Origin of the sequence: Halobacillus sp. H74 (assembly GCF_052246715.1) — a bacterium.
Taxonomy (GTDB): domain Bacteria; phylum Bacillota; class Bacilli; order Bacillales; family Halobacillaceae; genus Halobacillus; species Halobacillus litoralis_A.
Map to the genome: position 1 here is coordinate 1 of NZ_JBQQCI010000014.1, position 54,923 is coordinate 54,923.

The 54,923-nt window shown below is 37.1% G+C and carries 76 protein-coding genes and 1 tRNA gene (1 of these 77 running past the window's edge); 65 read left to right on the forward strand and 12 right to left on the reverse strand.

The window, feature by feature from the left end; genetic code table 11:
* From ACTWPX_RS20370 to ACTWPX_RS20460, 19 genes are all read left to right on the forward strand, one after another.
* Positions 1 to 393, forward strand: a 393-nt coding sequence (locus ACTWPX_RS20370; RefSeq protein ID WP_443121274.1) for a hypothetical protein, incomplete at its 5' end; no start/stop codon positions are given.
* 63 nt (positions 394 to 456) lie between these two features.
* The gene (locus ACTWPX_RS20375; protein WP_443121275.1) at positions 457 to 822 is read left to right on the forward strand and encodes a hypothetical protein; all 366 of its coding nucleotides are present in this window, start codon (positions 457 to 459) and stop codon (positions 820 to 822) included.
* Between the two features lie 229 nt (positions 823 to 1,051).
* Positions 1,052 to 1,651: a recombinase family protein gene (locus ACTWPX_RS20380; RefSeq protein ID WP_443121276.1), complete on the forward strand. Its 600-nt coding sequence runs from the start codon at positions 1,052 to 1,054 to the stop codon at positions 1,649 to 1,651.
* Between the two features lie 157 nt (positions 1,652 to 1,808).
* A complete protein-coding gene (locus ACTWPX_RS20385) occupies positions 1,809 to 2,357 on the forward strand; it encodes a DUF4352 domain-containing protein (protein WP_443121277.1) in 549 nt (182 codons plus the stop codon).
* 163 nt (positions 2,358 to 2,520) lie between these two features.
* Complete coding sequence (locus tag ACTWPX_RS20390) at positions 2,521 to 2,874, forward strand: hypothetical protein (protein ID WP_443121278.1); 354 nt, start codon at positions 2,521 to 2,523, stop codon at positions 2,872 to 2,874.
* A gap of 15 nt (positions 2,875 to 2,889) precedes the next feature.
* Positions 2,890 to 3,075 carry a hypothetical protein gene (locus ACTWPX_RS20395; protein WP_443121279.1) on the forward strand — a complete coding sequence of 62 codons (186 nt, stop codon included), beginning with the start codon at positions 2,890 to 2,892 and terminating at the stop codon, positions 3,073 to 3,075.
* Between the two features lie 135 nt (positions 3,076 to 3,210).
* Positions 3,211 to 3,510, forward strand: coding sequence for a hypothetical protein (locus ACTWPX_RS20400; RefSeq protein WP_443121280.1), 300 nt, complete (start codon positions 3,211 to 3,213; stop codon positions 3,508 to 3,510).
* Between the two features lie 185 nt (positions 3,511 to 3,695).
* The gene (locus ACTWPX_RS20405; protein WP_443121281.1) at positions 3,696 to 3,899 is read left to right on the forward strand and encodes a hypothetical protein; all 204 of its coding nucleotides are present in this window, start codon (positions 3,696 to 3,698) and stop codon (positions 3,897 to 3,899) included.
* Between the two features lie 31 nt (positions 3,900 to 3,930).
* A complete protein-coding gene (locus tag ACTWPX_RS20410; protein ID WP_443121282.1) occupies positions 3,931 to 4,200 on the forward strand; it encodes a hypothetical protein in 270 nt (89 codons plus the stop codon).
* Between the two features lies 1 nt (position 4,201).
* The gene (locus ACTWPX_RS20415) at positions 4,202 to 4,591 is read left to right on the forward strand and encodes an anti-repressor SinI family protein (protein ID WP_443121283.1); all 390 of its coding nucleotides are present in this window, start codon (positions 4,202 to 4,204) and stop codon (positions 4,589 to 4,591) included.
* Positions 4,592 to 4,790: 199 nt separating this feature from the next.
* Complete coding sequence (locus tag ACTWPX_RS20420) at positions 4,791 to 5,003, forward strand: hypothetical protein (protein WP_443121284.1); 213 nt, start codon at positions 4,791 to 4,793, stop codon at positions 5,001 to 5,003.
* Between the two features lie 43 nt (positions 5,004 to 5,046).
* The gene (locus tag ACTWPX_RS20425) at positions 5,047 to 6,303 is read left to right on the forward strand and encodes a DNA cytosine methyltransferase (protein WP_443121285.1); all 1,257 of its coding nucleotides are present in this window, start codon (positions 5,047 to 5,049) and stop codon (positions 6,301 to 6,303) included.
* A 137-nt stretch (positions 6,304 to 6,440) separates the two neighbouring features.
* On the forward strand, positions 6,441 to 6,626 hold the full coding sequence (locus ACTWPX_RS20430) for a hypothetical protein (protein WP_443121286.1): 186 nt from the start codon (positions 6,441 to 6,443) through the stop codon (positions 6,624 to 6,626).
* A gap of 25 nt (positions 6,627 to 6,651) precedes the next feature.
* Positions 6,652 to 6,834: a hypothetical protein gene (locus ACTWPX_RS20435; protein WP_443121287.1), complete on the forward strand. Its 183-nt coding sequence runs from the start codon at positions 6,652 to 6,654 to the stop codon at positions 6,832 to 6,834.
* Positions 6,835 to 7,052: 218 nt separating this feature from the next.
* Positions 7,053 to 7,298 (forward strand): hypothetical protein, encoded by a 246-nt coding sequence (locus ACTWPX_RS20440; RefSeq protein ID WP_443121288.1) that lies wholly within the window; start codon positions 7,053 to 7,055, stop codon positions 7,296 to 7,298.
* Between the two features lie 185 nt (positions 7,299 to 7,483).
* Positions 7,484 to 7,684, forward strand: a complete 201-nt coding sequence (locus ACTWPX_RS20445) for a hypothetical protein (RefSeq protein ID WP_443121289.1) — start codon at positions 7,484 to 7,486, stop codon at positions 7,682 to 7,684.
* Between the two features lie 382 nt (positions 7,685 to 8,066).
* Positions 8,067 to 8,261: a hypothetical protein gene (locus tag ACTWPX_RS20450; RefSeq protein WP_443121290.1), complete on the forward strand. Its 195-nt coding sequence runs from the start codon at positions 8,067 to 8,069 to the stop codon at positions 8,259 to 8,261.
* Positions 8,262 to 8,273: 12 nt separating this feature from the next.
* Positions 8,274 to 8,747: a metal-dependent hydrolase gene (locus tag ACTWPX_RS20455; RefSeq protein ID WP_443121291.1), complete on the forward strand. Its 474-nt coding sequence runs from the start codon at positions 8,274 to 8,276 to the stop codon at positions 8,745 to 8,747.
* A 14-nt stretch (positions 8,748 to 8,761) separates the two neighbouring features.
* On the forward strand, positions 8,762 to 8,896 hold the full coding sequence (locus ACTWPX_RS20460) for a hypothetical protein (RefSeq protein ID WP_443121292.1): 135 nt from the start codon (positions 8,762 to 8,764) through the stop codon (positions 8,894 to 8,896).
* A gap of 34 nt (positions 8,897 to 8,930) precedes the next feature.
* Here ACTWPX_RS20460 and ACTWPX_RS20465 read toward each other — a convergent pair whose 3' ends face one another.
* From ACTWPX_RS20465 to ACTWPX_RS20515, 11 genes are all read right to left on the reverse strand, one after another.
* Complete coding sequence (locus ACTWPX_RS20465; protein ID WP_443121293.1) at positions 8,931 to 10,091, reverse strand: peptidoglycan DD-metalloendopeptidase family protein; 1,161 nt, start codon at positions 10,089 to 10,091, stop codon at positions 8,931 to 8,933.
* Positions 10,081 to 10,701 (reverse strand): hypothetical protein, encoded by a 621-nt coding sequence (locus tag ACTWPX_RS20470; RefSeq protein ID WP_443121294.1) that lies wholly within the window; start codon positions 10,699 to 10,701, stop codon positions 10,081 to 10,083. The genes ACTWPX_RS20465 and ACTWPX_RS20470 overlap by 11 nt, the downstream gene beginning before the upstream one ends.
* On the reverse strand, positions 10,685 to 12,580 hold the full coding sequence (locus ACTWPX_RS20475) for a CD3337/EF1877 family mobilome membrane protein (RefSeq protein WP_443121295.1): 1,896 nt from the start codon (positions 12,578 to 12,580) through the stop codon (positions 10,685 to 10,687). Before ACTWPX_RS20475 ends, ACTWPX_RS20470 begins: the two co-directional genes overlap by 17 nt.
* On the reverse strand, positions 12,577 to 13,023 hold the full coding sequence (locus ACTWPX_RS20480; protein WP_443121296.1) for a hypothetical protein: 447 nt from the start codon (positions 13,021 to 13,023) through the stop codon (positions 12,577 to 12,579). The genes ACTWPX_RS20475 and ACTWPX_RS20480 overlap by 4 nt, the downstream gene beginning before the upstream one ends.
* Positions 13,020 to 15,569: an ATP-binding protein gene (locus ACTWPX_RS20485; protein WP_443121297.1), complete on the reverse strand. Its 2,550-nt coding sequence runs from the start codon at positions 15,567 to 15,569 to the stop codon at positions 13,020 to 13,022. Before ACTWPX_RS20485 ends, ACTWPX_RS20480 begins: the two co-directional genes overlap by 4 nt.
* On the reverse strand, positions 15,570 to 15,959 hold the full coding sequence (locus ACTWPX_RS20490; protein ID WP_443121298.1) for a TcpE family conjugal transfer membrane protein: 390 nt from the start codon (positions 15,957 to 15,959) through the stop codon (positions 15,570 to 15,572).
* A gap of 6 nt (positions 15,960 to 15,965) precedes the next feature.
* Complete coding sequence (locus ACTWPX_RS20495) at positions 15,966 to 16,184, reverse strand: hypothetical protein (RefSeq protein ID WP_443121299.1); 219 nt, start codon at positions 16,182 to 16,184, stop codon at positions 15,966 to 15,968.
* A 17-nt stretch (positions 16,185 to 16,201) separates the two neighbouring features.
* A complete protein-coding gene (locus ACTWPX_RS20500) occupies positions 16,202 to 17,116 on the reverse strand; it encodes a conjugal transfer protein (RefSeq protein WP_443121300.1) in 915 nt (304 codons plus the stop codon).
* Between the two features lie 30 nt (positions 17,117 to 17,146).
* Positions 17,147 to 17,998, reverse strand: coding sequence for a replication-relaxation family protein (locus ACTWPX_RS20505; protein WP_443121301.1), 852 nt, complete (start codon positions 17,996 to 17,998; stop codon positions 17,147 to 17,149).
* Between the two features lie 14 nt (positions 17,999 to 18,012).
* Positions 18,013 to 20,757 (reverse strand): hypothetical protein, encoded by a 2,745-nt coding sequence (locus ACTWPX_RS20510; protein ID WP_443121302.1) that lies wholly within the window; start codon positions 20,755 to 20,757, stop codon positions 18,013 to 18,015.
* 929 nt (positions 20,758 to 21,686) lie between these two features.
* A complete protein-coding gene (locus ACTWPX_RS20515) occupies positions 21,687 to 21,899 on the reverse strand; it encodes a hypothetical protein (RefSeq protein WP_443121303.1) in 213 nt (70 codons plus the stop codon).
* 450 nt (positions 21,900 to 22,349) lie between these two features.
* Here ACTWPX_RS20515 and ACTWPX_RS20520 point away from each other — a divergent pair, with 450 nt between their 5' ends.
* The 11 genes from ACTWPX_RS20520 to ACTWPX_RS20570 all read left to right on the forward strand — a co-directional run bounded on the left by ACTWPX_RS20520 (position 22,350) and on the right by ACTWPX_RS20570 (position 27,555).
* Positions 22,350 to 23,348 (forward strand): hypothetical protein, encoded by a 999-nt coding sequence (locus ACTWPX_RS20520; RefSeq protein WP_443121304.1) that lies wholly within the window; start codon positions 22,350 to 22,352, stop codon positions 23,346 to 23,348.
* Positions 23,349 to 23,481: 133 nt separating this feature from the next.
* A complete protein-coding gene (locus tag ACTWPX_RS20525; protein WP_443121305.1) occupies positions 23,482 to 23,892 on the forward strand; it encodes a hypothetical protein in 411 nt (136 codons plus the stop codon).
* Positions 23,893 to 23,953: 61 nt separating this feature from the next.
* The gene (locus ACTWPX_RS20530) at positions 23,954 to 24,160 is read left to right on the forward strand and encodes a hypothetical protein (RefSeq protein WP_443121306.1); all 207 of its coding nucleotides are present in this window, start codon (positions 23,954 to 23,956) and stop codon (positions 24,158 to 24,160) included.
* A gap of 89 nt (positions 24,161 to 24,249) precedes the next feature.
* Positions 24,250 to 25,020 (forward strand): ParA family protein, encoded by a 771-nt coding sequence (locus tag ACTWPX_RS20535; RefSeq protein ID WP_443121307.1) that lies wholly within the window; start codon positions 24,250 to 24,252, stop codon positions 25,018 to 25,020.
* A gap of 3 nt (positions 25,021 to 25,023) precedes the next feature.
* The gene (locus tag ACTWPX_RS20540) at positions 25,024 to 25,365 is read left to right on the forward strand and encodes a hypothetical protein (RefSeq protein ID WP_443121308.1); all 342 of its coding nucleotides are present in this window, start codon (positions 25,024 to 25,026) and stop codon (positions 25,363 to 25,365) included.
* A 453-nt stretch (positions 25,366 to 25,818) separates the two neighbouring features.
* Positions 25,819 to 25,968 carry a Spo0E family sporulation regulatory protein-aspartic acid phosphatase gene (locus ACTWPX_RS20545; protein WP_443121309.1) on the forward strand — a complete coding sequence of 50 codons (150 nt, stop codon included), beginning with the start codon at positions 25,819 to 25,821 and terminating at the stop codon, positions 25,966 to 25,968.
* A gap of 2 nt (positions 25,969 to 25,970) precedes the next feature.
* A complete protein-coding gene (locus ACTWPX_RS20550) occupies positions 25,971 to 26,204 on the forward strand; it encodes a hypothetical protein (protein ID WP_443121310.1) in 234 nt (77 codons plus the stop codon).
* 37 nt (positions 26,205 to 26,241) lie between these two features.
* Entirely contained in the window at positions 26,242 to 26,568 is a 327-nt protein-coding gene (locus tag ACTWPX_RS20555; protein ID WP_443121311.1) for a hypothetical protein, read from the forward strand.
* Between the two features lie 20 nt (positions 26,569 to 26,588).
* A complete protein-coding gene (locus tag ACTWPX_RS20560; RefSeq protein ID WP_443121312.1) occupies positions 26,589 to 26,909 on the forward strand; it encodes a hypothetical protein in 321 nt (106 codons plus the stop codon).
* Positions 26,910 to 26,955: 46 nt separating this feature from the next.
* Entirely contained in the window at positions 26,956 to 27,243 is a 288-nt protein-coding gene (locus ACTWPX_RS20565; RefSeq protein ID WP_443121313.1) for a hypothetical protein, read from the forward strand.
* 42 nt (positions 27,244 to 27,285) lie between these two features.
* Positions 27,286 to 27,555 carry a hypothetical protein gene (locus ACTWPX_RS20570; protein WP_443121314.1) on the forward strand — a complete coding sequence of 90 codons (270 nt, stop codon included), beginning with the start codon at positions 27,286 to 27,288 and terminating at the stop codon, positions 27,553 to 27,555.
* A 40-nt stretch (positions 27,556 to 27,595) separates the two neighbouring features.
* Here ACTWPX_RS20570 and ACTWPX_RS20575 read toward each other — a convergent pair whose 3' ends face one another.
* Positions 27,596 to 27,970, reverse strand: coding sequence for a helix-turn-helix domain-containing protein (locus ACTWPX_RS20575; RefSeq protein WP_443121315.1), 375 nt, complete (start codon positions 27,968 to 27,970; stop codon positions 27,596 to 27,598).
* A 372-nt stretch (positions 27,971 to 28,342) separates the two neighbouring features.
* On the opposite strand from ACTWPX_RS20575, the gene ACTWPX_RS20580 reads away from it, so the two are divergent.
* The 35 genes from ACTWPX_RS20580 to ACTWPX_RS20750 all read left to right on the forward strand — a co-directional run.
* Entirely contained in the window at positions 28,343 to 28,558 is a 216-nt protein-coding gene (locus ACTWPX_RS20580; RefSeq protein WP_443121316.1) for a helix-turn-helix transcriptional regulator, read from the forward strand.
* Positions 28,559 to 28,592: 34 nt separating this feature from the next.
* A complete protein-coding gene (locus tag ACTWPX_RS20585) occupies positions 28,593 to 28,853 on the forward strand; it encodes a hypothetical protein (RefSeq protein WP_443121317.1) in 261 nt (86 codons plus the stop codon).
* A gap of 104 nt (positions 28,854 to 28,957) precedes the next feature.
* Entirely contained in the window at positions 28,958 to 29,977 is a 1,020-nt protein-coding gene (locus tag ACTWPX_RS20590; protein ID WP_443121318.1) for a YqaJ viral recombinase family nuclease, read from the forward strand.
* 18 nt (positions 29,978 to 29,995) lie between these two features.
* The gene (locus tag ACTWPX_RS20595) at positions 29,996 to 30,862 is read left to right on the forward strand and encodes a recombinase RecT (protein ID WP_443121319.1); all 867 of its coding nucleotides are present in this window, start codon (positions 29,996 to 29,998) and stop codon (positions 30,860 to 30,862) included.
* Between the two features lie 57 nt (positions 30,863 to 30,919).
* Complete coding sequence (locus ACTWPX_RS20600) at positions 30,920 to 31,147, forward strand: helix-turn-helix domain containing protein (protein ID WP_443121320.1); 228 nt, start codon at positions 30,920 to 30,922, stop codon at positions 31,145 to 31,147.
* A gap of 2 nt (positions 31,148 to 31,149) precedes the next feature.
* Positions 31,150 to 31,653 carry a Holliday junction resolvase RecU gene (locus tag ACTWPX_RS20605; protein ID WP_443121355.1) on the forward strand — a complete coding sequence of 168 codons (504 nt, stop codon included), beginning with the start codon at positions 31,150 to 31,152 and terminating at the stop codon, positions 31,651 to 31,653.
* A gap of 29 nt (positions 31,654 to 31,682) precedes the next feature.
* Positions 31,683 to 32,132 carry a hypothetical protein gene (locus tag ACTWPX_RS20610; RefSeq protein WP_443121321.1) on the forward strand — a complete coding sequence of 150 codons (450 nt, stop codon included), beginning with the start codon at positions 31,683 to 31,685 and terminating at the stop codon, positions 32,130 to 32,132.
* Positions 32,133 to 32,288: 156 nt separating this feature from the next.
* Positions 32,289 to 32,363 (forward strand) — tRNA-Arg (locus tag ACTWPX_RS20615).
* Positions 32,364 to 32,496: 133 nt separating this feature from the next.
* Positions 32,497 to 32,997 (forward strand): ParB N-terminal domain-containing protein, encoded by a 501-nt coding sequence (locus ACTWPX_RS20620; protein ID WP_443121322.1) that lies wholly within the window; start codon positions 32,497 to 32,499, stop codon positions 32,995 to 32,997.
* Between the two features lie 3 nt (positions 32,998 to 33,000).
* The gene (locus tag ACTWPX_RS20625) at positions 33,001 to 34,068 is read left to right on the forward strand and encodes a DNA cytosine methyltransferase (RefSeq protein WP_443121323.1); all 1,068 of its coding nucleotides are present in this window, start codon (positions 33,001 to 33,003) and stop codon (positions 34,066 to 34,068) included.
* Positions 34,040 to 34,552, forward strand: a complete 513-nt coding sequence (locus ACTWPX_RS20630) for a ParB N-terminal domain-containing protein (RefSeq protein ID WP_443121324.1) — start codon at positions 34,040 to 34,042, stop codon at positions 34,550 to 34,552. Before ACTWPX_RS20625 ends, ACTWPX_RS20630 begins: the two co-directional genes overlap by 29 nt.
* A 13-nt stretch (positions 34,553 to 34,565) precedes the next feature.
* Positions 34,566 to 35,024, forward strand: a complete 459-nt coding sequence (locus tag ACTWPX_RS20635; RefSeq protein ID WP_443121325.1) for a hypothetical protein — start codon at positions 34,566 to 34,568, stop codon at positions 35,022 to 35,024.
* Between the two features lie 2 nt (positions 35,025 to 35,026).
* A complete protein-coding gene (gene terL, locus ACTWPX_RS20640; RefSeq protein ID WP_443121326.1) occupies positions 35,027 to 36,343 on the forward strand; it encodes a phage terminase large subunit in 1,317 nt (438 codons plus the stop codon).
* Positions 36,340 to 38,586 (forward strand): phage minor head protein, encoded by a 2,247-nt coding sequence (locus ACTWPX_RS20645; RefSeq protein ID WP_443121327.1) that lies wholly within the window; start codon positions 36,340 to 36,342, stop codon positions 38,584 to 38,586. The genes terL and ACTWPX_RS20645 overlap by 4 nt, the downstream gene beginning before the upstream one ends.
* Positions 38,587 to 38,600: 14 nt before the next feature.
* Entirely contained in the window at positions 38,601 to 38,837 is a 237-nt protein-coding gene (locus tag ACTWPX_RS20650) for a hypothetical protein (protein ID WP_443121328.1), read from the forward strand.
* Positions 38,838 to 38,857: 20 nt separating this feature from the next.
* A complete protein-coding gene (locus tag ACTWPX_RS20655) occupies positions 38,858 to 40,093 on the forward strand; it encodes a hypothetical protein (RefSeq protein WP_443121329.1) in 1,236 nt (411 codons plus the stop codon).
* Positions 40,093 to 40,491, forward strand: coding sequence for a hypothetical protein (locus ACTWPX_RS20660; protein WP_443121330.1), 399 nt, complete (start codon positions 40,093 to 40,095; stop codon positions 40,489 to 40,491). Before ACTWPX_RS20655 ends, ACTWPX_RS20660 begins: the two co-directional genes overlap by 1 nt.
* Positions 40,492 to 40,506: 15 nt before the next feature.
* The gene (locus ACTWPX_RS20665) at positions 40,507 to 41,559 is read left to right on the forward strand and encodes a phage major capsid protein (RefSeq protein ID WP_443121331.1); all 1,053 of its coding nucleotides are present in this window, start codon (positions 40,507 to 40,509) and stop codon (positions 41,557 to 41,559) included.
* A gap of 83 nt (positions 41,560 to 41,642) precedes the next feature.
* On the forward strand, positions 41,643 to 41,918 hold the full coding sequence (locus ACTWPX_RS20670) for a hypothetical protein (RefSeq protein WP_443121332.1): 276 nt from the start codon (positions 41,643 to 41,645) through the stop codon (positions 41,916 to 41,918).
* Positions 41,915 to 42,328 (forward strand): hypothetical protein, encoded by a 414-nt coding sequence (locus tag ACTWPX_RS20675; RefSeq protein WP_443121333.1) that lies wholly within the window; start codon positions 41,915 to 41,917, stop codon positions 42,326 to 42,328. Before ACTWPX_RS20670 ends, ACTWPX_RS20675 begins: the two co-directional genes overlap by 4 nt.
* A 2-nt stretch (positions 42,329 to 42,330) precedes the next feature.
* On the forward strand, positions 42,331 to 42,699 hold the full coding sequence (locus ACTWPX_RS20680; RefSeq protein WP_443121334.1) for a hypothetical protein: 369 nt from the start codon (positions 42,331 to 42,333) through the stop codon (positions 42,697 to 42,699).
* Positions 42,692 to 43,099, forward strand: a complete 408-nt coding sequence (locus ACTWPX_RS20685; protein ID WP_443121335.1) for a hypothetical protein — start codon at positions 42,692 to 42,694, stop codon at positions 43,097 to 43,099. The genes ACTWPX_RS20680 and ACTWPX_RS20685 overlap by 8 nt, the downstream gene beginning before the upstream one ends.
* Positions 43,100 to 43,109: 10 nt before the next feature.
* Positions 43,110 to 43,469, forward strand: coding sequence for a hypothetical protein (locus tag ACTWPX_RS20690; protein WP_443121336.1), 360 nt, complete (start codon positions 43,110 to 43,112; stop codon positions 43,467 to 43,469).
* 12 nt (positions 43,470 to 43,481) lie between these two features.
* A complete protein-coding gene (locus ACTWPX_RS20695) occupies positions 43,482 to 43,727 on the forward strand; it encodes a hypothetical protein (protein WP_443121337.1) in 246 nt (81 codons plus the stop codon).
* Complete coding sequence (locus ACTWPX_RS20700; RefSeq protein WP_443121338.1) at positions 43,727 to 44,551, forward strand: hypothetical protein; 825 nt, start codon at positions 43,727 to 43,729, stop codon at positions 44,549 to 44,551. The genes ACTWPX_RS20695 and ACTWPX_RS20700 overlap by 1 nt, the downstream gene beginning before the upstream one ends.
* Positions 44,552 to 44,660: 109 nt before the next feature.
* The gene (locus ACTWPX_RS20705) at positions 44,661 to 45,122 is read left to right on the forward strand and encodes a hypothetical protein (RefSeq protein WP_443121339.1); all 462 of its coding nucleotides are present in this window, start codon (positions 44,661 to 44,663) and stop codon (positions 45,120 to 45,122) included.
* Between the two features lie 65 nt (positions 45,123 to 45,187).
* Positions 45,188 to 45,442 carry a hypothetical protein gene (locus tag ACTWPX_RS20710; protein WP_443121340.1) on the forward strand — a complete coding sequence of 85 codons (255 nt, stop codon included), beginning with the start codon at positions 45,188 to 45,190 and terminating at the stop codon, positions 45,440 to 45,442.
* A gap of 42 nt (positions 45,443 to 45,484) precedes the next feature.
* A complete protein-coding gene (locus ACTWPX_RS20715) occupies positions 45,485 to 48,289 on the forward strand; it encodes a phage tail tape measure protein (protein WP_443121341.1) in 2,805 nt (934 codons plus the stop codon).
* 4 nt (positions 48,290 to 48,293) lie between these two features.
* A complete protein-coding gene (locus ACTWPX_RS20720) occupies positions 48,294 to 50,351 on the forward strand; it encodes a hypothetical protein (RefSeq protein WP_443121342.1) in 2,058 nt (685 codons plus the stop codon).
* Entirely contained in the window at positions 50,351 to 50,626 is a 276-nt protein-coding gene (locus ACTWPX_RS20725) for a hypothetical protein (RefSeq protein WP_443121343.1), read from the forward strand. The genes ACTWPX_RS20720 and ACTWPX_RS20725 overlap by 1 nt, the downstream gene beginning before the upstream one ends.
* Entirely contained in the window at positions 50,626 to 52,164 is a 1,539-nt protein-coding gene (locus tag ACTWPX_RS20730; RefSeq protein WP_443121344.1) for an exo-alpha-sialidase, read from the forward strand. Before ACTWPX_RS20725 ends, ACTWPX_RS20730 begins: the two co-directional genes overlap by 1 nt.
* Before the next feature lie 12 nt (positions 52,165 to 52,176).
* Positions 52,177 to 53,127: a hypothetical protein gene (locus ACTWPX_RS20735; protein WP_443121345.1), complete on the forward strand. Its 951-nt coding sequence runs from the start codon at positions 52,177 to 52,179 to the stop codon at positions 53,125 to 53,127.
* Between the two features lie 380 nt (positions 53,128 to 53,507).
* Positions 53,508 to 54,152 (forward strand): hypothetical protein, encoded by a 645-nt coding sequence (locus tag ACTWPX_RS20740; RefSeq protein WP_443121346.1) that lies wholly within the window; start codon positions 53,508 to 53,510, stop codon positions 54,150 to 54,152.
* 3 nt (positions 54,153 to 54,155) lie between these two features.
* On the forward strand, positions 54,156 to 54,557 hold the full coding sequence (locus tag ACTWPX_RS20745) for a hypothetical protein (RefSeq protein ID WP_443121347.1): 402 nt from the start codon (positions 54,156 to 54,158) through the stop codon (positions 54,555 to 54,557).
* Positions 54,547 to 54,923 carry the 5' portion of a hypothetical protein gene (locus ACTWPX_RS20750; protein WP_443121348.1) on the forward strand. Its footprint extends 64 nt past the window's final position, so only the first 377 of its 441 coding nucleotides appear in the window; it begins with the start codon at positions 54,547 to 54,549; its stop codon lies off the right edge, out of view. The genes ACTWPX_RS20745 and ACTWPX_RS20750 overlap by 11 nt, the downstream gene beginning before the upstream one ends.

Below are 54,923 nucleotides of genomic sequence, written 5' to 3' on the forward strand. Positions count from 1 at the left end.
AAAGAAAAAGAGTATCAAGCAGGCTATCAAGCATTGGCAACCACGAAAAGTGGACTTCACCACCCTACATCCGAATTTGAAAAGATAAAGAATTTGAAAAAAACCACTAAACCACCAAAAGAATATGGTGTGAAGAAAACGGATGATGGTGAAAAGCGTTATCAGCTATTCTACATTTGTGAAGAAAGTGATTGCGGACATAAAGGGAAGCGCTATGTTCCGAAAGGATCCGTTTATACTAACTGTCATGAATGTGGTAGTCGAATGAATGTAAGATTTGCAACTGAACACGGATTCGGGTATCAAGATGAATATAACAACTATTACATCGCAGGTTCTTTTCAAAGGAACTTCAATGCAACAAAAACCCTGGCGGGGACGAACTGGAACTAATATAGAGACGTAAGAGACGATTGAGTACATATATAGAGACTAAAAAGAGAGGGAGTTGTCCAAATGGGCAGCTCCTTAAAAATAGGTTTGGAGGAACCGATTATGGAAATTGATTTGAATGAATTAGAGCAGGAAGAAAAAAAGTTTGTTGAAACACTTCAAGATATACGGAAGCGTTTGATGAAACTATCCTTATGGCTGGTTATCTTATACGCTTGTGTGTTCATCATGTTGGCCATGAGTGTCATAGATGGAATTAACGGTTCGTATGTATGGATGGTTGTCTATGCTTTGCTTGGTATATTGAACCTGCATAATACATCCAATTTCCATAAGATGAAAAGAGAAATGAGTGAATTGGAATATCAGACGTTGATCGTACTGTTTATTATAAATAAGAAGAAAGAAAGTATGAAAGAGAGCTGCTGATTGAAGCGGCTCTTTTTTTTATGGAAAAATAAGCGAGTATCGTCAATGCAACCAAATTACAAAAAAGGAGTGTTTTTTGCAACCAGACCAATGTTTAAAAGTGTTAAGTATTAGACGAATGATTTGTGTGGCTAAATTTTCTTCTTTTTTATATTGTAATCTATTTAAAAGTACGTCTATAATTATATGTGTGAAAGTTAAATATCTTTTAGACATGGGGGTCTGAAAAATGAAGATTGGTTATGCAAGAGTTTCTACTGTTGTTCAAGATTTGGAAACACAGAGGGAAATTTTACACCATGAAGGTTGCGAAAGGATATTCGTTGAAAAAGTAACCGGAACAAGTACAGCACAAAGAAAAGCATTAAAAGAAGCGATTGAGTTTTTGCGTGAAGGTGATACTTTGATTGTCACTAAGATCGATCGGTTAGCACGATCTATTATTGATTTGAACAAAATAATTCAAGATCTAAGATCGGATGGAATTAATGTTCGATTCGTTAAGGATAATTTAGATTTCATGGCTGATGAATCATCAAGTAGTATGCAGACTCTAATGTTTAATGTCCTTGGATCATTTGCTCAATTTGAAAGGGATCTTATTGTTGAACGAACCACCGAAGGACGGGAACGAGCAAAGAAACAAGGAAAACATATGGGAAGACCTGGCCAGGATGAAAAGAATATAAAGAGGGCTTTGAATTATTATCAAGATAGAAAAACTAATGGAATGAGTGTGAATGATATTGTAGGAGCAACAGGCGTTCCAAGATCCACTATTTATCATCGAGCCAAGCAAATGAAAGCAGAAAAGGAAACGACTATATAATAGAAGAAACTCGGAAAAGGAGGGGTGATTCCCCTTCTTTTTTATTTGTAATGATTCTGCAATAAAAAAGGAAATATCTGTTGTGTTTATAAGTGAAACATTGTATAGTGAGAATGTTCTCGATTAGTAATACATTTTAGAGAGGGGTAGTCAGAGAATGAAGAAGTTATTTAAGTGGGGTCTTATAGTTATTGTAGGATTGGTTGTATTGTCCTTTATATTTGGTGATGAAGATGATTCGGCCACAAAAGTTGATAATAACGAGTCAACGGAAGCAAGTGCAGAAGGTGAAAAAGAAGAAGCACCTGCTGAAGATAAAGTATTCAGTGTAGGTGATGAGGTTCAGTTAGGTGATATCTTGGTAACCATTGATTCTGCTAAATATACGGAAGCGGCTGAATATACAGAGTCGAAAAACGGAAAGATTATTACATTAGATGCAACGATTAAGAATAATGGTTCTGAAGAAATATATGCGGATGCAACTGAATTCACTATGGCAACTCCTGATGGTAATATGGCTGAAGGATACTTTGGATATAACGAACTGGAATTAAGCGGTGAGATCAGAGACGGTAAGCAGCTAAAAGGGAAACTGTACTTTGATGTTCCAGAAGCTGAGTATTACGAACTGTACTATGAACCTACATTCTCTTGGAGCGGTGATGAGATCGAATGGAAAATTGAAAAGTCAGAATTACAGTAAGAAGAAGGGTCTTTGACCCTTCTTTTTTTATGCTTCAAGTTCTCCATTAGAAAAATATTTTTTAAATAGTTCTCGAAAAGAGGACAACAAGGGATATACATGATATTATTATGGTGGAAATAGTTAATGTTAATGTTAACAAGAATGTTAAAGGAGGTTTTACATGTCAGTTGTAATGTTGGAAACGCATGGAGGTAAGTTTGAGGTTACTCGTGATTGGCTGGAAGAAAAGGTGAATGAACGTGATATGAAACTATCAGAATTTATGGATGGATACACCTGGGACGATTCGGAAGCATTATATGAAGAAGCAAAAATGACTGATGGAATTGTTTTGAACCGGATTCCGAGAATTACGGCTGAATGTTTTGATACTTATGTGACAGCTGAAGACTTATTGACGGAAGCTATTAGACGGTGGGATGATACGTTGGATCAGAACCAGTTGAGACAGATTAGGAACCGACTAGCTTATGAAATAGGGGAAATGATTGGGATCGTGAAAGATGAGAATTAAGAAGGGGATGAAATTATGACTTGTGTAGATGTTTTAGTGAGGTTTAATACGGAAGAGGAAATTAGTGTGACTGTTTATTTTAGGGAAGTTCCTGAAGAAGTGGGAGAGGAAGATTTGAGAGAAATTGCTTTGAATAAATTGGCAAGTCAAGGGTATCCGAAGAACTTAGAAAATGCTCCTTATGATATTGAACCATATTAAATTGGAAAGGGAAGGGCTTTGCCCTTTCTTTTTTTATGTCGAAAACTTTTAAAAGAAAAAGTTCTCAAATAGCGGACAGGATGAAAAATGCGCGATATAATTAATTTAGAAAGTTAAGAGAGGGGAAAACAAAAAATGATTAAAGTAAATGGTAAAGTGATTGTTAATGGAGAAGAAAAGGTGTTCAAAAATAAGGATCTTAAAAAATTGGTTTATGGTGAATGGGATGTAATTAAAATTATTGATGGTAATGATCCGATTACAGTAGAAAAGGTATCAGGTGGAAGAACATTGATTTCACAAGAGTATAATGAAAATTCTTTTAATACTTATACAGAACGCCCTGCTTATATTTTGCAAGGAATTAAAAGTGCTTTGGTAGTTTCAGGAGTTGTTGAATCAGAATTTAAAAATGTAGAGATAAAATATCTATAATAATACTTACATTAATATTAACGAAAATATTAATGAAGGGGTGAATCATGGTTGATTTAAAGGAGTGGCACTTTAGCCACTCTTTTTTTATTTGCGGGTAAATAGCATTAAATGTTCGCAAATAGCGGACAATGTTCTCGATGCGCGATATAATGAATTTAGAAAGTTAAGAGAGGGGAAAAACAATGAGATACTTATTAACTGATTTAGAACAAGAAAATGCAATGATCGAAGCGGAAGAGGAAGAATTGAGAGAGTTTTATTATGATCTATATGTTCAAGAATTTGGTTCCTCCATTATTGATGAAAGTCAGGCGGATGAGCTTCCATTAGAAACTGTTATTGAATGGTTAAAAGGTGAAAATTTTGAGATCCAACTAATAGGATAACGTTAATATTAATATTAAAGGAGAGATAATGATGAAGAAAAATACTTGGAGTAAATGGAAGAAAAGTACTTGGTTAGGTAGAAAGGGAAAAATACGTGCTTTTCATTTAGATAGTAAACTTACTGGATTGCGTGTATCTGTTCTTCATTGGTATGAAGATGATCAGACAGAAATAAAACTTATTGAAGGTGATGGATGTACTTCAGAATTTCGTGAGTATTCTAAAGTGATATTGGAAGCAGCTACTGAAGAACAAGTAAATAAAGAAGTCAAAGCTTTAATTGAATTAAGGAGAGGTTAAGATGAATGATATGTTAAAGAATCAATTGAAAAGAGTGTATGAGGAAACGGATGATTTGATTATGATTCTCCAAGTTAGTGGGATTTGTGCGGATGAATTTTCATTTGGTAAGAATTTTGAAGATATGACTGAAGCAGAAAAAATTGAAAATGATTTTGAAGCTTCTGATGTAGCGGTGGATGGTATTATTAATACAGATTATGAAGAGATCGTGATTAGTACAAATGTAAATGAGAGAAGATTTATATTGGAAGTAGTAACGGATATTTTTGAAGGTAACAAAACGATAGAAGATTTGTTTGAAACAGATAAAGAATGGAAAGATTTAATAACAGAAGCTAAAGAAGCTGGACTTAGTATTGATGAAGTAAGGGAATTTATAAAGGGTTAACAATAATATTTACATTAACATTAAGAAGGGGGAACCCTTCTTTTTTTATGACTAAATGCATAACTTTAATAAAAATGTTCTCGTTATGTGGACTTTTTCGAGGAACACGGTATAATGAATGTAAATAAATACATTAATATTGATGTGAACATTATTGTTGATGTTGATATTACACACATAATAATATGGGGGTCTTGAAATGTCAGTGATTGATTTGAATGTTCGTTTGGCAACTAAAAGAAAGCAGGAGCAACATAAGGAAATGTTAGAAGTTGTGAAGGGATTAATGAAAGATATGTCTCAATATGAAAAGGAAAAGTTATTTGAAGCTATTGATAACAGAGATATGGATATGTGGAAGCGGATCACGGAACCAGTTATCAGAAGACAGGTTATAAAAGCATGGAATTAATAAAACAGGAGGGGCTTTCCCTCCTTTCTTTGGGGGTATATAAATGAAGCAAATTAACTTATTCAGAGAAATAATAGTTGATAATTTTGCAGGTGGGGGTGGAGCTTCAACAGGAATTGAATTAGCGACAGGATTATCGGTTGATGTTGCTATTAATCATGATCCTTCGGCTATTGCAATGCATAAAGCTAATCATCCAGATACAGAGCATTTTTGTGAATCGATTTGGGATGTGGATCCAGAAGACGTTGCACAAGGTCGGAAGGTTGGCTTGTGTTGGCTTTCTCCAGATTGTAAGCATTTTAGTAAAGCTAAAGGTGGAAAACCGGTAGATAAAACAGTGAGAGGATTAGCATGGATTGCGGTTAATTGGGCTATTAAGGTTCGTCCGAGAGTGATTATATTGGAAAATGTAGAAGAGTTTAGAACCTGGGGGCCATTGAAAGGGGATCGTCCTGATCCAGATAAAAGAGGATTAACATTCAAATCATTTGTGAAGTCTTTGGAAGCTCTAGGATATGAAGTGGATACAAAAGAATTAAGGGCATGTGATTATGGAGCTCCAACAACAAGGAAGCGTTTGTTTTTAATTGCTCGATGTGATGGGAAGTTGATTGAATGGCCAGAGCCTACACATGGACCATCAGAAGAATTAAATGTTCAGATGGGACTTAAAAAGCCGTATAAAGCAGCGAGTGAAGTTATTGATTGGTCTTTACCTCCAAAGAGTATTTATGGAAGGAAAAAGCCATTAAGTAAAAATACGATGTTAAGGATTAAAAGAGGAATAAAAAAGTTTATTGTGGAAGCGGATAATCCTTATGTGGTAAATAATAAAGCGTATTTTCTTCAGCATTATTATACTCATCAAGGTAAAGAAACAAGAGGAAGTTCATTAGATGAACCTTTACCAACGATACCTACAGCAAACAGATTCGGTTTAGTTTCTGCATTTTTAACTAAATATTATGGTTCAGACATAGGGCAAAGCTTAAATGATCCATTGCATACTATAACAACAAAAGATCGTTTTGGCTTAGTTACGGTTCATGGTAAGGATTATGAAATTACTGATATAGGAATGAGGATGCTTCAACCATATGAGTTATTTAAAGCTCAGGGATTTCCTGAGAGGTATATTATAAATCGTGATTATACTGGAAAGAAATATCCGAAGAGTGAGCAAGTAGCGAGGGTAGGGAATTCTGTTCCACCTCCATTTGCTGAAGCCCTGGTTCGAGCTAATCTTCCTGAAATGTGTGTGAAGCCTTATGTTTATAAAGAAGCTATTTCTGTATGATGGAATTCCCCTAAAATGATTAGGGGAATTTTTTATTCGTAAGGAGAATTTTTTAAATTAAAAGTTCTCGAAGTGTGGACTTTTGGATAAAATCAGATTATAATTAAGTTACAAGATAAGGAAAGGGGAAATGTGAAATGACTTATAATTTTCAAGTAGATCGAGTAACTGTAGAACATATAAACCGTGTAGCTGATGTTATGGCAAGTGATATTAATTATGGAAGTAAGGAAACAAAGAAAGTCCTTGATCAGATTAAAGAGGATTTTTCGCCTGAATTTGCAATGTGGGTTATGGATAAAGCGAAGGCTTTAGTTTTTTGAAATATTAAATAAAGGGGAAATTAACATGAAGAAAAAAGATCTTGTTCAAAAATTAGTTCCTGCGGTAATCAAGAGCTGGAAAGATAATTCACCAGAATATAATCATGATGGAAAAGAAAAAATGCTTACTAAACAGTTTATGGGTTGGAATAAGAAAGACATTCAAAATTATTTAGGTCAGCTTGAAACTAAAGGGTATGTAAGTTAATAAACACATTAACATTAATGTTTATATACATAGGGAAGTTAATAGCTTCCCTTTTAATAACATTAATATTAGGGGGTATATTAGTGTTAACCATGATATTAGAAACGGCTAAATGGAAGTGGCGGCGCCTGGATCTTTTAGATAAGACATATCTTCTGTTATTTATCTGTACTTACATCATCTTATATAAATCATTCTGTGGTTAAGGAGTGAAAGTTATGAACAATAAAGACCAAATAAACATTTATAATTATTTTGGATCTGGTGATGATCCGATTTATCAGAAAGTAGCAAACCTAGAGAAAGAGGATAGCGTAAATTTAGGGAAATATAAGGTTTTTCTCAATCATTTAGGTATTTATGAAGTTTCCAATGAAGAGGAACATGTAGGTTTTGATTCTGCGGAAAGATGCTACAAATTCATTCAGAGGAAGGACAGCCAAGAGGTTTTCATAAATATTTGAAGGGAGCGGTGATGATGGATCTGAAAAAGGTTCGTTGTCCTTCTTGTAAACGTAAAGGTAAATTGATGAAAGTCGGTCCCGATTTTATCTGTGTGGCATGTTGTTATAAGCAAGATCATAAATCTACACGGCAATTAATGTTAAGTAAATAATGATATTAATATTATTGTTTTGGGGGAGAGGAAATGAAGGCTAAATGTATTAACGCATCAGGTTCTATGGTTTTAGAAGAAGGCCGGGAATATTTTGTTTTCCCGGCTGGAGCTTCTTATTATGTATCAAGATTTGATAATGAGAGCTCACATATGGGATGTTTTCAATCGAAAAGATTTCAGGTATTAGAAGAAGTTGACTCATCCCACACGGAGCAATTGAGCTTGTTTTAACATTAATATATTCATTAATATTAAGGAGGTAAATAATATGAGTGATCAAAAAAACAAGTCTTCCCGATGCCCTTATTGTAACCACGGTAAGTTTAATCTTGCTATTAAGTCCAGACGATTGCTAAGGTATTGCGGGAAATGTGAGAGGGTTAGTGATCCAGAACATCCACAAGCTAAGTACAATGAATTGTGGAAAATTTGGCAGGATAGTTGGATTTCTGAGTATTGATATTAACGAAAATATTAATGTAAATGTTAAGTTAATATTCTTGTTATGGTTAATGTACACTTAATGTGTACATTAATGTTTACAAATTGTGTACATTAATATTCATATTAGTGATAATATGGATATATACACTAATATTAAGGGGGGTTATGAGTGAAATGGAGAGGGATTTTTTTAACGGTGTTACTTGTTTTCGTTGTTGTTTTAAGTGTTAATTTTTTCGTTCAATTTATTGGGTTTGACCTTAGTTTTACTTCAGAAGAATGGTTAAGATTTGCAATATTGGTGGGGGTCTTTTGTTTAGGGTTATTTATTTTTCTTGTATTCTTAAAAATATGGATTGATTAAGGTGGTTAATAAATGGAAGGTAAAACACATATTGTTGGTGGATTAGCAGCTGGTGTAGGTTATTCTGTGCTTGTTGGAACAGGGGATACAACCCCTTTTCTGGTAGGTTGTATGGTGGGGTCGTTGATACCAGATATAGATCACCCACAAGGGAAGTTAGGAAGGGTGTTACCGTTCCTTTCAAAGCCAATATCCTCTATATTCGGTCATAGGACGGTCACACACAGTCTTTTGTTCTTGGTTATAGTAGGAGTGGCGTTTCAGTTTTTGAACCTGTCACAAGCATTAGAGATTGGTATAATGATTGGATTAGTAAGTCATATTGTTTTAGATTCAGTTACTAAAGATGGAGTTAAGTTGTTTTATCCGTTTGATTTTAATTTTAGGATCCCACCAGGAATTAGTACTGGAGGATTTATTGAAAAAGGGGTATTGATCGGGTTGTGTTTTTTGGTAGCTTATTATGGCTATGGGATGTTTTTATAGAAGGAGGATGAATGATGAAATTAAGTTATTTTGAACTAATGACAATGATTTATAATTTAGCTGAAGAGGAAGGATTACATACAGTTGATGAACTGTGTGAGCATCTTCAGGAGAATGGAGATAAATATATAGAGATAATAAAGGAATAAGAAAAAGAGCAGCTTATAAATGGCTGCTCTTTTTTTATAGAAAATGTTTAAGGTATTGAATGGGATTTACAGGTTCACCATTGATCTTTATTACGAAATGCAAATGTGGTCCTGTGGATCTTCCTGTTGTTCCTAAGTCTCCAATTCTTTGACCTGGTTCTACTTTTGTTCCTACGCTTGTTTTAATCTTGTTTAAGTGGGCGTATAGGCTAGTCATTCCATCTCCATGATCAATGATCACACAGTTCCCATAGGTTCCGTTAAACCCTGCATAGATTACAGTTCCTTCTCTGAAAGCTGCAATTGGATTTCCAAGATCAGCTGAGCCTGGAAGGTTAAAGTCTACACCATTATGAAAGGAAACAATTCCTGTTACTGGATGAGTCCTCATGCCATAATCTGAAGAAATTCCTTTGATTCCAGGAGCCGGCCATGCGATACCGTCTTTTATTTCTCCGGGAGTTTGTGTGTCTATGGCTTTATATCCTGATACATATGCATCTGCAAATCCTAAGACTTCTTCTACATACCAATCAGCGTGATTGTAAGCAAAGACGGCTTTTCTTATGTTCCCTTCATTGATGCCATTTTCATAAAGATAATGAGCGGCTGTATAAATCGCATCTTCGATATCATAGGGATCTGCTTTCCCATCTCCATTCGCATCTTGACCATATCCACCGTACTGTTCAATTTTTGCTGGGCTAGTGATGATGGATTCTGGAATGTTTGCATTGCCTAATCTATCCCCACCATATCCCCATCCAATCCATGTGAGGGGCATAAATTGCATATGTCCTATTGCTCCGACAGGGGAGGTCATATTTTCGATCGTACTAAATACTGTTTCAACTCTATGATGAGCGGCTAAGAGGTTCCAAGGTACATTGTATTTTTCTCCTGCAGCTTTATAAATGGGAATGTATTCAGCAGGTATTTCATTCTTTCCGAATTCGGTTATTCCCCCAACTTCCCATTCTCCAAATTTAGATTCTTCAGGTTGAGAGTTAAGAAAGAAAAGACCGGCGAAAAATAACGTTAGTATTAAGATTATTATTAATATTATATACCCTACAGGAAGAAGGGAGAGGAGGATCTTTTTAAATACTAGGGATGTGGCTTTCTTAATGATTATTTTTTTCTTTGATGGAAGTTCCTGTTCTTCCTCATATTGTCTTAATGGTTCACCAGCCATCGAATTTAGCTCCTTTCACCTTCCATTCTGAATCTACTTTTGTAAAGACAATCCATAAAGAGCTTTCTACTAAGGTTTCAACGCTATCGACTGAGGTAGCTTTTCCAGTTATGAGAGCATTCCAAGCAATTTCATCATTTGAGTCACGGCCTTCGACAGGGTAGATTTCAATATCCTGAGCCCGTGTAATGGTTTTGGAAAGAGTGTTGCGTCGGGGGTTTTCTTTTTCAAATTCATAAAATTCTTCTGTCATATATTTCTTTGATGCTTCTAAGTAAGAGCGGATATCATTAGCGTTATAGTTGTAAAAACTTTTGGAAAATCCTTTTGCAAGTTCTTTTGTTTGTTCTTTATCTTCTTCTGTAATGCCAATAGGCTCTCCTTCTGACTCATTAAGGGAAGCAGAGGGGGAATCATCCCCCTGAGTAGTATCTTCCTCTTGTGGAGCTTCTGTGTGAATTTCTTGTTCGTTAGTTTCAGCTTCTGTTTCTTTTGGTTCATCAGCTCTCAAATATCCAGTCAGAAAATATACACCAGTAATTAAAATCATAGTAGGGATTAAAAGAAAGAAGAAAAGTAAGATGTTCTTCTTTTTATTGTTTGTTGTCATTGGTCATTCCTCCTGTTCGATCAACTACGTTATTCTGATTTGCTTTTTCATCCTGCGATTTAACCATTCTGAAATCTCCTGCACTTTTCTTTCTGGTTGTCGAAGCTTCTTTTTGTTCAGTAGATCGATATCCCCATCCACCTTTATTCGTAGTTCTGTCTAAGCTGTTGAGATCTTCTTTTGAAATTTCAGGCGGTTGATGTTTATTGCTATAAGAAGTGTTATCAATTCTAGCTGTTTGATTATTAGTTGTTTTGTTTTGTTTTTTAGTTTTTGAAGCGGTTGATTGATCAGAAGAAGTCCGATCAGTTGTTTTATTGCTTTCAACCGGATTCGGTGCGCTTTTCACACCTTTAGAGCCTTGATATTTAGAATTGCTCATGGTGTAAGCTCTCCAATTTCTTTCGGAAGCTCCAACGCCAGGGTTATATTTGATTTTGTGTGATGCTCTTTGATGTTGTGGTGTAGCTGGCTTAGAAAGTGGTTTTGTGAATCGGTTGATATAACCTTTTCCTTTTTGGTATGTGTTCTTATAATCTGCGGTTCTTGTATAGGAGCCAGTGGAAAGTCCTGATCTTTTTGTTGGTTTAACAATCAGGGATAAGAATTGATCACGATATACCCAAAGGCCGATAGTTAAACAAAGATATACGAGCATCATTGTAAAGAAGCCATGGTCAGGATCTATGGAACTATTAATCATTGTTTGAATTGCGAAAAGAACAGATATCAGGAAGCAAAAGGCAATTTTCATTAAGAAAGGATGGAGCAGTTTTGAAAGCCAAGTGATCGCATTTCCTGAATAAGTAGGAAGCAATGAAATTAACAAAGCTATTGGTCCGAGTAAAGCAAAGATAATCGCCATGAAGGAGAAGAAGATAATGGATCCACTTATGAGTATGAGGATTAAAGCCATCATCAAAATTCCTATTGATGTAAAGCCCAAAAGAACGAATCGATCGGTGAGCGCTTGTGGTTCCATGTTTGAATTTCCTTGCTCTTCTACTTCATAATCGATTTGTTTTAATCGTTCTTTGGAGTAATCTTCTGTTTTTAATAAGTCATTGATTCGAGATCCAGATCGTTTATATTCGCTTTCAATTTTATCTTCATCTGTTGTACCGAATTCAGCAATAAGCCAAGGTTGATAAATCATGGTGTTAAAGATTGAATTTCTCATATTTGCATAGCCTTCTTCTTTTGAATAAGTTCCGTCAGAATCAGTGATTGAAGAAGTCCATGCAAGCATGCTTTGAGAAACATCAGTTGTAGAATCGTTAATGTATTTTAAGAAAGGCCCTGCATTTATGACATAAGCAAAGCAGAGAGTGAGTAATACGATGGTTTGAATCATTACACCGATAGCTTGAGAATGGGCTTTCTTTATAAGACCGATCCATACCATATACACTCCTAAAATAACGAAGAAGGTGAGGGCAAACATCGGGAATAATCCATCTGAAGTGAAACCCCCGGCTCCAACCCCGGCAATGTTTGAAATGGCTCTGTCGATCTCATTTATCATGCTATCTATAAAATCTAATGTGAAGGCATATTCAACAAGTTTTCCGGTCCATGATCCAATTAGCGTTATGAATTGCCAAATGATTGAGTTTACTGTGGCCATCATTTGCCATAGAGATTTAGAAGCTGCATTATCCCATCCAGTGGGGAGGATATCTCCCCATTCGTTTTCTGGAATCTTCGTATCCATGGAGTAGTGGCTAACAGGGTATTTTGCGTATTGAAGCTCTACGGATCCTATTTTTTTATCATCTTCTTCTGGAACCAAGCTATCTCTAATTTCAGCAGCTTGAACAGGAGAAGAAAGGAAAGTAAATGAAAGAAGTAATATTAGCAGGATCATTATTTTTTTCATCTTTCCATCTCCTTAATAGTAGTAGGTTTAATATTTTTAATGAGCGGTTTGGCTTCATAGTAGTAATAAGCTATATCTGAAACCCTCCAACCTTCATCGGTTTTCAGGATTTTTGTCCAAGTTGTATCAATCTCTTTTTGATCAGGATAGCGGATTTTGTAAATATAGGTGGAGTCATTGATTTTCCATTCAGTCATTTCATAATTCTCAATAGTGAGATCAGGGTTTAATGCTTCCCCTTTTACATGTGTGGAATCTCGATATTTTTCTTTTGCTTCACTGGTTAAAAGTTTCATTCGTTGTTCTCCGTCCCATTGCAATTCGGCTTCTGCCCACTCCAAAGCGATATGTCTTGAATCTAAAGGAGAAGCTTTCCCACCATTACAAGCAGCAATGGTGAGGGAGAAGCTAAGGATTATAAAGGCTTTTAATAAGTTTTTCATACATGTACCAACTCCTGTTTTTCTTCATCTTGTGTTTCTTCGGTTAAGTCTTGAGAAGGGGGTCTAGTGTCGAAAGCTTTCTCTAAGTCTTTGAAAAGATGCTGGATTTGAATTTGGGCGGTTCGTCCTCGGATATCTTGGAATAAACATTGCCCTAAATCTAAGTCTTGAATGGTTTTAATATTGTGTTCATCAGATTGATCTAATCCTAAAAACTTGAGAGCATTTTGGCATTCTTCAACGTTGTTATTTTGAAAGACGAATTTCATTCCAATCATGGCTTTTCGTTCATCATCAACATCTTTAACAGCTTGAGTAGCGCGATAAACACCTGCGTTATGGTAACGTCCTTCTCGGTGCAAGCGGTCAATGATATCTGTTCCAATGTCTGTTTTCTCCATGAACCAAGATTCATCAAAGAATACAATTTTGAAAATCTTATTGGATATTTTCATAAAGTTATAAGCGAATTCACCGATAGGAAACATCATGGCCATGGAGAGTCTTTCTTGAAAGTCATAGTTTTTGATGCTCTTTGATTTTGGTGGCATTTTCATGTTCTGGATCTGCAAGATGTTGATGGCGTATTTAGTGTTAATGGATTGGTGTGTTTTTCCGTTACCGAAAAGCAATTTAGCAAAGGATAGTTTTGTGAAGGCTTTGAGTTGCTTTCCTACTTTTTGTCCTTCTTCTTCTTCATGATTTAAAAGCTCTTCTACAACGTTCATCATGCAAGGAGTTGAGGACTTTGCCACACGTTCTACACCTTCATTAATGATCGTGAATTCGTAATCTTCAAATGATCTTTGTGTAAGGAAGGATAGGATGCCAACAGCCAATGCTTGAGCTTCATCGATATCTTCACAGATTTCAAAAGGATCCAATCTTCCTCGATTCTCTTCATTAGCAGTTAAGGTTAAAACGTTAACGTGGTCTTTCATGTAAACTAAGTCTTCAGGCCAATTGGAGCGTTCACCTTTTGGATCAATGATTAATGCTTTCCCACCAGATAAAACAGCTAGATAGATCATTAAGTTAGCAGCGAATGATTTTCCTCCTCCTGGAGGTCCTATGAAGGAAGCGTTGAGAGTTCTTGTTTTAGATCCGGACACTACGTTTTTGGCTGCTAATGATGGGTCAATGAAGACTGGATTTTTTTGAGTGAGCTCCATTCCATAATAGAATCCTTCTCCATCTCCAATGTTTTTTGTAGCTCCGAACATTCCTGCAGCTAATTGTGCAGGTTCAACGATTTGCAAGTAATCATCGATATATTGATCTGAGCCAGGAAGAAATTCATTGAATAAGATCCATTGATCTGAGCCTGGTTGTTCAACCTCAAAGTTAAGGTCGGCATATTCATCTTTGATAGATTTTACTCGGTTTTGTAATTCTTCAGGTGATTCAGCAGATACACATAATACAACGGTCATTTCAAGGGTAGGCATTCTGGTTGTTTTTGTTCTTTGTTCAAGATCTCTTACTAATTCATCGTTTTCTTGGATATCAACTGGAGCTTCACTTCCTGCACCTTCAGCATGTTCTCTTTCTGAATCGAGAGCTTTCTTTTTATTTAAGATTTTCCCTTTCATACTTTCATGGTTAATGGTGCGAGTACGTATGGAAGTTTCTACTGGGAAATCAAATATTTGATTGATATAAATCCATTCATCACCGATCACTCCTATTTCTTCAGGTATATAAGAAACAGTAAGGAAGGTGGTGTATCCTGTTTTCGGTTCACCATCAACCATTTGAGTAATGCCTAAGTGACCAATTTGTTGATTATCAATGGTTCCTTCTGAGAGTCTCAATAGTTCAGGAGCAAATACACGTTTTCCTTTTTCAGTTGTTTGAGAAGTTGGTCTAAAATCGTCAATGATAGGGGTTTTTGCAATGGATCTGAAGAAGTTTCTTTTAATTAGCCATTGGCAATCCCTTTCATTGATGGGGCGGATACCTGAATATGATTTCAAGTTTTGTCTAAGGGAAGATTCAACAGAGCGTGATTTTCGATAAGCTCTTTCGTATTCTTCTTTTGTGATATCAGGATTTTCTAAATTCATGAGGGTAAAAAGCTTATTTTTCATTTCTTTAAATTGTTCAATTAATCCTTTGATATCGGACCCATCGTAATCTGAAGCAGGTAATTTCACACCAACATAATAATGGTCATCGGTGGCTTCAGCGCCGATATTACTTTCTATAACGGGTACGGCTTCATCTAGATGATTGTAGGCAGCTTCTTTTAAGTCGCCTGAGATTTTCTTTTTATATTGATCATGAGTTTCTTGGATTGAATGATATTGAGGGACTATAAGAAGATGAGTATCGTATCCAGTAGCAGCAAAGAAAGCTTCAAAATCTCTTGAAAGTCGAAGCTTATCTTCTATGGATAAATAATCGTATTCATAGCCATCAATTTCAAAATAAGCCCATGATGATCCATCATGGGCAAAGATTTTATTTTCTTCATAATATTTAATTGGGAATTCCATTTTAGAGATTGATTTAAAAAATGATTGAGTTTTTTTGAAATCTAACATTTAATGATCGACTCCTTTTTTTCTATAGGATACAGTGCTTGAGTAGTTATATTTTGTTCTCTTTTCAATTGGCTGGAAGCGGTTATATTGACCTCTTGCAAATACAAATAGCATATATCTAATTAGGAATCTATGCAGTGTTTTCCCTTCAGGATTTGGTTTTTGGAGAGCCCAACTCATCAAGACCGGTAAAGCACCGTATGAAAAAAGCGAATAGGTATTCAATACTGAGAACCAATTCGCTAAAATCCATACTGATATAATTGTGCTTAAAAAAATGATTAAGGTTTTAATGGAAACGGGGACAATTAATTTAATGTCCCCGATGGAGTAAAGCATCCTGTCATATTTCCATAGTTTTGTGTAGCATTTTGCTCTTTTAATTTCCATAAGATCTTACCCGAACAATCTTTGGAAGATATTTTGACCTAAATCGCTGATTGTTTCAGGGTTGAAGACCGCGACACTAGCAAGCATGAACATTACTGTAACACTAATCCAACCGAACAGAGAGCGTTTAGCAATGCAAGAAATGGTTAATACTATATAAATAAGCAAGAAGATAGGAATCGCCTGACTTTGAGCCCACTCGAATAAATTTGATCCAAATTCCATAATTGATCATTCTCCTTTTAGTTTAATTTTTGGATAATCCAACGGCCATCTTTTTCAAGAATGTTCATGTTATATTTTTGAAGGATAGTGCCTTCAGTTTTCTTATCTGTGAAAATCACATTTACTTTAATGTCTAGGGAATCGCCTTTCCCATCATAAACATTGAAATTCTCAACCTCTTTAAAAACCAGGTCACCACCGAGAGGGTTCAAGGTTAAATCATCAGTGTAAAATTCAAGTTCTTCAGTGGTGCCAGTTGAATAGACTTTGAAGAAGGTTGGCAAATACTTTTCGATAGAAGATCGGTCTGCTTTTTTATAAGTGGTTCGATCTTCTTCTTTTTCTTCTTTAATTTCTGGCTTTTTCGGTTTGCTGGTGAAGGTAGGGATATCATTAACTAAATATCCTTTACCATCAGTGATGATCGGAACTTTTAGGTACTTGCTATAAGGTCCTTTCTTTTCCGTTTTCTTCTTATCATCATCTTTTTTAGTTATAAGATAATGAGTAGCGTGAATCGTGATAATTGAAGTGTTATCTCCTGTTTCTTCAACGTTAATCACTTCAGTTTTATGTGGAGTAGAGTGTGATTTCAAACCGGAATATCTTAGGCCGGCATCTTCAGCAACTCCTGACCTTAAATATTGTTCTAAATCCTCATTTCTTTTCTGGAGTGCTTCTGTATTCCATTCGAGATATTCTTCTACAAAGTTTTGAGCGAATGTTTGAGCTCCAATACTAATAGCAGCATTTTCATCTTCTTTATTTTTCATTTCCTGCTTAGGTTCTGTTTCTGGGATGGATGAACCGGAAGCGGTAAATGACCGAACCGATCCAATAAGGCAAAAGATAATGATCATATAGACGATAATTTTTGCAATCAAATTCCCGCGTGACTTTTTAGGAAGAGTTGCTTTTTTCTTTTTCCCCATGTTTTCCTCCTTCTTTCATTTGGATATTCTTCACTCTTTTACAATAGGGTCAGCTATTCCATATTGTTTCATTGGGTCTTTCGAGTCTTTAGCAAAGAATATTTCCCCGTATGGATCGTTGGTTATTTGATCGTAAGTGGTATATAAGATTCCTGAAGTGTAGTCGGTTTTTACATCTTTGGTATGTTCGATCAGTTTCAACATTTCATTCTGTCGGTTAGATACCCATATTATCCGGGGAGGATCAACTAAATTGACTCCGAAAACATGTTGCTTCTTCCAAGCCTGTTCTTTGCAGTAGCGATTATATCTTTGCAATTTCTTGATAGAAACTTCAGGTCTTTGTCGGCTCCTTTCCAGTTCAAACATGAAGTAACCATAACCATCTTCATGTTCTTTGTGTTGTAGGATCATACTACCATCGGGTCTAACGACATCCTTTTTGTTGTCCGAGAATTCCCAATAACTCCTGCGCTCATTCAGCCATTTTTTAAAACGGAAATATGTTCCTTCTTTAGCTTGATAAGCTGCTTTCACCATAGAAAGCATTGTTTGGTGATGGACGTAGGATGGAGCTTTCACCTTAGTCCACCTGGAATCCCATTCACATTCACCGATGATTTCTTGAACCTCATACCATCCTTTTGTATCAAGTGTGTAAATGTTTTTACTTCTTCCAGATGGATTATCGTCCATTAAAGGTAGTCGAGTAGATACGATATAACCTTCTTCTTCCATCTTTTTTAATCGTCTGTAGATAGCTGGTCTGGAAGTGGTGTGATAGATCACCGTTTGAATGTAATCAACATCCAGAAAAGTCATATCGTATAAATCCTCTAGAAAGTTTTGATCCCTTTTTGTTAGATATAATTCTTTAGCCAATTATAGCCCTCCTATTAAGAGAAGAAGGAAAAAGGCTTGTTGTTTTCCTCCTTCTCTGTTTTTTCGTTGGTTTCTTCGCCAGTTGCTACATTTTCAACTTCATCTAGTATATCGGATTTGTAGCCAGGAGGGCTATAAAGTTCACTATCTGATTCATTTTCTTTGCTGTTCTTTTCTTTTCTTGAAGCATCACCTCCTTTAAAAAAGCTATCCGTGGCAGGGGCCGAAGTAATCGTTTGTAATCCTAAATAATTTAGGTAATAGTCTTTTATTTTTTCTTTATCCTCACCATCCCTTTCCTGGAGTTCCTGAGCTTTTTCATCAGCCCATTCCATAGCAAGTTTTTGTTCTTCTTCATCTGGATATTTAGCAACTTCTCCATCTGGTTTATATAGAAAAGGAGGGTCACTATTAATCAAGCATGATGTGAGCTTGGTTTGTTTTCCGGTTTTGTTCTTAGTGAGAACGGCTGCGTGATTGTTTGGCAGATATTGAAGGAGATCAGATTCAAAAGAATTTTTAGTTAATTTAGACGCTATATGAGATTCTGATTCACCTTGAGATCCTGAGATAATGTTCTGAACGTTTCCGTCTATGGCTTTTTGTAACCATGGTTCAAATTGTCCGATGTATTGAGTGGCAAGCCCTAGACATAGACCGAACTTCCGGTCAAAGGCTATGATTTCATCCATGATCGGAATTTGTGCCATATGGGATTCGTCTTGGATTAAGAAATGTTCTTTTGTATTTTGTGGTCTTTGTTGGCAAACCTGATGATACTGAGTGATGATGTGACCCACGATTAGTTTGGTATTAATTCTTCCTAATCCCTGTGTATCAACAAAAACTAGATGGCCTTCGTCCATGAATTTTCGAATTGGAAGACTCCATTTAGGTTGACCGAATATTAAGCGCATGAATTCTGATTGTTCAAATGCATTGACTCGGCTATATATATCTTCTTTAACCGCATCAATATCCTTTTGGTTCTGGCTTTGCCAGAAAGCTTTAAGGATCTCATCAGTCATGCGTTCAATGATTGGCTCTCTCCAGTCTTCATCAGATAAAAACTTGTTAATTCCGAATAAGGTATGATTTTTTGAATCGTCAATTAGCGCGGTGAGTGTATTCTTCAAGTATTTATCGATTCTTGTTTTTTCACCTGGATAGATTGTTTTGAAGAGATCCATGATGTTGTTAACTACAGTATCAGTATCTTCCCATTCGTTTTTATGGAGAAGGTTCATAGCAATAGGATTATCGCCATCTTTCAAGCGGATGTAGTGAACCTTATTCCATGGAACTGCGTGGCCATCATGTTCAGCTTTTCTTAATCGGTTCATTACGGTTTTAGCTGAAACGGAAGCTGGATCTATAAAAGTAAATCCTGGTGTTTTATCGGGTTTTTGTATCCATTCATCTATAATCGATTGAAGCATCATCATCAGAATGGATGATTTACCGGCTCCTGTTTGACCTGAAAGGAAGAAATGCTCCGTTAATTGCTTCCATGCGATCTTAATTTTTCGATCGATATTAAGCGGGTGGAGCATATATCCAATGGTTACGCCGTTATTTAGTTCATTGGATTTAAGATAACGTTGGCCTTTTCGTAAGTGTTTAATATGTTCTTGGAATACTTCACTTTCGGTATCAGGTAATTGAATAAGGTTTGCAAGTTCCTGTCCCGTCCATTCCATTGTTTTTGAAATAGGAGAAGGGCAAAAGCTGATAGCGTTAGGAATTTTAGTGAAATCCAGACCGTTTTTGTCGTTGACTACGGTTCCAATGTTGGTTGCTATCGATGAAACAATTGCTTTGTTTCTATTGTGTGAGCTTGCTATTGATACCGCGATTTTGAAAACTTTATCCCTTCCTGATAACCGTGAAGAGTAATCTTTCAATTCTTCTTTTTGGAAAGAATCTCGTTCACTTGCTTTAGGCATCCTTTTCTTCAGTTTCTTTTGAGCTTTCTTCAGTGTTTTTCTCATGGTGGAGCGGGTGGAAGGTGAAAATGAAACATCCACCCATGTTCCTGGTTCCATGTAAGAAATGAGATTAGATATACCATCATCACCGGAATAAGTTTTGAATGGCAGCGCTCTTTCTATTCCTGAAGAATCAAAATACATTCTTCCTGACCAATCTTTTGATTTAGGGAATGGTAGGATGTTTGTTATTTTGCTTTCATCTTTTCCGTTCCTTCTAGCCTGTTCTTGGAGTTTTTCATATTGTGATTGAGTAGCAGGAACGAAATGAAATTCTGCATCTTTGTAAGCATTTTGCAAGGTTCTGAGAACTCCAGATTTACGATCAGCAGGAAATCCGATATAAAAACTTATTTCATCTTCATCACCACAATAAATTAACCACTGAAACCATTCTCTTCCCTTTAACCATCGTTTGTGTTTTCCTCGTCTATATCCTGCAAATTGTTCAAGCATTTCTAAGATATTTTTGTATTCGATTTCCTGTTTTATATGAGGAAGAATTCGATAGTACAGATATCTTTTCTTTTCATTTTTCCGAACAATAATCCATCTTATAGTGAGTAACGTTAGGGTTAAGATTAATGCGATTATTAATGTTAATGTTCCTGTTTTTATATATGGAAGAGCAATTTTCAGTACCGCATTTACTTTATCAGGGTAGAAAATCCAATACAGTATCAGCAGTATAGGGAAATAAATTGGGAATCCAAATATGATGATTTTACCTATTAATTCATTCTGGATATCTTTAGAATCTTTCTCGAACATTTGGATGGTTCCTCCTTCTATATGGTTCCATGTATTAGGGTTGCCATAGCATTTGTTTAGATGCTGGATAGCAGGTTTACGCATGGATATATAGAGCGGAAGAATAACCAATGAGCGAACGAGTTCGACTATGGGGCGTGATGATTATAAAACTTTCCATAAGAAGATGGATATTATGGAAAGAGTCACGGAAAATAAATGTATTTCCGTATTTGCTCCTAACTATTGAGTTGTCAAGGTTCAGGGTGAAACTAAGGTGTTATTTAAAGGGTTAGTTGTATTATATGCTTTAACTAACTGTTTATGTTTAGCTTTGACTAACCCTTTGTTATCACCTAGTATATATCATCATTGTTCACGTTGCAAGAACTATTTTCAACTTTTTGATATTTTTTCCTGTGACGGTTTATTATCATCTTCTGACAATTCTAATTTATGTAGATCAGGCTTTGGAGCATAGCCATTTTTATTTGAATTTGATGGGTGCATTTTAGCTGCTTTGAAGTGAATCGATGATGGAGTGTAATGAAAAGTTGGTTAGAATTCCAGGTCAGTGAAGTTTGTTTTGATTATAGAGAATTGTCCAGATTATTCCAATGACTAATGGATGTTATTTTTAAAATGAGAAATCTGTAACATGCAGGAATGGCTGTTGTATTGTTCGGCTTCCGTTTGTTTGTGGAATTTCATGTGTATTTATTTTCAATCGTGGAATTGTTCTATAAAGGAGGGGATATCATGGCACGTGGAGTTCATAATTCTGGACCGGTATCCGCGAAAAATAGTCAGACGAATAGCAAGAAAGATTCTCGTTTGAAAGGTAGATCTGGACCTCGTAAAAGAAAGAAAAAATAGGACATGAAAAAAACCGCCTGATAAAATGGGCGGTTTTTTCTTTGTTCAGTATGGTATGTTGAGGGATGGGATTGTTAATGCATGAAAGGAGTTGGATCTTCATCCAATTTCTCCAATATGTATTTTACATTTCGTTGGCTGCTAAGGTCTTCAATGTTTTGTTTATTGGAAATGTTCTTTAGCAGTGCAAGGATTTGAACTTGTTTTGCTATGCTAGGGTCAATCGGACGAGCTTGATCATGCAAGTTTAATAGAAAAAAGGCCAATGAGTTCTTTTGAGCTGTCATTATGATCCCTCCCTGTTGTTTTCCCAATATTGTTACATATTGTATTAAAAACTCGAAATAACCGCAAAGGATATGTAATGTTGTAACGGTAATGGAATATTGTAGTGGAGTGGTTTGAGGTGTTTGGTTGAATTAACGCTATTATAGTGGGAATAGCGGGGAAAATAAAGGAAGCGTATAAAATTTTTAGTTGATTCATAAGTTCGCGCATTGTATAATCTTAAACAACGACAAAGAAAAAGCTGCTCCACATACTCGCCAAAGTATCTTAGTGGAACAGCGCGGCAATTCGCAATCTTTGCGTTTATTCATATTTAACCCTATTATACACGAAATTCAACAAGTTTACAATACGTTGGATGCATTTTTAGGGGAAGAATAAACGTCTTAATTGATTGGTATTATTATTGCCTTTTCTTTGTTGAACCAAACATAGAGAGGGTTTTTTTAATGAACAGAAATGACGATATGAATGTTTATGATGAAAGGGAAATACCTTTTACTCAGATTGAAAACGATATTATTGATTCTATGAGCTTTGAAAAACCGGGAGATAAATTATTATATATGTGCTTATGCCGTATGGCGCATTTTCAAAAAGGTATTTTCCCAAGTATCAGTAAGCTGATGTTAATGGTTGGAGTTTCTTCTCCTAATACATTAAAAGGTCAGTTGGATCGTCTGGAAGAAATGGGCCTGATCAAGGTGATAGATCGAGGTAAAAAAGAGAATGGTGAACATCATACTCATTTGTATAAATTACTGAAGGTTCCAGCTCGTATTCGTGTGAATAGCGTTTGGGATGATGAGATGGTTGAACAAAAGAAAGCATCGATTAGGGAAAGACAAAAGGAAAAAGCTGCTAAAAAGAAAGCGAAAAACGGCACTAAAACACCCCCATCAAAAAATGATGTACCCCCGTCAAAATTTGATGTACCCCCGTCAAAAAATGATGGGCCCCCGTCAAAATTTGATGGTAATCAATCAAGAACTTACGAACCAAGAATTTATAAACAAGATTCTATAAAAGAATCAATCATAGAGTCCGACCTTCCAGATGATATGAAAGAGTATCTTGGAGGAAAGATTAAGAGATTGATTGATTTGGATATTTCATTGGAACAAATCGAAGGGAATTATTTAAAACATAAAACCGAGGTCAAATATATTGGTGATTACTTAGATGCTTTAGACTTTGCTTTGAAACAGAAGTCTATTAACGATATTGATAATTTTATGGCTGATCGTGTCCCTGCTAGTATTGAGTACAATAACAAGAAGAGGGCTAAAGCTTCGAATAGTGGTAGCAATGAAGTGATTCCTGTCTGGTTGAATGATCGTAAAGATGAGTCAAATCAAAAGGCTGCTAATGAGAATCAAGAAGTAGATACAAGTGATATTGCTCAACGAATTGCAAAACTTAAATCAAAAGAGAATGTAACCGTTTAAAGTAAGGGAGTTTGAGCCGTAGGTGGCTCAATTTCCTTCTTAAACAGTTTTACTGGTGTGTTAGGACTCTTAGTGTCGAAAAAGGCTGAGAAGGCTTTTAAATGCTTTTAATCTATCGTGGGGGTCAGAATAAATGAATTTATTAACAGAAAAGCAGATTGCAAGAAAAAGTGTACCGTTCCGAGAAGGTAGGCATTTATATTTCCTTTTAGATAATGATCAGGTTGTTTATATTGGCCAATGCTCGAAAACTACTCCGAATCTGTTTGCTCATAAGGAGAAAGATTTCACGGATTATTACATGTTGCCGGTTGCTGATGATGAAGATATAAACCTTTTGCATGCTGAATATATTGTGCAGTTTATGCCTGTTTATAATAGCGGAAGTTTACCACCGAATTCTGTTTACATGAATAAATATCGGATGAAGAAAGCTTTTGATGTGACTGGCCATGAACTGAATCGTTATATCAGAAAAAATAAAGCTAAAACGGTTTATCAAGACTTTTTTATAGTGAAAGAAGTATTTGGATTACATGATTAAATGAATTAGGATAAATCTATGCATCAAGGGGTGATCATACAAAAGAATAGGAGTGAGTGAAATGGATGTGGAGAAGGTGAAGCGCTGGAGTAAATATACAGACCGTGTAGAAGGATATAAGGATTTGAAATATGTATTGGAATATTGCTTAGACCGTCATTTAACTGATGAAGAAAGATCTCGAATTAATTGGCTTGCTGAATCTGGTTGGGATAATGTGGGCTGTTTAGTCGATATGTTCCGAGAAATAGCAAAGAAAAAACAGTGATCTTTCCTTTATTCAATTGAACAACAGATAGTGAACTGGTATCATTAGAGTAATGAATGTTAATATTAATGTTTTCAGGGAGGTTTATGATGGCTAAAGTAATTACTTTCGGTATTCAAAAGGGGGGAGTTGGGAAAACTACCACCACAGGCATTATTGGATATTTGATGGCTCAAGAAGGGTATAGGGTTTTAGTGGTTGATATGGATTCGCAAGGGAATGTAACGGATCTGCTTACCCAGGTTGACCCTGTAGAAATTGAAGGCGAGACGGTATTGGAAGCGATTAAAGCAGGGGATGCTTTCCCTTATATTTTAAGTACTGAAATGGATAATTTGCATGTGATTCCTGCTGATGATTATCTTGCGACTTTGGCTGGATTTCTTTATCGGGGTTACAGTGGAAGGCCCACAGATGCTTTGAATAATATTCTTGAACCATTGAAAAGTCATTATGATTTCATCCTGTTGGATACTCCACCTTCATTAGGAGAACAAATGACCAACTCTATTTGTGCATCAGATTGGGTAGTAGTGTTAGCTGAATCATCAAAGTGGGCTTATACCGCAATTCCGAGATTTATTGATGTAGTGGATTATGCACAGGAAAAAGTTAATCCTAAAGTGAAAACTGCAGGAATACTTAGGACTATGACAGATGGCAGACGTATAGATAGTAAAGAATTTGTTAAGTTGATCAGTGATGAATATTCTGATTTAATTTTCGATACGATAATCAAGAGAAAAGCTACAACCGGGAGATTAGCGGTTGGTGGGCTTTTCAATAATAAAGAGTTATCGTCAGCTATAAAAGAATATAAAGAGTTTTATGAAGAATTGAAGAAAAGGATGGGGGTCTGATCTATGACGGAACAAGATGATTTTAAAGATAAAGTAAAGACAACTAAAAACCCTCGGAAAGCGCATGGTGAATTAATGCCTGGTGAAGAGGATAATGTTAATGCTAACGTTAGTGAAAAAGAGGAAGATGAAATGGATCCAATAGATCGAGTAGTGGCTAGAACTAAGAAGAAGCAGGAAAAAGGAAAAACAGCCAAAGAGTTAGTGGGAGTTTACTTTCGTCCAGAAGTGAAAGATCAATTAAACGATTATGTACAAAATTTAGAAAAGGGCGCAAAATCTGAGTTTGTGAGTGCAGCTGTTGAGTCAGCTCTAAAAAGAAAGGGAATTTGGAGAGAGAAGTAAATTCACGATATGTGTTTATTTTTAAAAAATTCAACATTTTTGTTTTCAAAAGGAGAACATATTGTTATTATAGAAGCAACCTCTTTATGAGGTTGCTTCATTTTATTTGGGATCAATCATTTTAAGGGAAAGGAGGATAGAGTGGATTTATAGTGTCAAGGAGAGGGGCTGCTCCTAAACCTACCTATGTGCATGTTAGTCATTCTTTATCTTCCAAAACAACAGTGATCCTCAAATGATGATTGAAAGCTAAATACCTGATGGTTCATTCGGCATGAAAATGATTTTTGAAAACTGAATATGGAATAACGGCTTTAGAGCAGTCCTACAGGGGGGCTGCTCTTTATTTATATATTTTTTAGAAAATAATGGTTGTAAAATTCTCTTTTTGTGATATATTATGATTAAGAAGTTCCCGATAAGAGAACCGAAAGGGAGGAAGGAGGAATGAGGATGGAAGAGATTGTTGAAGAAATAAATTCGTTGAGATATCAAATGTATGAAGCAGGTAAACAGTATGGATATACATCAGTGATTACAGTTGAGATATCACAAACCATCGATGAAAAATTAAATGAATATAGAAAATTAAAGGAGGAATAAATATGTGTGTAAATTTAGCTGTTGAGGTTGTTAATGTCCCTTATGAAGGTGAGCTTTTGGATCGTGGCTTTGATTTAATTGTTTGTGTGGATCAAGATAATCATGCTTGCTATTATGAAGCGGCTAATGATGGGGAAGCTTGTGAGTTGAAGATAGTCCTGGATGAAGATGAAGAAAGTATTTATCAAAGAGTAGAGGGCTTTGAAGATTGGAATTTAGTTGATTACATTCACTAATTAACATTAACATTAATATTAAAACGGGGGTCTTTAAATGAGGAAAGATGTGGAGAATCGATTGGAACGATTAGAAGCTAGTATACTTAATGAAATTCATATCTTAGGATCGGATAATAATCTAGAGAACAATGATTTGTTAGATGAAATAGAAGTTCTTGAAGAAACATTAGATAAAGTGGTAATGCTTAGAAGTATGTTGAATAATTTTATGGTTCCAGATGTTAATGGAGATTATGAGGGGTTTGAAAATGTTATTATGGATTTAGAAAAGGCATTAGATAAACCTGGGGTTAATGAATCAATGAAAGGCCCTGCTCTAGAAGATTGTGAGCATGTAGATCCATTTCAAGTGTTGATGTAGAAGGAAGGATTGGTTAAGTAATGATGGAAAATCGAACAGAGATAATTAACTATATCAAAAGAGCAAATCAGAATTTAGAGAATCAATTCATTAAATTTGAAGAGTTAGGGATTGAACTAAATATTTTTGATGAAACGTATAGAGAATTAGAAAATGCAATGTCTTTACTTATTCCTGGAGCTTGGTCATTTGTAGAAAATGATTATATTGATTTTGATACAGAGGATTTGATTGAAATTGATGGAATGGCTGAGGATATAGAAAGTATTTCATATTCCGGGGGAGATAAGGCAACTGTGGAGCTTAAAGATGGAAGTGAAAGGATTTATCAGAGATTTTAAAGGGGAGAAATTTCTCTCCTTATTTTTTTATTCTAGGAGGGTTGGGATGGTTGTAAAAATGCCTGAGAATCCCTGTGCTATATGCAGGGTTGAGGAAGCTACTCAGTTGTGCGATTTTGTAGTGAGTTATATGTGGATGTCTAATTATGGAGCAACTACAGGTTCTTGCGATTTACCTTTGTGTAAAGAGTGTTCTAAAGGATCGGAAGCTCATGATTTTTGTCCTGAACATTTTAAAATGTTAGATCATTTAGAGTTAAAGGATAAAAAGATGAAAAGAAGAATCAGCCATAATCGAGCTAAATTATTGAATGAATGGGAAAATAAAAGGTAAATTTAGGGTATAATGAGAATAGATAATTAAGGAGGGGATATCATGGAAAATTTGATTGAAGGTGTAAGATTTTCAGATCGTTGTTTAGTGAAGTATGGAGAGGAATTTCCCGAAGCTGGGCAGTCATTGCAAGCAGATTTACCGAACTATGGAATTTGTGAGCTCTATGTTGAAAAAGTCGGGAGTCCAAAGTGGATAGATAGAAATACAGTGGCTGTGGTTACTGAGTATTACATCAAAGAAGTAATTGATCCTAATGATAAATATAAGCGGAGGAAGATAGAGAAATCAGGTTTAACTTTAATCAAATAAAAAAGACCCTAACTCATATGTAAGGGTCTTTTTTTATGTTCTATTTTTGTTTATTGATATCTAATTTCTGATTTTCTTTCTTGGATATTCTTTCTAATATGTTCATTAACAAATCAAGATCTTCTTCATCTAACTCTCGACCATTAAAGTGAAATTTGTTTGATTCTAAAATCTGAGCTAAATTATTTAAGTCATCGTTTGGAGGGTGGGGGTTATCTGTTATTCCTAATAAGTAATCGGTTGATGTATTAAAGATGATCGCTATTTCCTTTAGTTTTTCTTGGGAAGGATGCCTTGATCCATTCTCGTATCCAGCTATTGTAGATTTTCCTCTTAAGCCTAATTTTTCAGCTAAACTATCCATAGTTAGACCACATTTTTTCCGCATTTCCTTCATGCGTTTGCTAAATATCATTATAAATTCCCCCAGTTAGTCTATTAGCGAAACAAATACCCCTATTGTTTATAAAAAGTTCTCGATAAGTATCTATATTCATATTAAAAACTAATTTTGTGAAAAAATCAATAAAAGAGAGTACTTTGTATTATATTGGATGGAAAATTTAATGAAGGTTTCATAATTTGTGAATTTGTGGTTTCTAAAGTTTGCAAATGGCGTTATAATCATTCTGTGAAGTTCTCGTTAAGATAACGTGAAGGGTGAGTTCGATTGTATTAAGTGATACGGGTCTTTAGCATTAATTGTTCTCGTATTGCGGACAAACGGAAAAACGCACGTTATGATTAATTTAGAAAGTTCACATTACGAATATAAAGGAGAGTTATTATGAGCAAGAAAAGAGATTGGTTGATTCAGATTAGAAAGGAAGCTGGATTCAAACAAAATGAGTTAGCGGAAAAGATCGGGATTGGAAAATCTTATCTTTCTGAAATTGAAAAAGGTAATCGAACACCTTCAGGTAAGTTAGGTTTGAAGATTGCTAGAGCATTAGAATTTAATATGGAGAGATTTTATGAAGATGATAAAGAACTTATTAGTTAATTGTTCTTTACCTCGTGAAAAAGGGGGTGAAGAAATGAGTGTAAATCTTGATAGGTTTTCGGTTCCAATGCCTTCAGAACTTTCTTGTTATCAAGTTGATATGAGTAATGTTCATGAAGTTGAAGAATCTGTTTGTTGTGAAAGTTGTAATGAAGAGATCTTGATGGAAGAAGGAGAATTTGTAGAATCTGAGATTTGGGAAGATGAATATATTCATAATTCATTTGAATGTATTAGTCGCTATTATAAAAAAGAAAGTGACTCGAACGGGCAGAACGAGTCACACATTGCGTAACACAGACCTTGTGAAACGACTTCTAAACTGGTTAAGTTCACGGATAGTATAACACGAAGTCGTTTCACCTTGCAATATAAAAATCATTGAAAGGTGGAAGTAAATTGAAAACACATGCAAAGAAACTTGTTCATACAAAAGATTTAAGTCGTCAGGATTGGTTGGAATGGAGACAGAAAGGGATTGGAGGATCTGATGCGGCTAGTATTTCTCAGCTAAATAAGTATTCAAGTCCTTGGCAAGTGTATTTAGATAAAGTAGAGGAAGTTATTGATGAAGGCGGCTTTATAAGTGAAGCGGCTGAATGGGGAACTAGATTAGAAGATTTGATAAGAAATAAATTCAAAGAGAATCATCCGGAATTGAAGGTTAGAAGAGATTTCATCATGTGGCAGCATCCAGAGCATCCTTTTATGTTAGCGAATGTAGATGGGGTTCTATATGATCCTGAAAAGGGTTGGGGAGTCCTTGAAGTTAAATCAGCAAATGAATTCAAGAAAGATGATTGGAATGATGAGGTTGTTCCTGAAGAATATTTAATACAGATGCAACATTATTTAGCGGTTAAGGGATGGAATTGGGGATGGTTTGCGGTATTGATCGGTGGTAATAAATACCGAGAATTCTATATTGAACGTGATGAAGAGTTAATTGAATCATTAGTACTTATTGAAGAGGATTTCTGGATGAATAATGTGGTGGCCAGGGTAGCTCCAGAGCCTGATGGTTCAAGTTCTTCTAAAGAGATTTTAGAACGCTTATATCCTGGTGAGGATGTTTATGAGAAAGAGATTGTGAAAGATTTACCGGCTGAAGCGGAAGAATTAATTGAGAAATTTGATGAATATAAACAGTCGCTCAAAACGATGGAGAATGAATTTAATGAAGTGAAGAATAAATTGATGAAGTTAATGGGTGAACATCAAGTCGGATCTATTGGAGAAAGAAAGGTAAATTGGAGCGTCACACGATCTTTCAATGAAAAAGAATTGAAGAAAGAGAAACCGGAGTTATATCAAGAGTTTTTAACTGAAACATTGGACAAGAAAGAGCTCAAGAAAAAGCACAAAGATATTTATGAAAATTATATGTTACCGAAGTCTCGTAGTCTAACAGTTAAATAAAAACATGGGGGTTTTAAAATGAATCAAGTAAACACACAAAACACGGCTAGTAAGTTGAAGATGAACGCGGAAAACAAGAAACAGAATCAGGGGCAACAGTTAAATGTTGCTCCTGAAGCACCAAAGCAGGAAGTAGGATCTACGTTAGTTTCTACGGTTAAGCAAATGACGGCACAGCTGGAAGATTCGTTACCTTCAGGGATTAAACCGGAGAGGATTATGCGAATTGCATTAACATCGATCAGGAATAATCCGAAGTTGGCTCAATGTGAGAAGACAAGCTTTTTAGGGTCTTTATTAGAAGCGGCTCAGTTAGGTCTAGAGCCTAATACTTCATTAGGTGAGGGTTATATCATTCCTTATTACAATAAAGATCGTGCACAGTTTGAAGCGAGTTTTCAGATGGGTTATCAAGGATTATTGAGTTTAGCGCATAGAACCAATAAGTATCATCGGATTTATGCTCATGAAGTATTTGAAAATGATGAATTTGAATTTGAGTTAGGGATGAACAAACGGTTATATCATGTTCCTGCCGATATTCCGAAAGGGGAGCCTGTTCGATATTATGCTTGTTATCACTTAAAAAATGGCGGTCATGATTTCTTCACATGGTCTAAAGATAGAATTGAAATGCATGCTCAACAGTTCAGTCAGGGCATCGAGAAGTATTCTAGTCCTTGGAACCGAAACTTTGATGCTATGGCCATGAAGACTATGTTGAAGAAGGTTCTCCAATATGCACCTAAATCAGTTGAATTGGCTGAACAGATGGCTAATGATGGAGCGGTGATTAGTGTGGATGAAGAAGGAAACCGTGATACTACTTATGTTCATGAAATGCAGATGGAAAAGATACCTGAAGAAACGGCACAATACCAATAAAATAACTGAAGGGGGGCGTGAGTAATTGCGTTCCCTTTTTTGACAGGAGTGTTTGAAGTGAAAAGTGTTTATATTGCATTAGAAAATAAAAACCTTTCTTTTTCACTTGATGAGGTTGAAGCTTTTGAACACATGTGGAATAGCGGCTCAAGTATATTTCAGATATGTAAGATGTTGAAGAGGACAAAGATTGAAATCGCGGTCCTAATTATGGATCGTGCCGATAAAGGAAAAATCAAAGAAAGACCTCATGGAATATTCGGGGTAGAGGGGGAACTTGTTTGAATGTGAATTACAAGAACAGAGGGAAGTCTTTTGAGACGTTGATCAAGTATTCCAATATTACATATGCAAGAAAGAAATGGGGCTTCATAGAGAAGTCAGAACCTCCTGTGAAGGTTAGGAGTCAAAAGGGGCCGTATATTACTGGATGGTTTGAGTCAAAAGGTTTCGTGGACTATTTTGGTATATCCAATGGAAGACCGATAGCTTTTGAAGCTAAGAGCACCAAGGAACGAAAAAGATTTCCTCTGGATAATGTTCATGAGCATCAAGTTAATGATTTGAAGGTTTGGAATGAGCAAGGGGGCATAGCTTTTCTTCTTGTAGAATTCCGGAAACATCGTGAAGTTTATTATCTTTCTTATGATGATTTTGAGAAGTGGTGGGACGATCAATTTAAGGGCGGAAGGAAGTCTATTCCGTATGATTGGTTTGTTATGAATTGTCCATTGGTTAAACCAGGACGCGGAGTTATTTTGGATTATCTTGCGATAGTAGATCTTCCGTAAATCACTAAAGAGGATGGGGGCTAAAGTGAATGAATCAGGATTTTGCAAGGATTGAAAGGTATCTCTATCAATATAACAATTACTTGGTCGGTTTGAAGAACATGAAAAGATATTATGAGAGCTTATATCCGAGGGTTACAGCAACGTATGATGATGTGGGTGGTGGAAGCACAGGGGCCTTCACTTATAAGTCACAGACAGAGGATATAGCCCTCAAGCGGATGGAAAAAGAATTCGAGAATTTGAAAGCACAGATCGATGAATATGAGTTAATCATTGGATCTATAGATGAAGCATTGAAGCACTTGGATAAGACGAAGCGGAAGTTTGTGGAGTTGCGGTATTTTCAACGTGTGGATATGGATATGATTGCTTCTAAATTGAAGTATGCAAATAAACGAAGTGTCTATTCGATCAGGGATAAAGTGGAGGATGAGTTGATTGTCAGTTTGAAAATTCTGTTGTCTATGTCATCCTAAGTGCAAACTTTATTCAAAAATAGGACACTAATCGTGAACGATATTTCCTTTTTGTCGTGGTATTATGATATTAGTAGGTCATAGACCCCCATGTATTATGACTCTACCCCTAGTGTTACTTTGAGTTGTCAGGCACTCGATCCTGGCAGCTCATATGCGAAAGTAGTGTAAAGGAAACACGCCTATTTTCTAAGTAGGAAATGGAGGGTTCGAGTCCCTTCCTTCGCACCAACTTAAGCATGTGTTTCCTATACCTCTAGGACCTCTTTTGTTAGTCTTGTAACGCATAACTATCCTCCTAGGAAGCATGATCGCATTTAGCGGTCATGCTTTTTATTTTTATTTCAGAAGGGATTGAAAATGATTGTCCTTAGTTATTGAAGAAATGGATATAAAAAAATTAAAACCATCAGATTATAATCCTCGAAAAATATCTGACTCTGAAATTGAGAAGCTAAAAAATTCGATCAAAGAATTTGGATATGTGGATCCAATAATTATCAATAAAAGAACAGGTAATATTGTTGGGGGCCATCAACGATATAAGGCATTGGAAGACTTAGGGTTTGAAAAAGTCGATGTGATTGTTCTGGATGTTGGTGCAGGAAAAGAAAAAGCCTTGAACGTAGCTTTAAATAAAATAAGCGGTGATTGGGACGTTGAGCGTTTGAAAGACGTTTTGGATGAGATTGATGGAGGATCAATGGATATTGAATTATCAGGATTTGAATTGAGTGAAGTTGAGGAAATGTTTAATTCATCTTCAGCGCAAGAATTTAATTCATCTGAATTGGATCTTGATGATTTTGAGGATGAAAATTTTGATTGTATGTGTCCGGAATGTGGGTTCTATTTTAATAAATAGGGGGTGAAGGGATTGGATTGGAAATGGTATAAATCAGATTTGAATAGTATTCCTAAGAATGGATTGAAGGTTCTTTCATGCTTTTCCTGTGGTGGTGGATCTTCTTTTGGATATAAATTGGCTGGCTGCACCGTTTTAGGAAATGTGGAAATCGATTCAAAAATGAACAAGCTCTATAAACAAAACCATAATCCTAAATATAGCTTCAATATGGATATAAGGGAGTTTAAAAAGTATCCAGATGAAGAAATTCCAAGTGAGTTGTTTGATCTGGATATTTTGGATGGGAGTCCACCTTGTTCTTCTTTTTCGTTAGCTGGAGCGCGTGAAAAAGGGTGGGGGAAAAAGAAGAAGTTTAAAGAAGGCCAATCAGAGCAAATTCTTGATGATTTGTTCTTTGACTTTATAGATGTAGTTGAAAAGCTAAAGCCTAAAGTGGTTATTGCGGAGAATGTTAAAGGAATGATTTCAGGAAATGCAAAAGGCTATGTGAAGGAAATTATCAAAAGATATGACGAAGCGGGTTATGATACGCAGCTATTTTTGCTGAATGGGGCGCTGATGGGTGTTCCGCAAGCAAGAGAGCGCGTATTTTTTGTGTCTAAGAGAAAAGATTTAGAGTTTCCGAAATTGAAGATGAATTTTGATATGAAGCCTGTTCCATTTGGAGAGGTGGAGAAGAAACTTTCTTCTGTACTTGGCAAGCCTATCAGCAATAGTATGAGAAGGTATTTTTTTAAAACACCTGCAGGGAAGCCATTAAGTTATGTTCATCCGAAGGGATCTTTATTTAATTATCATAAGATGAACCGGAAAAGAGTTGCTCCCACAGTGACAGCATCAGATAACAATTTGATGCACTACAAGGAGCCGAATTATTTGAACGATCAAACGATCATTGGTTTGCAATCTTTTCCTCAAGACTATGATTTTATGGATCAGTCGGTTCAATATGTATGCGGAATGAGTGTTCCACCTTTGATGATGAAAGGTGTTGCTTCACAGGTTATAAAACAATGGTTCGGAAAGGAGTGTGAACGTATTGAAGATAGAAAAGTTGCCAATGAATGAGATTGAAATGAGCATGTATAACCCTCGAAAAGATTTACAACCGGGGGATGAAGAGTATGAGAATTTAAGAAGAAGCATTAAAGAATTCGGATATGTCAGCCCTATTATTGTGAATGAAAAAGATAATAGGATTATAGGTGGCCATCAAAGATATAAGGTATTGAACGATCTTGGATTCACAGAAATTGATGTGGTCAAGGTGAACTTGGATGAAGAAAGCGAGAAAATTCTTAATTTGTCGTTGAATAAAATCAGCGGTGAATGGGATATGGAACAACTAGAGATTTTACTGGCTGAATTTGAAGAAGATGATATTGATCCTACATTAACTGGATTTAATGAATCCGAGATTGATGATTTATTAGGAAGAGTGGAATCTGAAGAAGCAGCGGATGAGAAAGAAGATAACTCACAAGAATTAGATGCTACTGTTGTGTGTCCGAAATGCCAATATGTTGATGATAAAAAAGAATTCGAGATATAGGGGGTATTGAGTCATGGGGAGAAAAACAAAGCTGACAGAGCAATTAATTAATAAAGCTGAAAGGCTTATTAAAGCTGGTAATTATAACATGGTAGTCTGTGAGTATTTGAATATTCATCCCTCGACTTGGTACAAGTGGATGCAAGAGGGAGAAAAAGCAAAAAGCGGTAGGAAAAAAGAGTTTTTCGATAGGGTAAAAAAGGCAGAAGCTGAAGCTGAAGTTCGATTAATTACGGATCTTCAGAAGATAGCTTCTGATAATAATAGTTGGCAGGGAATCGCTTGGATGTTAGAGCGGAAATACCCTGAGCGATGGGGTAAGAAAGATAAGGTTTCGGCTGATCTTAATCATTCTGGTCAAGTGACTAACAAGAAAGAAATTGAAGTTGATATTACTAAGCGGATTGATCAGTATGAGGATATTTATAGTAAAGTAGCTCAAAGAGAAAATGATGTTTTGAAAGATGAATAATTATGATCGTTACTGGTTCTGATGAAATAAGCAGAAAGAAAGCAATCATGAGAGTTACAATCTTAGAGAATAAATATATCCCTCATGATCCAACTGTAAAACAAGCAGAATTTCTATTATCTGATGATAAAGAAGCTTTATATGGTGGAGCGGCGGGTGGAGGTAAATCAGATGCTTTATTGATGGCGGCTCTTCAATATGTGGAAGTTCCTAATTATGCGGCTATTATATTCAGACGTACTTATAAAGATTTGGCTTTACCTGGTGCGTTATTGGATCGTGCGCATGAATGGCTTGATGGAACGGATGCGAAGTGGTCGGAGAATCAGAAAACCTGGAAGTTCCCTAGTGGGGCTACTTTAACCTTTGCTTATTTGGCGCATGATAATGACAAATATAATTATCAAGGTTCTGAGTACCAGTTTGTTGCGTTCGATGAATTAACTCAGTTCGAAGAATCACAATATAGATATCTGTTTTCACGTTTAAGAAGGTTGCAAGGTTCTAAGATCCCTATTCGTGCCAGGGTAGCAAGTAATCCGGGCGGTAGGGGCCATTTGTGGGTTCGGCAACGTTTTCTTATAGAAGGTGAAGAAAAAGGCAGATTGTTTGTTCCGGCTAAATTGGAGGACAACCCTTATTTAGATGCTGAAGAATACGAAGAAAGCTTGATGGAGCTAGATCCGGTCACAAGAGCGCAATTAAGAAGCGGTGATTGGGATGCAGCTAACGATGGGAACAAATTTAAAACGTCTTGGTTTAGATATACCGAAGATTATCCGAAAGATGCTCGAATGGTTAGATATTGGGATTTAGCAGCAACTGAACCTAAAGAAGGGAAGGATCCCGATTATACGGCTGGATGTTTGATGGCTGAAAAGGATGGCCAATATTGGATAGTGAATGTAGTAAGAGATCGTACTACTCCCAAAGGGGTCGAACAGTTGATTTATAACACGGCTATAACCGATGGACGGGAGGTAGAGATTCATATGGAGCAAGAACCGGGTTCATCGGGAGTAAATACAATTGATCATTATCAGAGAAATGTCTTAAGAGGATTTGCCTTCTACGGTGATAAGGTCACCGGAAAGAAAGAAGTGAGGGCGAATCCTCTTTCTAGTGCCGTGGAAGCGGGAAATGTCTTTCTGGTAACAGGAACATGGAACAGTGATTTTGTTGATGAAGCAGTAGGATTTCCCCACACAGAGCATGATGATATGGTTGACGCGGCTTCTGGTGCTTTTGATAAATTGTTTGTCCGAGAGCTTCCGAAATACGGTGTAAGTCCATCTATCTCTGGATTGAAAAGGGGGTGAATTCCATCGGATTATTAGACAGGTTTTTTAAAAAGCAGAATCAGGATCTTGAAAGAATCGTTGATCACTCATTACGTGCAGCTTTCAAAGGATTATCACCGGGAAGACAAGTCACAACTAAATGGGAAGATCAATTTTTTAAATATGATGGGGTGGTGAATCGTAATGAGTTAAGAACAAAAGACGTTATGAAGAAGCTTGAAGTGATTCGTGATCTAAATCCGGATGCTTCAATGGCTCTATGGAACATTCTCAGATTGGCAAACAATGGTCATACGCTTGAAGCTATAACGACTAATGGGAAGGTTCATAAAGGAGCCACAAATGAATTGAATGAGCTTGCTAAACGTGTAGGGGTTTATTATGGCGGTGGAACCGATCAGTTAATTAATGTTCTGTTAGTTACAGCGTTTACGCAAGGAGCAATAGCATTAGAGGTTGAATTGAATGAGGGCCTTACAGATGTGGTGGATTTTCATGCCATTGATCCTTTCTCTTTACATTATCGGAGAGATAAAGAAACAGGTGAAATGGAGCTTGTTCAGATATTGGATAATGGCGATTATAAGGTTTTAAATCGTGAGCAAGTATTCTACTATCCTATCGATCCCTCGTTGGGAGATCCATATGGAAGGAGTCCTATCTTACCTGCTTTGCAAGTGGTTATGTTCCAGGCAGGAGTATTAAAGGATTTGAAAAAGGTTCTACACCACCAAGGGCATGAAAGATTTGATATATCAGTGGTTGAGGAATCAATTATTGAAAATATGCCAGATCAAGTAAAAAGCTCTGGACCACAAGCTATTCAGGAGTATGTGAATAGTTATATTGCAGATGTTCAAAGCCAGATGGCAGATTTGGAACCGGATGATGATTTCTTTCACACGGATTCAATCAATATAGATACGGCTGGTGGATCTCAAAGGGCAACAATGGATGCTCAAAGAGTTATAGATATTATCAATCAGCAGATGGTTACTTCCTTAAAGCAATTACCTATCCTTCTAGGGAGAAATGAGGGCACTACAGAGACGCATGGAACTGTTCAATGGCAGATATATGTCGGTGGTATTGAATCCATTCAGAGGTCTGTTAAAAGGGTTTTAGAAAAGGCTTATAATGTGGTCCTTCAGATAAAGGGCCGACCATTACGGGCTAGAGTGACATTCAATGCTATTGAGAAAACGGATCGATTAAAAGATGCTCAAGCTGAAAAAGCAGAAACAGACAATAAGATTGCTCAAGTTAAGCAGGGTTGGATTTCAAATGATGAAGCTGCTATGGATATTGTGGGTCATGAAGCAGTGGATGAACCTCAGCAACAACAGGGCTCGCAATCAGGGATTTTAAGAAGTCATAGCCGAAGAGAAGGAAGTGAAATAAAAAAGAGGTTAATCGATGACAGGGATGATTCCCTTGAGATTAATCAGGTATGGGCTAACGATATCGAGGATTTGAGTGAAAGAGCCGAAAGTGATTATGTGGATTTTTTGCAAGGTCAAATGGATGAATATATTAACCGTTTGGAAGATGCTGATGAAATCCCCACTAGGGTTTTAGCAGATATCGTGAGTCTGAAAAGAGTTGAAAGGGAAGAAAAACCCGACCCTCCTCCTGATTTTGAGGAATGGGTGAGGGTGAATATTTTGTATGATTCAGAAGCACAAGTTGACAAAATGGAACAAATGACAATGACTTGGATTAATGAAGCGGCGTTGATCGCAGGAACTGAAACATTGGCTGAATTGAGTACAGAGATAGAATTTGATCCAGAGGATACCAACATGATCAGGTGGCTTTCTGATCGTTCTAGAAGGTCAGCAGAGCTTATACAAGGAGTATCTGATGAAAGAGTGCTTATGTCGCTATGGGATGTTGTTTATGAAGGTTCTTATTCAATTGGTAAAGCTTCAGAAGCATTACAAGATGAATATGCTTTTGACCCCACTAGAGCGAATACGATTGCTAGAACTGAGATTATTACAGCTGGACGAGCAGGGCAATATCATGCTGATGGACAATCAGGGATGGTAATCGGGAAGGTATGGCGTTCAGCTTTACAAGAAAGAACAAGAGAACATCATCGTGAAGCGGATGGCCAAAGGGTTCCCTTTGATGAACCGTTTATTGTGAAGGGGGAACCGTTAATGTTTCCAGGTGATTCTTCAATGGGTGCTAGTGCTGATAATACCATTCAGTGTAGGTGTTTTTATACGAGGATATTGGAAGGCGAAGAAATATGAATGGAGTGAGTGAAATGGAAAACAAACTTCATAATCGAATGGAGCCGGCATTTCATAATCGTTTGATTGAAGGGCGAGATAATATTTATGCCTATTCAAGACGAAACGGAAAGTTGAAGTTGGTGGCCAATCAAAAAATAAAACAACTTGACGAAGAAAGCCGTGAGAAATTTTATCAACATTTATGTTTGGAATACGGCTTCAGTCAAGAAGAAATAGATAAGGTCAAGCAAGAGATCAAGAATTCGTAACTTTGAAAGGGGGTGAAATTGTGGGAGCAGAAAGCGTTCATGTTCCTGTTCGTGTGCATAGTGAATCGGTTACAGATGAAATGTTGAAAAAGATTAATCGGCACACATTGGAACCTGTTACGGCTGATGATATTTTCACATTTTCGGGAATCTGTTCTAATGATCGAATGGATTCTTATTTAACTAAAATGGATCCTACAACCACACTCAGGAACTATGCGGAAGATCTGAAGAGTGGAGTGGCATTATTGCCATCTCATGATATCAGGAAAAGTCCGTATGGTCGCTCTTATGAGGGCGAAGTATTAAAAGTGGATGAAGCAGATGGGGATTTAACTCAGGTAAGAGGTCATTGGTACATTCTAAATGATACCAATATTAATGGCGATAACACTTCCGATACAATCAGAGCCATTAAAGCTGGCATATTGAAAGATATGTCTGTGGGCTTTGGTGGTAACACATTGTGGTATCGGTGTTCTTCCTGTGGAAGAGATTTAATGAATTTTGATTGTCCTCATTTACCTGGCATGGAGGATGAAGAAGGAAGAATATCTTTCGGCTGGGTAGTTGAAGGGCATTTAAGAGAAGTTAGTACAGTTTATAAAGGGGCTACTCCTGGAGCATTTATTGAAAAAGCAAGAGAATATATGTCTCAGGGTCAGTTGCCACAAAAGCATATACCTGCGTTAGAACGCCATTACCGCGTCAAATTAGACGATGGGAAGCGTTCTATTTTTATGCCTAAAAAGGAGGGAAAAACAAGCATGAATTTTTTGGATGAACTACGTGAACAAATCCGTGAAAACAAGCTTGAAAAAGGGAAAGTATATGACATTTTGACTGATGAAGGGGATCCTTTCCGTCAGCCAGATGATATCGCTTTAAGGAATGAGTTAGGGAAAGATTATTCTTCTGTACAATCTATTCGCCAATTGAAGAAAGAAGCTCAACAGGGGCGCCGTTATCTTGCTGATGTGATTGATGAAGCAGTATCAGCAAGGGTGAAGGCTCAAGGTGACACATTCAATCCTGAGAGCTATCGTACTATGCTAACGAATTCAGGGGATATCGATGCGATCAAAGAAGAGATTGAATCTTATGAACGCATGGCTGAACAGCGTTTTACTTCTGGTCGTCAGACAGAAGAAGAAAACCCTGAAGATCATAAGGATGAAAAAGAAGAGCATGAAGAAGAAGTGGTTCGAGCAGATAATTTCAAGACTAATTTCTTTGATGATGGGAGCGATAAATAATGTCAAGAATCGGAGGTCAATCACCAGATGCTTATGGTCTTTCATTAACAGTGAAAGTTCCTGCGGCTACAGAAACAAATCCAGTTCATGATAGTTATCCATTGGTTTATGACGATACAGAGCCATATGCGGCGGCTATTGCTACTGATGGCTCTGCTTTTGATTTGATCGCAAAGCACACCGTTAAAGATGCATTAACTCCTTTAGGTGTGTGGAGAGCTAGTGGACGAGTGCATAAATTTGATTTCTCAGGAACTGCACCAGGAATCGGAACAGCGGTAGTTGCTAATGGCGCCGGCGGTGTTCGTGCCGAGGATGGCGCAGCTGGAGAAACAGGCGTTGGTCGAGTTCAATTTGTAAATGCTGAATTATCTTATGTTGAAGTTCTATTGCCATAAAGGGAGGTTATTCAATTGACAATTTTGAAAGTTAAAAACAGAGCTGGAAAACCGGTTGATATTGAATCTGGTTCTGGCTTGACTCGTGTATTGGAAAAAGATTATGGATCTAAGGCAGCGGCAACAGCATCCTCAGAAGCGTATAAGCGTTATCTGTCTGATAATGGTGTAATGATGAAAGATGTTGTTCGCGCTTTAGGTTATGAGGACATTGGAAAAATAAATGTTCGGGAGCTATTAGATAATGATGGAACGAAACCTTTGTTCAACGCCATTGTTGAAGATGGTCTGCGCATGGGTTTTGAGCGTCAATCTAATTGGAATCGTTTGGTTGCATCTACTATTCCTTCTGATCAGTTGAGTCAACAATGGTACTACTTGCAACATGAAGATGATTGGTATGATCTAAGGGATATTGGACAAGGTGCTCCAATTCCTACAAGTACCATTCAAATCGGCGATAACTCCATCAAGATGCATAAACGAGGTCGCGGTCTTGAATGGACAGATGAAGCAAAGAGAGCCAATATTGATATGGTTCGTCTATGGTTGCAAAAGCTAGGGCTGAATTTAGGCCGTCAATATGAAAGTGTAGCGGTTGATCGTCTATTGAACGGATACTTCCCTTCAGGTGATGATTCTGCTCCGACAATTGGGGTTGAAACGGCTGGCACTTTAACTCTGGGAGATATCTTTTACGCTGCTAAGTATCAGGAGCAAGAAAAAGGATTCTCTCCAAACATGTCTATTATGAATCTCAACACAGCTTATCAAGTAACGAACATGAGAGAAGGTGACCAATACCTCTATCGTGAAGAATTGAAAGATGGACGGTTTGCTGATGTGGTAAATGGTCAACCATTTATCTCTAATCAGGTTCCAGATGATCGTATTATTCTAGTGGATACGAATTTTGCTTTGGTTCGTTATGAAGGTAAAGGATTTGGAGTTGAATCTGAACGTTCCGCGAAGACTCAGGTTGAAGGTTCCTATGGTACTGAAATTTCTGAGTTTGTTCCGTTTGAACCGGATGCTCGTATGGTTCTTACTGTTGATGCGGCTAGGTAATATTAATGTTAATGAGCGCATTGACGGAAACATTAATGTTAATGCGCTCGTTAATATGAATGAAAATATTAAGGAGGGTTAATATGGCTAAGAAAAAGCAAGAAGATGCACAAGTAGCAAGCGCTGAAGAAACGGATGTTACTGTTGAAGCTACTGAAGAAACACAAAAAGAAGCTGAAAAAGTAAGAACAGGTGATACAAAAGATAGTAAGAAGTATAAGCTGGCTGATCCAAGTACTTCTTATTCTGAACCACGATTTACATTAGTCGGGGATCAGGAGAAGGAACTTCCTGAAAATCCATCTCCCCAACTAATCGAACGAATCCGTAATGGGTTCATTGTTGAGGCGAGCAAATGAAGTATGCAAGCGTACAAGACATAAGAGAAGGCACTTCTTTTGAAGAAGTGTCTTATTCTATGTCTGATGCAAAGATAGAGAAATATAATTTGAGAGCTGAACGTTGGATTCATAGGATTACCAACAATCGGTTTGATGATGAGATCGAATCTGAGATTTTAATGGATCTTCAAAGAGCGGTCATTTTGATCGTTGATTATTTGTGGTTCCATGATCAACCTGATGTATTAGAGGAATCGCTTGATCCTATTCAGTCAGAAAGGATCGGATCGTATTCTTATACGAAAGATAAAAGGGATTTTATGAGGGATGGTTTTGGAAATCCGGAATTAGATTCAATATTAGAATCTTTAAAGGTGGTTCCTGCGGTTAATTTTTTTTCAATATCAGGCCCATCTAGGAGAAGGTAAATATGCGGATAGAAAGGTTGTTAGTTCATAGCTGCACATTAATTACTCCTGGTGTAGTAACAGGACAAGACCCTTATGGAAGGGATATATACGAGGAAAATGTGGAAAGAAATGTTCCTTGTAGGGTAGATCAGATCAGACAGCATACCAGCCGTGATGAATACGGAACGGATTTTGTGATACAACATGTAATTTTTATTGGAAAAAATCAACCTGTTAATAATGATACTCGTTTTAAAGATTTTGTAGATGATAACGGAAATCAGATTATCAATGGAGTCTATGAGGTTGAACAAATAGCTCCAATGTATAAAAGAAGAACGATAAATCATTATGAGATCACATTAAAAGAGGGATCATCAAATGGCTAAAGGAAGTCTAAAAGTTGATATTACGTTAGATTCAAGGGCGAGAAATTTCTTCGATAATGCACCTGAAAAATTGGCGGAAGCTCGTAAAAATGTAGTGGAAGCCTGTGGAATGGTTTGGGCAGATGAAGCGAAGAAAATCACCAGGAATGAAAATCATGTTGATACAAGCTTATATGTGAATTCTATTGGCTATGTAACTGGTAGCCCTGCATCTCAAAGCGATGTGATTAATGAGTTGAATGAATCAGGAGCGGAGACCACTTTGAAAACAGGTTCAGCCGTTGAATATGCTGCATCTTTAGAGAAAAGGTACGGCATTATGGCAAGAGGATTGGATGTTTCTGAAGGTCGAATGAATACGGTAGCAAAAGCGCAAGTGAAGAAAGCGTTGAATTTATAGGAGGGTTCAAATGATTGATTATGTTGATCCGATACCTCCTATCACTAGATTTTTAGAGTTATTTTTTGAAGATGTCAGAGTTTATGGAAACACGTTTCCTATGAATGTCAGTCCACCTTGTTTATTGGTTAGGACGGCTGGAGGTACGAATTATACAAGGGTTCAATTGATCGCGAGGGCAGACCGTGATTTTGAAGCTATGGGATTACTGATACGTGCTATGAATCACATGGAACGTTCTGCTCAAGCAATAAAAGAAGTTGATGTTTTGTGGTGCTCTAAAGAGTCACTACCTATTTCTGATACAGACACAGACACAGGGGCAGCAGAAGCTTGGTGTTACATGCGTTTAGAACACATGGAAGCATAAGGAGGGTTACACATGGCAGAAGAAAGCGGAAAGAAGAACAAACAATCAAATCAATCAAATCAATATAAATTAAAAGTTGTTAGTTCAGGAACAAATAGGGGCGTTCAAGTATTACGTTTTAAGAAAGATGATGGAACAACTCAAACGTTTATTCCTGGGCAAGTAATCACTGTGGGTAATGGAGGAAAATTAACTCAAAAAGAGGGTACTCGATTGCAAACAACAACTTCATGGAAATTTGAAAGGACTGATTCATAATGGCTGAAAGCATTTATGCAGTGAATAGCGGAAATATTGTCGGCGGTCCTGGTCGTTTGGTTGCTAAGAAATATGACGGAACATTCCCTGCAACTATATCTGATGTAATGAACACCACCAGTCCATTTGATTTAGTCGATGGTTGGGAAGATTTAGGCGCAACGAATGAAGGTATTACCACAAACCGTTCTTTTGATACAGAAGATTTTACTGTGGATCAAGTGAATGGTCCGGTTGATACAGACATTACAGAATGGACACATACGCTTGAAACTCAACTTGCAGAAAACACAGTAGAAAATCGTCAATTAGCTTTGATCGGTGGGACGATTACAGAAACAGCTCCAACATTAGGAACAGAGACAACATTAACAGGTGATGTATCTATTAATGCAACGGTTATCGATGTAACTTCAGCAGCGGATATGAGCGAGGGTAGTTTTATTCAACTTTCCGAAGGTGGAAACCTTGAAACGAAACAAGTTTCTCGTTTGGAAGGAACGACAGTGTATTTAACTTCACCTGTTTCATATTCCTATACTTCCACAGGTGCTAGTGTTACTCCTGTTACAGAACCAGGATATAAACGAATTGGATATGGTACGGTTTCGGTTATTCCGCAATATACCTATGCGTTAATCAGTCAAAAGAAAGATGGCTCCTTGTATATGGCGGTCTTCAGAAAAGCTCAGATTTCAGGTGAAGATAAAGAACAAACCTATAGTGGAAGTAAGCGACTTCTTCCATTGACTTTAACTGCATTTGCTGATGATGCTGCACCTGAAGATGAAAATGTGTACTACGAAATTGAACAAGTCTTTTAATGAAAGGATGACATTCAATGGCTAAAGGTAAAGCTAAAGGCGGCAAGGGTAACAAAGATGGAAGGAAAAAAGGTCGTAAGGGATCAAAGAAATAATGGGGGTATTATAAATGGCAGATGTTCGTTCTTTGGATATTGAACCACTAGCAACCGTGGAATTATCAGATGGTAGGAAGTTAGACATACCACGATTAACAACAGTTAAGTTAATTCGTATTGCTAAGTTTATAGCAATTGATGGTATGAAGATATATGAAAAATATCGGAATGTTTTAGATGATTCTCAGATGGAGGATGCTGAAAAGGTATCTATTATTGTATCTGAATTAACAGATGAACAGATTATTCGCTTGCTTGCTATTCTTCTTGGAATTTCTGATGAAGAAGCTTTGAAAATTGATCCATTCGATAATTTGGAAATTATCACAACGTATGTAGAAAATACAGATGTGGAAAGGGCTTTTACGAACGTCCAGAAGCTGATGAAGAAGTTCAAAGGTCAGAACATGCAAGCGAATCAGACGATGGACGAAAATCAACCTCAGAAATTCGGGACGGTTGGTACAAGCTGATAGACAACCTAGTTGATAAGGTTGAAACGGTATCTTCTCACTTTGGCTATACCGAAGAATATGTTTTGGATAAAACCGTTTTTTGGTTGAACCGAAAGTATAAGCAAGCAGACCGTGAATTGTATGAGGAAAGACGATTCCAAGCGGACGGTATTCAAAAAGGTATAACGATTGTGTTAGATATTGTATTCAATGAAGGTAAGGAAGCAGATAAAATCCTCCCATCTTATGAAGAAGCTATTCAAAGGCTTAAAGATCATAAGAAAGAACAGAATCAAGAAAAATTCGTCACAACAATGTGGTGGAAGCCTGGGCAGTAATATTGCTCAGGTTTTATTTATGTCTTAAAGGGGGGACATTAAATGTCGGATGTTGGTTCAGCTAATGTCAATATAACGGCTGATGATAGCCAAGCCCGAAAAAAGATAGGTGGATTAGTAGGATTTCTGAAAGGTGCAGGTAAAACGGCTGCAGGAGTCATGGGTGGTGTTGCGTTATTCTCCGGTATATCTGCTGCTATTGGAGCGGTTGCAGATGCCGGACCTCAATATGAAAAAACCATGTCGAGAGTAAAAGCCGTAACACAAGCCACTGATGAACAAATGGCTCAACTTGAAGCACAAGCTAAGGAGCTAGGGAAAACAACCAAATTCAGCGCATCTCAGGCAGCGGAAGCGCAAGCCTTTTTAGGACAAGCGGGATATAAAACCAATGAGATTTTACAATCCATGCCTTCACTTCTAGATTTGGCTGCATCAGGAAACATGGAATTAGGGAGAGCTGCTGATATTGCTTCCAATATCCTCAGTGGTTTTAATTTGGAAGCTTCAGAAACAGGTCGTGTCTCTGATGTTCTAGCACTTTCAGCAGCAAGCGCAAATACGAGTGTTGAGCAAATGGGTTCAGCTATGTCTTATGTTGCTCCTGTTGCTAAGGGTGCTGGCCTTTCTCTGGAAGAAACCGCAGGGGCTATTGGGATGTTATCCAATGCAGGTATTCAGGGTGAACGTGCAGGTACGGCTCTGCGTGGTATGATTTCCAAACTGCAAAGCCCGACAAAAGCGACTAAAGATGCTTTGAAATCAATGGGTCTGACCGTTAAGGATGTGAACCCTGCCACCAATAGTCTGACTGAAATCTTAGGTGCTCTTGAAGGGGCAGGAATGAATTCTGCTCAAGCAATGGAATTGGTAGGTATGGAAGCAGGTCCTGGTTTATTGGCAATGATGAACGAAGGCTCAAAAGGCTTAAAGCAAATGACCACCGAATTGAAAAATGCTGAAGGCGCAGGAAAAGAAATGGCATCAACTATGAGTAGTAATGTTTCTGGAAATTGGAAAACATTCATGAGTGCTATGGAAAGCGTGTCTATTGCTATATTTACGCTATTGAAGCCTGCGATTAATGATGTTATTTCATCTGTGACTGCATTGGCCCGAGCTTTTTCTGAGTGGTTAGAACCGAACATTAAAAAGATACAAAATACTGTCGGTCCTGTTGTTCAAAAGCTAGGTGAAATAGTAGGGGCAATATTGAAATGGAAGCCATTGATCCCGATAGTATCCGGTTTAGGTGCGGCTTTTGTAACGCTCATGATCGCTAATAAAGTGGCAGCAGGTGTGGCTTTATTACGTGGAGCCATTTTGATTATGGCAAATCCAATTAGTAGGGCGATTTTCCTTACTAACATGTGGCGAAAAGCTCAAATGTTTTTAAACGCTACCCTCCTTGCTAACCCTATCGGACTTGTTATAGCTATATTAGTAGGTCTGGGTGTGGCTTTGGTTGTAGCATACAAGAAATCTGACCGTTTCAGAGAGATTGTAAATAATGCCTGGTCATCTGTGAAAGCAGGGTTCCAATCTTTCCTGAGTTTCTTTACCACGACATTACCTGCTTGGTATAACAATGTGATCAGTTGGTTTACGAACCTTAAAAATTCAGCAGTAAATAGAATAAAAGAATTAGGTAACTCACTCAAAGGAATCTGGCTTCGTTTGAAGATTAACACATTAGCGATTGTTCACGCTTTAATTATCGGGGCAATCAACTTCTTTGTTAATTTAGGGCAGCGTATTATGCTTGTCATTCGTCCTTTGATTTCTTTCTTTACGGAAACCTTCCGAAATATAAAACTCTTTGTATTGGGCATTATAACGAGTTTTATCAGCCTTCTTACTGGAGATATGGAAGGGCTGAAGTTAGGACTTCTTGCGATAGGTACAGCCATAAAAAATCAGGCACTCATGATTTGGCGAGCCTTGAAAACTGGAGTAATCGCAATTGGTCGAACTTTATGGAATCTGCTTAAATCTTTATTTATTGGAGGAAAAAATGCCTTAGTCGCAACAGGTCGAGCCATTAAAAATGGGGTAGTTAATGGGTTTAATGCTTTGCGATCTGGAGCGGTTAATATCTTCAAGCGCATGGTTTCTTCAGTGATAAGCTTCTTTTCCAATTTGAGAAGTGATTCCATCAGCAAAGCAAATTCGATTAAGGATGCAGTACGAAACGGATTTAATAATGCTAAGAGTGCTGCTATTTCTGCGGTCATTGGATTATATAATTCAGTCACTTCCTGGCTAAGTAATGTACGAAGCAAGTTTACTGAAATGAAGTCAGATATTATTAGAAAAGTGTCAAATATCAATCTTTATGATATTGGAGTAAATATAATTAAGGGTCTTGTTAATGGTTTGGGTAGCATGATTGAAACCGTTAAGAAAAAAGCAGGGGAAATAGCGGAGAAAGTTAAATCTGCAACTGCAAACATGCTGAGACTAGGTAGCCCGAGTCGTGAAATGGACGACCAAGGTGTATTTACAATACAAGGTTTAATTCGTGGTATGGGTAGAATGGCTGGTAGTGCTGCTAAGAAAGCTGCATCCGTAGCGAAAAGAGTTAAAGATGGTTTTGCGAAGGAGTTAGAAAATACTTCAGCAGTATTAGAAGATGGAGATCATATGAATGATTGGCTAAATCATATGAACAATCAATCTAAAACGAAAACGCATTTCATCGGTAAACAACTTTCTAAATATGAGAAAGGAAATATTGGCGGTGAAGTTCATAATCACCAATGGAATGTTAATGCTGAACAGATTAATGATGTACAGAAATTAATAGGAATGATTAACGGAATAAGTCAGACCGTGAAAAGCAGGTGATTAAGTGGCTATAAAAACATTTAAACTGAAGTGGATGGGGGTTTATAGAGAATCTTCTAATGGTTACTACGGAGGAACAAACCCTATTCGTGTAGGTGGATGGGATGGATATAATTCATTCTTAGGGTTTGATACAAATGGCATTTTACAAGCTATGCAATCATCAGTGGATGCTCCTTCGATTTATTTGAAGTTCTATGCAACAGATCCGGGACCGATGGATTTTGGAATGCACAAAGAAGCATACAATCGGGAAGTATCAAGTGGGATACCTTATTATAATTGGACAGGTCGTTCTCTCGATGCTTCTAATGGATGGAACACCTACAATATAACGAACTTTAACAGAACTTTGACAGACACGAACGCAAACTCATTCCAAGAAGCGTTAGAAGAAGGCTTTCAAGGACCTGTTTTTTATCGTTCTGGAGACGAATATTATACAGAGGGTTATGGTTACACCGGAAACTCTTATCATTGTTATGTAGAGATTCATGGTACTTGGAATACTGCACCATCTTCACCATCGGTTAAATATCCTAGCGGTGGAGAAATATTTAATAAAGTTCATACCGTTGAAGCGAACCCTGCAACAGATTCAGAACAATCTTCTTCTGAATTAATGTATCAATTTGCAGTTAGTTCAGGGACAGGTTGGAAGTATTATGATTGGGGTTCTCCTGGAGATACAACAAAGACGATAGATTTCTCCGACTTCCCTGAAAGTTCATCTGCGAAAGTAGCGGTTAGAGCTTCAGATGGTGAATTGAGAAGTGATTACACTCATTCCAATGTGTTTACTATCAGGCATAACTCTCCACCTGACATACCCACTAATTTAAAACCTAGTGGTGGATTTTACCTTGATCGAACACAGGACCAATTATTTACTTGGCAGCATAACGATGACGAACCTCAATCACGTTTCCAATTGCAATGGAGAGAAAAAGGAACTTCCACATGGAATGAAATACACCGAAGCACGAATAACGAATATTACGTTCTTCCTGCAAATACCCTGCCTGTTGGTGAAATTGAGTGGCGAGTTGAAACGATTGACCAAGGAGAACTGGATAGTCCATGGTCACCTATTCAAATTGTGTATGCAACGGAAGCAACAGATGCACCTACTATTTTAACTCCATACTCAGGGGAAACAGTTACTGTTTCTAATCCGGTTATTGAGTGGTCTAGTTCTGATCAGAAAGAATATATAGCAGAATTGATAACGGGCGGTAGTATTGTATGGGAGGAAAGTAAGGCAACTACTGCAAAAGCATTCACTTTGCCTTATGCCTTAGAAAATGTTCAATCCTATGACATACGTATAGCTGTCAGAAGCTCCGATGGATTGTGGAGTGATTGGGACAGTAATACGTTTGAAACCAGCTTTATAGAGCCAACACAAGCGGAACTGTTTTTTACTGAATTTGATGAAGAAGCAAAAATTGAAATTGGGATAAGTAATGTATTTTCAGGTGAACCAAACGAGCCTGCTGTACTTTCAAATGAAGTATTCCGTTCTGAAGGTGGACAAGAGAATTTCATTAAGATTTCTGATTTTGTTTTGAAAGATGGTATTTATACAGATAACACTCCTGCATCTAATGTAGTTTATGAATACAAGGTACGTTCTTGGGGTGACAATGGTACGTTTGTTGATTCAGATACAGTTTCAGGTTCAGTTGAATTTTCTGATTCTGTTTTAAGTACAACCACTGATTTAAATAATAAATTGTGGTTGCGTTGGAATCCTGAACGGACTATGAACAAAGACTTAAACCGTCATTTATTCAAGTTTAACGGACGGTCTAATTTTGTATCTGAATTTGATAGTATCACTGAAAATAATTTGGATTTATCTTTTGCGATACGTGCTAATGAAGACATTAACCATATCCTCGAGATATTAGACAGCAAAAACACGTTGCTTTATAGAGATAGCAAAGGAAGAAGAATGTTCGTAACACTAGGAAGCTACTCTTTAAAAGATAAATCGAATGGTGGTTATGATCTATCTTTCTCCATCACAGAAATGGATTATAGAGAGGAAGTAGGTTAATGGATTTATCACAGAAGGGATATAGTCATGAAGAAGTGTTAGCTGCTTTGCGAATGGTTAAGGGGGACCGTGAAATTAGTTTCCGTTATTTCCTCCTGGATAATAACCACAACAAATTAAGAGAGTTGAACACAATCAAAAGCGGAAATATTAGCATGTCTGCTTTTTCTAATATCAAGAGAACAGGCAAGTTTCAAATGAAAGATGAATCTTATGAGATCCAAAGTTATTACACCTGGAAAGAAATGAGTAACAAAGAATGGAGTGATTTATAATGGCGAATTACACGTCAAGACTAGCTCTATATATGCCAAACCGGAATGATGATATAGAAGTGGATACTTCTTTATCAGAAAACTTCACAAAAATTGATGATATGTACGACACCTTAGATACAGAGAACGATGTCAGAGATGCGGATATTTTGAATTTAGAAAAATTCAAAGATAATTCTAAGATAACCGAAACAGAGATGCAACGTATTACTAACACAAATAGGCATTATCCAGTTGTGTTAGATACACCAACCTATGACGGTTCTGGAGAAGTCGTACACCCTGATGCAATCTATATCCATGATGGATTCGGACCTGAATTATGGCGTTATTGGATGGTGATGACACCATTAACCGGACGAGATGACCAAACAGAACAACCTTCCATCCTAGTGAGTCATGATGGTGTGAATTGGGATGTTCCATCTGGAGCACCTGAACCATTGATAGCTTCACCGGGAACAAATGTTGACCACAACTCTGATCCATGTATTTTACATCATAATGGTCAATTATGGATTTGGTATCGAGAAACTATGAAAAGTGTTACTCCAAGAGAAGAACGAATAAGACTAATGACAAGCACCGATGGAATTACATGGACTGCGCCCCAAACTGTAATAGGACCAGATACAACTAACGCTTTAGTAAGTCCGACAGTGGTTTATCGTAATGGACAGTTTATGATGTGGTTGGTCAATGATTATGCTGGAACACTGGAAAAGACAACAAGCACTGATGGTTTAAGTTGGTCTAGTTTTCAATCTACAACTACAACAGGGATGCCTTCTGATCGGTATTATTGGCACATTCATGTAAGTGAAAACCCTGATGGAAGATTAGAAATGATTTATTCCAGTTACAACGATGGTGGAACAGAAGGAAAGATTCATTATGGTTATTCACTAGATGATGGGGATAGCTGGACAACGTTTCCACCTTTTGTTGATATGCTATATCCTCATGAAGCGCAAAGACTTTATAGAGCATCAATGCAAACTGTTGATGGCAATCCTAATTTATATGAGATATGGTATTCATCATTAGGATCGCCCTCTAACGTTTATCGTGTAGCTTATATGAATGCTATTAGAATAAACAACAGGTTATACCCTCTGTCTCCTTCCGATAAGAAGCATATCTTTAATGCAGGATTGAGTGTTACGAGTGTAACGGCAGGATCAGCAGCATTTCAAGAATTATCAGTTGGAGGAAAGAAGTTCGAGCCCCCTGTTATTGATCCTTGGAAATATCTAGCTTCCAATCTTGTGAATGGATGGGAAGAAATCGGTGCTATGCCCTTAGCTTATTACAAAAATTCTTCTCAAGAAGTGCATTTGCGTGGAAGGGTTCAAAATGGAACATCTACTGATGGAACTGTAATGTTCACTTTACCGTCAGGATATATTCCAATAGCTTCTATGATTTATAGGCAAAGACACGCTGATGTTTATGTGGAATCTACTGGAGATGTAAAAATATACAACATGAGCGGAAGTTACGTGTCAATGGATGGGATTGTATTCCGTCCAACGTAAGGGGGATTACTTATGGCTAATTGGATAGATTTATATTTCCAAAAGGAACAGAACATTAATTGGATAAGTGATCGTATTCAACCTTTTATGGAGATCAAGATAAATGAAGATTGGTTATCCTATCCTTTAGGTATCTTCTTACTATCTTCCCCATCCAAAGTTGAGCAAGGGTATGGTGTAGATCGAGAGGTGGAAGCCTTTGACGAGTTAATTATTCTTAATGAGGATAAGTTCGACCAACGATATACGGTTAAAGCTGGAGAGCGTTATGATCAAGCGGTTATTGAAATCTTAAAGTCTGCGAATATCACAAAGTACAACATCGAGGACACGACAAAAACATTAAGTTCAGATATGGAATGGTCTATTGGCACAGAGAAAATCAGAGCTGTCAATGACTTGTTAGCATCCGTGAACTTCACTCCTATATGGGTGGATGAACACGGATATTTTACTTCCAGTAAATACGCTAATCCTGAAGACCGTTCTCCTATCTATGACTATATGGATAATGAGGTTTCTATTACGTTCAATGGCATGACGGAAAAAGTTGATTATTTGATTCCTAACAAATGGGTGGTTGTTTATAGCAATCCCGATAACGTGGATGAATCAAGTGAAGAACCTGTTTTGTATGCCGTTTATGAAAATAGGAAAGTCGATGATCCGAACAGTATCGTAAACACTTATACGAAAGTGGACTATCGAGAAGTTGATGATATAGCGGACCAGGAAGCGTTGGATGAATACGTTCAAAGAATTGCGGCTAATGCTTCTCAAGTGTACGGAAAAGTTAAATTTGAAACGGCTTTAATGCCAGGGCATTCTTATCACGATGTGTTGTTTATCAGGAATAACACACTTGAAATTGAGGGGAAATATAGTGAAACTGCTTGGGAAATGACTTTGGAACCTGGAGGTACTATGAGTCATGAAGTACGGAAGGTAGTTGATTTATATTAGTGGATTAAATTTAACTGACCCTAACGACTTCTTAAATTCTATTACTGAGCTCGTTCATAAGGAAGTTATTAAGAATAGCTCACAAAATTCTCAGAACAGTATTGAACAGAATCCTTTTTTGAAGATGGCAAAGGTAAATCCGAACCATTCAGGAAATGAAAGGCCGAAATTATTATTTCCTGGAGATCAAAACGTAAGTGGTAAAAGATACCCTTATATGGCTAGTTATTCTCCATCAGCAAATGATTATGTGTTAATTGCTAAAGCTCATGGAACATGGGTCATTATCGGAAAGATTATATAATTAAAAGGAGAGATTCATTATCGCTAACTATTTTACTCTGACTCTCGATACGACTGGCCCGGCTAATCCTTCGATAGTGTTGGATGGTGGGGCTACTTTTGCGACTACTGATTTAATTGATTATACGGTCAGTACTGATGATACAGATACTACTGGTTATCAAATGAAAGTCTTTGGAGATATTGACCTCGATTGGGCAATTACTAACGGTTATGTTGCTTCTGGATCTACTTCAGTCGATGAAGCTTCTGCACTTTGGATTACCTATTCTGCTAGTAATCAATTAAGGCTTTCCAGTGGGGATGGGACAAAGACAGTCAACTTAATTATTCGTGATGATGTTCGAAACCCATCGGCTCAGGTGTCTGACACTATCACCTTAGACCAGACACGCCCTATTGTTACGATTACTGGACCGGATAAAGATGCTATTTCCAAACAGTCAGGGGCGAATGTTTCTAACTTCTCCTTCTCAGTAAATGAGGATATTACCGAATATAAGGTTAAAGTTGTAGCAAGTTCAGGAGCTTCTCATGATACAGGCACACAGATACCAGAAACTAATGGATCAACGAATATGAGCGGAACGACAACAATCACTTCAGGTACGGTTATAGATTGTTCTATTTATGGTTCCGATATCGAGGCAGCAAGCTCCGGCGACGGTGACAAGATCGTGAAGGTCTTTGCTTTAGATGATTCGGGACAATGGAGCATTTAAGATATGACAGCTCCAACCATTACGATTGATTCAGTATCAAGAAATAAAATAGGAAAGGTCACAGGCTTAGATTCTTCGACTGTTACCTTTTCCACTAATCAAGATTTAATGGAATGGGAAGCTAGAGCAGAAGGAATGGGTGTAGGACAGGGGTTACTTGTTGGTGAGCAAAGGACCGCATTAGAAGATGGGTACGCTTTGAAACTACAAAACCCTTGGAATGAAACGATTCAAACCTATGGTACTCTTTGGTCTGAAATGGGAGCTGCGACCTTTAATTCAATCTCCTATGGTTCTGCTACGTTCGTAGTTGATAATGAAGAACTGACAAACGGAGATAAGACCTATACCATTAACATCTATGGAAAAAACGAACAAGGGGAGTGGACAGCCTATGTCGGGTAGCTTCCAATTAGAGTTAGATACCAAGGGTCCAGATATAGAATTGACTGCACCTAACTACACTACTTCTAGCGCAAAAACGGATATATGGATTTATGGAAATGAAGAATTATCTCCTTATCAGGACTTTTATTTTATAGATGCTGCAGGAGATCGTCGCAATGTTTTGTTTGAACATTTAGGAGACAGATTTCATGGAGTTATGTATTTTAACGATTTCCCGATTGGAATTTCCACTCTTTATGTTCAGGTGAAAGACAAAGTGGACAATCTTTCTAATGTGGAAACGGTATCTATTAATATATCTGAACAATATTTCTTTTCTTTATCCGTGGGAGATTATTCTCGGAATGCTGAAGCATCTGATAA

Excerpts from the sequence above, each read along its gene's own strand:
- ACTWPX_RS20455 (WP_443121291.1), top strand. The coding sequence starts at position 8,274 with ATGGAAGGTAAAACACATATTGTTGGTGGATTAGCAGCTGGTGTAGGT.
- ACTWPX_RS20385 (WP_443121277.1), top strand. The coding sequence starts at position 1,809 with ATGAAGAAGTTATTTAAGTGGGGTCTTATAGTTATTGTAGGATTGGTT.
- ACTWPX_RS20380 (WP_443121276.1), top strand. The coding sequence starts at position 1,052 with ATGAAGATTGGTTATGCAAGAGTTTCTACTGTTGTTCAAGATTTGGAA.
- ACTWPX_RS20575 (WP_443121315.1), bottom strand. The coding sequence starts at position 27,970 with ATGATATTTAGCAAACGCATGAAGGAAATGCGGAAAAAATGTGGTCTA.
- ACTWPX_RS20470 (WP_443121294.1), bottom strand. The coding sequence starts at position 10,701 with ATGACAACAAACAATAAAAAGAAGAACATCTTACTTTTCTTCTTTCTT.
- ACTWPX_RS20565 (WP_443121313.1), top strand. The coding sequence starts at position 26,956 with ATGGTTGTAAAAATGCCTGAGAATCCCTGTGCTATATGCAGGGTTGAG.
- ACTWPX_RS20440 (WP_443121288.1), top strand. The coding sequence starts at position 7,053 with ATGAACAATAAAGACCAAATAAACATTTATAATTATTTTGGATCTGGT.
- ACTWPX_RS20650 (WP_443121328.1), top strand. The coding sequence starts at position 38,601 with ATGGAAAACAAACTTCATAATCGAATGGAGCCGGCATTTCATAATCGT.
- ACTWPX_RS20700 (WP_443121338.1), top strand. The coding sequence starts at position 43,727 with ATGGCTGAAAGCATTTATGCAGTGAATAGCGGAAATATTGTCGGCGGT.
- ACTWPX_RS20675 (WP_443121333.1), top strand. The coding sequence starts at position 41,915 with ATGAAGTATGCAAGCGTACAAGACATAAGAGAAGGCACTTCTTTTGAA.
- ACTWPX_RS20485 (WP_443121297.1), bottom strand. The coding sequence starts at position 15,569 with ATGTTAGATTTCAAAAAAACTCAATCATTTTTTAAATCAATCTCTAAA.
- ACTWPX_RS20705 (WP_443121339.1), top strand. The coding sequence starts at position 44,661 with ATGGCAGATGTTCGTTCTTTGGATATTGAACCACTAGCAACCGTGGAA.
- ACTWPX_RS20610 (WP_443121321.1), top strand. The coding sequence starts at position 31,683 with ATGAATCAGGATTTTGCAAGGATTGAAAGGTATCTCTATCAATATAAC.
- ACTWPX_RS20570 (WP_443121314.1), top strand. The coding sequence starts at position 27,286 with ATGGAAAATTTGATTGAAGGTGTAAGATTTTCAGATCGTTGTTTAGTG.
- ACTWPX_RS20545 (WP_443121309.1), top strand. The coding sequence starts at position 25,819 with ATGGAAGAGATTGTTGAAGAAATAAATTCGTTGAGATATCAAATGTAT.
- ACTWPX_RS20390 (WP_443121278.1), top strand. The coding sequence starts at position 2,521 with ATGTCAGTTGTAATGTTGGAAACGCATGGAGGTAAGTTTGAGGTTACT.
- ACTWPX_RS20660 (WP_443121330.1), top strand. The coding sequence starts at position 40,093 with ATGTCAAGAATCGGAGGTCAATCACCAGATGCTTATGGTCTTTCATTA.
- ACTWPX_RS20585 (WP_443121317.1), top strand. The coding sequence starts at position 28,593 with ATGAGTGTAAATCTTGATAGGTTTTCGGTTCCAATGCCTTCAGAACTT.
- ACTWPX_RS20730 (WP_443121344.1), top strand. The coding sequence starts at position 50,626 with ATGGCGAATTACACGTCAAGACTAGCTCTATATATGCCAAACCGGAAT.
- ACTWPX_RS20580 (WP_443121316.1), top strand. The coding sequence starts at position 28,343 with ATGAGCAAGAAAAGAGATTGGTTGATTCAGATTAGAAAGGAAGCTGGA.
- ACTWPX_RS20535 (WP_443121307.1), top strand. The coding sequence starts at position 24,250 with ATGGCTAAAGTAATTACTTTCGGTATTCAAAAGGGGGGAGTTGGGAAA.
- ACTWPX_RS20530 (WP_443121306.1), top strand. The coding sequence starts at position 23,954 with ATGGATGTGGAGAAGGTGAAGCGCTGGAGTAAATATACAGACCGTGTA.
- ACTWPX_RS20745 (WP_443121347.1), top strand. The coding sequence starts at position 54,156 with ATGACAGCTCCAACCATTACGATTGATTCAGTATCAAGAAATAAAATA.
- ACTWPX_RS20490 (WP_443121298.1), bottom strand. The coding sequence starts at position 15,959 with ATGGAAATTAAAAGAGCAAAATGCTACACAAAACTATGGAAATATGAC.
- ACTWPX_RS20375 (WP_443121275.1), top strand. The coding sequence starts at position 457 with ATGGGCAGCTCCTTAAAAATAGGTTTGGAGGAACCGATTATGGAAATT.
- ACTWPX_RS20525 (WP_443121305.1), top strand. The coding sequence starts at position 23,482 with ATGAATTTATTAACAGAAAAGCAGATTGCAAGAAAAAGTGTACCGTTC.
- ACTWPX_RS20515 (WP_443121303.1), bottom strand. The coding sequence starts at position 21,899 with ATGACAGCTCAAAAGAACTCATTGGCCTTTTTTCTATTAAACTTGCAT.
- ACTWPX_RS20465 (WP_443121293.1), bottom strand. The coding sequence starts at position 10,091 with ATGGCTGGTGAACCATTAAGACAATATGAGGAAGAACAGGAACTTCCA.
- ACTWPX_RS20420 (WP_443121284.1), top strand. The coding sequence starts at position 4,791 with ATGTCAGTGATTGATTTGAATGTTCGTTTGGCAACTAAAAGAAAGCAG.
- ACTWPX_RS20430 (WP_443121286.1), top strand. The coding sequence starts at position 6,441 with ATGACTTATAATTTTCAAGTAGATCGAGTAACTGTAGAACATATAAAC.
- ACTWPX_RS20460 (WP_443121292.1), top strand. The coding sequence starts at position 8,762 with ATGAAATTAAGTTATTTTGAACTAATGACAATGATTTATAATTTAGCT.
- ACTWPX_RS20395 (WP_443121279.1), top strand. The coding sequence starts at position 2,890 with ATGACTTGTGTAGATGTTTTAGTGAGGTTTAATACGGAAGAGGAAATT.
- ACTWPX_RS20475 (WP_443121295.1), bottom strand. The coding sequence starts at position 12,580 with ATGAAAAAAATAATGATCCTGCTAATATTACTTCTTTCATTTACTTTC.
- ACTWPX_RS20510 (WP_443121302.1), bottom strand. The coding sequence starts at position 20,757 with ATGTTCGAGAAAGATTCTAAAGATATCCAGAATGAATTAATAGGTAAA.
- ACTWPX_RS20415 (WP_443121283.1), top strand. The coding sequence starts at position 4,202 with ATGAATGATATGTTAAAGAATCAATTGAAAAGAGTGTATGAGGAAACG.
- ACTWPX_RS20670 (WP_443121332.1), top strand. The coding sequence starts at position 41,643 with ATGGCTAAGAAAAAGCAAGAAGATGCACAAGTAGCAAGCGCTGAAGAA.
- ACTWPX_RS20405 (WP_443121281.1), top strand. The coding sequence starts at position 3,696 with ATGAGATACTTATTAACTGATTTAGAACAAGAAAATGCAATGATCGAA.
- ACTWPX_RS20595 (WP_443121319.1), top strand. The coding sequence starts at position 29,996 with ATGAATCAAGTAAACACACAAAACACGGCTAGTAAGTTGAAGATGAAC.
- ACTWPX_RS20495 (WP_443121299.1), bottom strand. The coding sequence starts at position 16,184 with ATGGAATTTGGATCAAATTTATTCGAGTGGGCTCAAAGTCAGGCGATT.
- ACTWPX_RS20400 (WP_443121280.1), top strand. The coding sequence starts at position 3,211 with ATGATTAAAGTAAATGGTAAAGTGATTGTTAATGGAGAAGAAAAGGTG.
- ACTWPX_RS20540 (WP_443121308.1), top strand. The coding sequence starts at position 25,024 with ATGACGGAACAAGATGATTTTAAAGATAAAGTAAAGACAACTAAAAAC.
- ACTWPX_RS20550 (WP_443121310.1), top strand. The coding sequence starts at position 25,971 with ATGTGTGTAAATTTAGCTGTTGAGGTTGTTAATGTCCCTTATGAAGGT.
- ACTWPX_RS20735 (WP_443121345.1), top strand. The coding sequence starts at position 52,177 with ATGGCTAATTGGATAGATTTATATTTCCAAAAGGAACAGAACATTAAT.
- ACTWPX_RS20555 (WP_443121311.1), top strand. The coding sequence starts at position 26,242 with ATGAGGAAAGATGTGGAGAATCGATTGGAACGATTAGAAGCTAGTATA.
- ACTWPX_RS20520 (WP_443121304.1), top strand. The coding sequence starts at position 22,350 with ATGAACAGAAATGACGATATGAATGTTTATGATGAAAGGGAAATACCT.
- terL (WP_443121326.1), top strand. The coding sequence starts at position 35,027 with ATGATCGTTACTGGTTCTGATGAAATAAGCAGAAAGAAAGCAATCATG.
- ACTWPX_RS20685 (WP_443121335.1), top strand. The coding sequence starts at position 42,692 with ATGGCTAAAGGAAGTCTAAAAGTTGATATTACGTTAGATTCAAGGGCG.
- ACTWPX_RS20695 (WP_443121337.1), top strand. The coding sequence starts at position 43,482 with ATGGCAGAAGAAAGCGGAAAGAAGAACAAACAATCAAATCAATCAAAT.
- ACTWPX_RS20690 (WP_443121336.1), top strand. The coding sequence starts at position 43,110 with ATGATTGATTATGTTGATCCGATACCTCCTATCACTAGATTTTTAGAG.
- ACTWPX_RS20410 (WP_443121282.1), top strand. The coding sequence starts at position 3,931 with ATGAAGAAAAATACTTGGAGTAAATGGAAGAAAAGTACTTGGTTAGGT.
- ACTWPX_RS20435 (WP_443121287.1), top strand. The coding sequence starts at position 6,652 with ATGAAGAAAAAAGATCTTGTTCAAAAATTAGTTCCTGCGGTAATCAAG.
- ACTWPX_RS20715 (WP_443121341.1), top strand. The coding sequence starts at position 45,485 with ATGTCGGATGTTGGTTCAGCTAATGTCAATATAACGGCTGATGATAGC.
- ACTWPX_RS20680 (WP_443121334.1), top strand. The coding sequence starts at position 42,331 with ATGCGGATAGAAAGGTTGTTAGTTCATAGCTGCACATTAATTACTCCT.
- ACTWPX_RS20725 (WP_443121343.1), top strand. The coding sequence starts at position 50,351 with ATGGATTTATCACAGAAGGGATATAGTCATGAAGAAGTGTTAGCTGCT.
- ACTWPX_RS20480 (WP_443121296.1), bottom strand. The coding sequence starts at position 13,023 with ATGAAAAACTTATTAAAAGCCTTTATAATCCTTAGCTTCTCCCTCACC.
- ACTWPX_RS20445 (WP_443121289.1), top strand. The coding sequence starts at position 7,484 with ATGAAGGCTAAATGTATTAACGCATCAGGTTCTATGGTTTTAGAAGAA.
- ACTWPX_RS20635 (WP_443121325.1), top strand. The coding sequence starts at position 34,566 with ATGGGGAGAAAAACAAAGCTGACAGAGCAATTAATTAATAAAGCTGAA.
- ACTWPX_RS20500 (WP_443121300.1), bottom strand. The coding sequence starts at position 17,116 with ATGGGGAAAAAGAAAAAAGCAACTCTTCCTAAAAAGTCACGCGGGAAT.
- ACTWPX_RS20425 (WP_443121285.1), top strand. The coding sequence starts at position 5,047 with ATGAAGCAAATTAACTTATTCAGAGAAATAATAGTTGATAATTTTGCA.
- ACTWPX_RS20560 (WP_443121312.1), top strand. The coding sequence starts at position 26,589 with ATGATGGAAAATCGAACAGAGATAATTAACTATATCAAAAGAGCAAAT.